This window comes from Mesorhizobium sp. B2-4-12, from assembly GCF_006441575.1.
Classification (GTDB): domain Bacteria; phylum Pseudomonadota; class Alphaproteobacteria; order Rhizobiales; family Rhizobiaceae; genus Mesorhizobium.
The window spans coordinates 1-43,045 of sequence record NZ_VFVC01000049.1 but is presented as its reverse complement, the minus strand read 5'-3'; the positions used below and the strand labels follow the sequence as shown (position 1 = coordinate 43,045).

Annotated in this window: 47 protein-coding genes; 14 read left to right on the top strand and 33 right to left on the bottom strand. The window is 62.3% G+C overall.

All coding sequences use genetic code 11. From position 1 onward, the window contains the following. Positions 1-57 precede the first annotated feature (57 nt). The 6 genes from pip to cysS form a co-directional block, all read right to left on the bottom strand. On the bottom strand, positions 58-1,023 hold the full coding sequence (gene pip / locus FJ934_RS23565) for a prolyl aminopeptidase (RefSeq protein ID WP_140612831.1): 966 nt from the start codon (positions 1,021-1,023) through the stop codon (positions 58-60). Continuing rightward, the gene (locus FJ934_RS23560; protein ID WP_140612830.1) at positions 1,020-1,496 is read right to left on the bottom strand and encodes a GFA family protein; all 477 of its coding nucleotides are present in this window, start codon (positions 1,494-1,496) and stop codon (positions 1,020-1,022) included. The genes pip and FJ934_RS23560 overlap by 4 nt, the downstream gene beginning before the upstream one ends. Then, positions 1,493-1,984 (bottom strand): GFA family protein, encoded by a 492-nt coding sequence (locus FJ934_RS23555; RefSeq protein WP_140612829.1) that lies wholly within the window; start codon positions 1,982-1,984, stop codon positions 1,493-1,495. The genes FJ934_RS23560 and FJ934_RS23555 overlap by 4 nt, the downstream gene beginning before the upstream one ends. 6 nt (positions 1,985-1,990) lie before the next feature. Further along, entirely contained in the window at positions 1,991-2,377 is a 387-nt protein-coding gene (locus FJ934_RS23550) for a VOC family protein (RefSeq protein WP_140612828.1), read from the bottom strand. Beyond that, complete coding sequence (locus FJ934_RS23545) at positions 2,374-2,778, bottom strand: DUF559 domain-containing protein (protein ID WP_140612827.1); 405 nt, start codon at positions 2,776-2,778, stop codon at positions 2,374-2,376. Before FJ934_RS23545 ends, FJ934_RS23550 begins: the two co-directional genes overlap by 4 nt. A 178-nt stretch (positions 2,779-2,956) precedes the next feature. Beyond that, positions 2,957-4,405: a cysteine--tRNA ligase gene (gene cysS, locus FJ934_RS23535; RefSeq protein ID WP_140612826.1), complete on the bottom strand. Its 1,449-nt coding sequence runs from the start codon at positions 4,403-4,405 to the stop codon at positions 2,957-2,959. A 166-nt stretch (positions 4,406-4,571) separates the two neighbouring features. Here cysS and FJ934_RS28115 point away from each other — a divergent pair, with 166 nt between their 5' ends. Further along, complete coding sequence (locus tag FJ934_RS28115) at positions 4,572-4,712, top strand: hypothetical protein (RefSeq protein WP_181165741.1); 141 nt, start codon at positions 4,572-4,574, stop codon at positions 4,710-4,712. A gap of 111 nt (positions 4,713-4,823) precedes the next feature. Then, on the top strand, positions 4,824-4,979 hold the full coding sequence (locus tag FJ934_RS23530) for a hypothetical protein (protein ID WP_140612825.1): 156 nt from the start codon (positions 4,824-4,826) through the stop codon (positions 4,977-4,979). Positions 4,980-5,059: 80 nt separating this feature from the next. Here FJ934_RS23530 and FJ934_RS23525 read toward each other — a convergent pair whose 3' ends face one another. Next, positions 5,060-5,821: an SOS response-associated peptidase gene (locus tag FJ934_RS23525; RefSeq protein WP_140612824.1), complete on the bottom strand. Its 762-nt coding sequence runs from the start codon at positions 5,819-5,821 to the stop codon at positions 5,060-5,062. A gap of 128 nt (positions 5,822-5,949) precedes the next feature. On the opposite strand from FJ934_RS23525, the gene FJ934_RS23520 reads away from it, so the two are divergent. The 4 genes from FJ934_RS23520 (at position 5,950) to FJ934_RS23505 (ending at position 8,387) form a co-directional block, all read left to right on the top strand. Continuing rightward, a complete protein-coding gene (locus tag FJ934_RS23520) occupies positions 5,950-6,384 on the top strand; it encodes an NUDIX hydrolase (RefSeq protein WP_140612823.1) in 435 nt (144 codons plus the stop codon). 62 nt (positions 6,385-6,446) lie between these two features. Next, the gene (locus tag FJ934_RS23515; protein ID WP_140612822.1) at positions 6,447-6,824 is read left to right on the top strand and encodes a TIGR02301 family protein; all 378 of its coding nucleotides are present in this window, start codon (positions 6,447-6,449) and stop codon (positions 6,822-6,824) included. Positions 6,825-7,274: 450 nt separating this feature from the next. Then, a complete protein-coding gene (locus tag FJ934_RS23510) occupies positions 7,275-7,532 on the top strand; it encodes a hypothetical protein (protein ID WP_140612821.1) in 258 nt (85 codons plus the stop codon). Between the two features lie 69 nt (positions 7,533-7,601). Then, positions 7,602-8,387 (top strand): hypothetical protein, encoded by a 786-nt coding sequence (locus tag FJ934_RS23505; RefSeq protein ID WP_181165739.1) that lies wholly within the window; start codon positions 7,602-7,604, stop codon positions 8,385-8,387. Positions 8,388-8,517: 130 nt separating this feature from the next. Here FJ934_RS23505 and FJ934_RS23500 read toward each other — a convergent pair whose 3' ends face one another. Together FJ934_RS23500 and FJ934_RS23495 are read right to left on the bottom strand one after the other, a co-directional pair. Further along, positions 8,518-8,715 carry a hypothetical protein gene (locus FJ934_RS23500; RefSeq protein ID WP_181165740.1) on the bottom strand — a complete coding sequence of 66 codons (198 nt, stop codon included), beginning with the start codon at positions 8,713-8,715 and terminating at the stop codon, positions 8,518-8,520. Positions 8,716-8,800: 85 nt separating this feature from the next. Beyond that, positions 8,801-10,132: a dihydroorotase gene (locus FJ934_RS23495; RefSeq protein ID WP_140612819.1), complete on the bottom strand. Its 1,332-nt coding sequence runs from the start codon at positions 10,130-10,132 to the stop codon at positions 8,801-8,803. Positions 10,133-10,214: 82 nt separating this feature from the next. On the opposite strand from FJ934_RS23495, the gene FJ934_RS23490 reads away from it, so the two are divergent. The 3 genes from FJ934_RS23490 to FJ934_RS23480 all read left to right on the top strand — a co-directional run bounded on the left by FJ934_RS23490 (position 10,215) and on the right by FJ934_RS23480 (position 13,917). Continuing rightward, positions 10,215-11,075, top strand: coding sequence for a folate-binding protein YgfZ (locus FJ934_RS23490; protein WP_140612834.1), 861 nt, complete (start codon positions 10,215-10,217; stop codon positions 11,073-11,075). Continuing rightward, the gene (locus FJ934_RS23485; RefSeq protein ID WP_140612818.1) at positions 11,075-11,710 is read left to right on the top strand and encodes an HD family hydrolase; all 636 of its coding nucleotides are present in this window, start codon (positions 11,075-11,077) and stop codon (positions 11,708-11,710) included. The genes FJ934_RS23490 and FJ934_RS23485 overlap by 1 nt, the downstream gene beginning before the upstream one ends. Before the next feature lie 65 nt (positions 11,711-11,775). Then, positions 11,776-13,917, top strand: a complete 2,142-nt coding sequence (locus FJ934_RS23480) for an EAL domain-containing protein (protein ID WP_140612817.1) — start codon at positions 11,776-11,778, stop codon at positions 13,915-13,917. A 16-nt stretch (positions 13,918-13,933) separates the two neighbouring features. On the opposite strand, the gene FJ934_RS23475 is transcribed toward FJ934_RS23480, so the two are convergent. After that, positions 13,934-14,824: a fatty acid desaturase family protein gene (locus tag FJ934_RS23475; protein WP_140612816.1), complete on the bottom strand. Its 891-nt coding sequence runs from the start codon at positions 14,822-14,824 to the stop codon at positions 13,934-13,936. A gap of 113 nt (positions 14,825-14,937) precedes the next feature. Here FJ934_RS23475 and FJ934_RS23470 point away from each other — a divergent pair, with 113 nt between their 5' ends. After that, complete coding sequence (locus FJ934_RS23470; RefSeq protein WP_140612815.1) at positions 14,938-15,855, top strand: LysR substrate-binding domain-containing protein; 918 nt, start codon at positions 14,938-14,940, stop codon at positions 15,853-15,855. A gap of 32 nt (positions 15,856-15,887) precedes the next feature. Here the strand turns inward: FJ934_RS23470 and FJ934_RS28785 are convergent, their stop codons facing one another. From FJ934_RS28785 to rpoZ, 18 genes are all read right to left on the bottom strand, one after another. After that, on the bottom strand, positions 15,888-16,007 hold the full coding sequence (locus tag FJ934_RS28785; protein ID WP_348642504.1) for a DUF3303 family protein: 120 nt from the start codon (positions 16,005-16,007) through the stop codon (positions 15,888-15,890). Positions 16,008-16,044: 37 nt separating this feature from the next. Continuing rightward, positions 16,045-17,508, bottom strand: a complete 1,464-nt coding sequence (locus FJ934_RS23465) for a RimK family protein (protein ID WP_140612814.1) — start codon at positions 17,506-17,508, stop codon at positions 16,045-16,047. Continuing rightward, the gene (locus FJ934_RS23460) at positions 17,505-18,611 is read right to left on the bottom strand and encodes a peptidase C39 family protein (RefSeq protein WP_140612813.1); all 1,107 of its coding nucleotides are present in this window, start codon (positions 18,609-18,611) and stop codon (positions 17,505-17,507) included. The genes FJ934_RS23465 and FJ934_RS23460 overlap by 4 nt, the downstream gene beginning before the upstream one ends. Before the next feature lie 207 nt (positions 18,612-18,818). Further along, the gene (locus FJ934_RS23455; protein ID WP_140612812.1) at positions 18,819-19,610 is read right to left on the bottom strand and encodes an anti-sigma factor; all 792 of its coding nucleotides are present in this window, start codon (positions 19,608-19,610) and stop codon (positions 18,819-18,821) included. After that, complete coding sequence (locus tag FJ934_RS23450) at positions 19,607-20,125, bottom strand: RNA polymerase sigma factor (protein WP_140612811.1); 519 nt, start codon at positions 20,123-20,125, stop codon at positions 19,607-19,609. The genes FJ934_RS23455 and FJ934_RS23450 overlap by 4 nt, the downstream gene beginning before the upstream one ends. A gap of 160 nt (positions 20,126-20,285) precedes the next feature. Beyond that, on the bottom strand, positions 20,286-23,042 hold the full coding sequence (locus FJ934_RS23445) for a DUF2339 domain-containing protein (protein WP_140612810.1): 2,757 nt from the start codon (positions 23,040-23,042) through the stop codon (positions 20,286-20,288). An 83-nt stretch (positions 23,043-23,125) separates the two neighbouring features. Beyond that, positions 23,126-23,644, bottom strand: a complete 519-nt coding sequence (locus FJ934_RS23440) for a PaaI family thioesterase (RefSeq protein WP_140612809.1) — start codon at positions 23,642-23,644, stop codon at positions 23,126-23,128. Then, positions 23,641-24,402 (bottom strand): DNA repair protein RecO, encoded by a 762-nt coding sequence (gene recO / locus FJ934_RS23435; protein WP_140612833.1) that lies wholly within the window; start codon positions 24,400-24,402, stop codon positions 23,641-23,643. Before recO ends, FJ934_RS23440 begins: the two co-directional genes overlap by 4 nt. 129 nt (positions 24,403-24,531) lie before the next feature. Beyond that, positions 24,532-25,686, bottom strand: a complete 1,155-nt coding sequence (locus tag FJ934_RS23430) for a porin (protein WP_140612808.1) — start codon at positions 25,684-25,686, stop codon at positions 24,532-24,534. Positions 25,687-26,369: 683 nt separating this feature from the next. Further along, positions 26,370-27,290 (bottom strand): GTPase Era, encoded by a 921-nt coding sequence (gene era / locus FJ934_RS23425; protein WP_140612807.1) that lies wholly within the window; start codon positions 27,288-27,290, stop codon positions 26,370-26,372. Continuing rightward, entirely contained in the window at positions 27,287-28,012 is a 726-nt protein-coding gene (gene rnc / locus FJ934_RS23420; RefSeq protein ID WP_140612806.1) for a ribonuclease III, read from the bottom strand. The genes era and rnc overlap by 4 nt, the downstream gene beginning before the upstream one ends. A gap of 4 nt (positions 28,013-28,016) precedes the next feature. After that, a complete protein-coding gene (lepB, locus tag FJ934_RS23415) occupies positions 28,017-28,766 on the bottom strand; it encodes a signal peptidase I (protein ID WP_140612805.1) in 750 nt (249 codons plus the stop codon). Between the two features lie 77 nt (positions 28,767-28,843). Then, complete coding sequence (acpS, locus tag FJ934_RS23410; RefSeq protein ID WP_140612804.1) at positions 28,844-29,257, bottom strand: holo-ACP synthase; 414 nt, start codon at positions 29,255-29,257, stop codon at positions 28,844-28,846. Then, entirely contained in the window at positions 29,254-29,853 is a 600-nt protein-coding gene (locus tag FJ934_RS23405) for a DUF2062 domain-containing protein (protein WP_140612803.1), read from the bottom strand. Before FJ934_RS23405 ends, acpS begins: the two co-directional genes overlap by 4 nt. A 262-nt stretch (positions 29,854-30,115) precedes the next feature. Beyond that, a complete protein-coding gene (locus FJ934_RS23400) occupies positions 30,116-30,496 on the bottom strand; it encodes a VOC family protein (protein WP_140612802.1) in 381 nt (126 codons plus the stop codon). A gap of 12 nt (positions 30,497-30,508) precedes the next feature. Continuing rightward, positions 30,509-31,087, bottom strand: a complete 579-nt coding sequence (gene pyrE, locus FJ934_RS23395; RefSeq protein WP_140612801.1) for an orotate phosphoribosyltransferase — start codon at positions 31,085-31,087, stop codon at positions 30,509-30,511. Between the two features lie 30 nt (positions 31,088-31,117). Next, a complete protein-coding gene (locus tag FJ934_RS23390) occupies positions 31,118-33,346 on the bottom strand; it encodes a bifunctional (p)ppGpp synthetase/guanosine-3',5'-bis(diphosphate) 3'-pyrophosphohydrolase (RefSeq protein ID WP_140612800.1) in 2,229 nt (742 codons plus the stop codon). Between the two features lie 128 nt (positions 33,347-33,474). Then, a complete protein-coding gene (gene rpoZ, locus FJ934_RS23385) occupies positions 33,475-33,876 on the bottom strand; it encodes a DNA-directed RNA polymerase subunit omega (RefSeq protein WP_140612799.1) in 402 nt (133 codons plus the stop codon). Positions 33,877-34,198: 322 nt separating this feature from the next. Between rpoZ and FJ934_RS23380 the strand changes: the two genes are divergently transcribed. After that, on the top strand, positions 34,199-34,780 hold the full coding sequence (locus FJ934_RS23380) for an NYN domain-containing protein (protein ID WP_140612798.1): 582 nt from the start codon (positions 34,199-34,201) through the stop codon (positions 34,778-34,780). Positions 34,781-34,791: 11 nt separating this feature from the next. Continuing rightward, entirely contained in the window at positions 34,792-35,448 is a 657-nt protein-coding gene (locus FJ934_RS23375) for a uracil-DNA glycosylase (protein WP_140612797.1), read from the top strand. A 133-nt stretch (positions 35,449-35,581) separates the two neighbouring features. Here FJ934_RS23375 and FJ934_RS23365 read toward each other — a convergent pair whose 3' ends face one another. The 3 genes from FJ934_RS23365 to dapA are packed head-to-tail and all read right to left on the bottom strand — an operon-like array spanning position 35,582 to position 37,694. Then, the gene (locus tag FJ934_RS23365; protein ID WP_140612796.1) at positions 35,582-36,292 is read right to left on the bottom strand and encodes a GH25 family lysozyme; all 711 of its coding nucleotides are present in this window, start codon (positions 36,290-36,292) and stop codon (positions 35,582-35,584) included. 15 nt (positions 36,293-36,307) lie between these two features. Further along, positions 36,308-36,787: an SsrA-binding protein SmpB gene (gene smpB / locus FJ934_RS23360; protein ID WP_027053368.1), complete on the bottom strand. Its 480-nt coding sequence runs from the start codon at positions 36,785-36,787 to the stop codon at positions 36,308-36,310. Positions 36,788-36,812: 25 nt separating this feature from the next. Further along, entirely contained in the window at positions 36,813-37,694 is an 882-nt protein-coding gene (gene dapA / locus FJ934_RS23355) for a 4-hydroxy-tetrahydrodipicolinate synthase (protein WP_140612795.1), read from the bottom strand. 290 nt (positions 37,695-37,984) lie between these two features. Here dapA and FJ934_RS23350 point away from each other — a divergent pair, with 290 nt between their 5' ends. Both FJ934_RS23350 and FJ934_RS23345 read left to right on the top strand, forming a co-directional pair. Continuing rightward, the gene (locus FJ934_RS23350) at positions 37,985-40,015 is read left to right on the top strand and encodes a lytic transglycosylase domain-containing protein (protein WP_140612794.1); all 2,031 of its coding nucleotides are present in this window, start codon (positions 37,985-37,987) and stop codon (positions 40,013-40,015) included. 130 nt (positions 40,016-40,145) lie between these two features. Further along, positions 40,146-41,036, top strand: a complete 891-nt coding sequence (locus FJ934_RS23345; RefSeq protein WP_140612793.1) for an alpha/beta hydrolase — start codon at positions 40,146-40,148, stop codon at positions 41,034-41,036. 55 nt (positions 41,037-41,091) lie between these two features. Here FJ934_RS23345 and FJ934_RS23340 read toward each other — a convergent pair whose 3' ends face one another. Both FJ934_RS23340 and FJ934_RS23335 read right to left on the bottom strand, forming a co-directional pair. Beyond that, positions 41,092-42,162 (bottom strand): site-specific integrase, encoded by a 1,071-nt coding sequence (locus FJ934_RS23340; protein WP_181165738.1) that lies wholly within the window; start codon positions 42,160-42,162, stop codon positions 41,092-41,094. 241 nt (positions 42,163-42,403) lie between these two features. Further along, positions 42,404-43,045: porin (locus FJ934_RS23335; RefSeq protein ID WP_140612792.1), on the bottom strand; the 642-nt coding region annotated here is incomplete at its 5' end.

Sequence of the window (43,045 nt, the reverse complement as noted above, 5' to 3'; positions counted from 1 at the left end):
GTGGGGGAGATGTCCGGCAGGACAGAGGGGGGCGCCATAGGACATGAACCTGCACGGTTATTTCCCCGCAAACCGATCCGTAGCCCGGATCAACTGGTCGAGTATCCCCGGCTCCGAATAGGCGTGGCCGGCGCCCTCGACGAGGTGGAAATCCGCCTTGGGCCAGGCCTTGTGCAGCGCCCAGGCGTAGCGCGCCGGGCACGGCATGTCGTAGCGGCCATGGACGATGGTGCCTGGGATGTCCTTGAGCTTGTACGCGTCGCGCAGGAGCTGCCCCTCTTCCAGCCAGCCGGCATGGACGAAATAGTGATTCTCGATGCGGGCGAAGGCGACGGCATAGTCGTCCTGCCCAAACGGACCGCTGGTTTCGGGCTCCGGCAGCAGCGTGATCGTCTCGCCTTCCCACAGGCTCCAGGCGCGAGCCGCTTCTATCCGCGCCTTGCGGTCCGTACCGACCAGCCTTTCGCGGTAGGCCGCCATCATGTCGCCGCGCTCGGCCTCGGGGATCGGCGCCAGGAAACGCTCCCATTTGTCGGGAAACATCTCGGAGACGCCGAACTGATAGTACCATTCGAGTTCTGCCCGGGTCAGCGTGTAGATGCCGCGCACCACCAGCTCGCTGACGCGATCGGGGTGGGTCTCGGCATAGGCGAGCGCCAGCGTCGAGCCCCACGAGCCACCGAACACCAACCATCTGTCGAAGCCGGCCATTTCGCGCAGACGTTCTATGTCGGCGACGAGATGCCAGGTGGTGTTGGCTTCAAGCGAGGCGTTCGGCGTCGATTTTCCGCAGCCGCGCTGGTCGAACAGGATGACGTCGTAGAGCTTTGGATCGAACAGCCGTCGATGTTTTGGCGAAATGGTACCGCCCGGGCCGCCATGCAGGAACACAGCCGGCTTTGCGCCCCTGGTGCCGCAGCGCTCCCAATAAATGGTGTGGCCGTCACCGACATCGAGCATGCCTGACTCGAATGGCTCGATCTCGGGATAGAGGGTGCGCAGAGAACCGGTGGCAATTGTCATAGTTTCAGGCCCTGTTGCGGCCAGTTGGCCGTTTCGTGATCGGGGTGCTGGAAGGAGATGATCTGCTCCTGCCGTGCGTAATAGTCGGGATCGTCGTGGACCGGCGCCTCGAAGATTTTTTCCACCCAGGGAAGCCGGGCCGCATAGTTGACCTGAATCTGCGGCGCCAAATCCGATCGGTCGTCGAAAGCGCCGATGGCAATCTCGAGCCCGCCGGGCTGGCGGTAGGTCAGCGGCGTGCCGCAGCGGGCGCAGAATCCTCGGTCGACATTGACCGAGGACTGGAAATAATGCGGCTCCTCATGGGTCCATTCGACGCCGTCCTTCGGCACGGTCACCAGCGTGCCGAAGAAATTGCCGAACTGTTTCTGGCACATGCGGCAATGGCAGATGGACGGGCGTCCGAGCTTGCCGTGGATGCGGAAGCGCACGGCGCCGCATTGGCAACCACCAGTTCGAACGGTCTCGGTCATGGTCTTTCCTCCGGCGGCCATTGGTCGGTGTCGTGGTCGGGATGCTGGTAGGAGACGAGCTCGGCGAGATAGGGGGCCGACCCCACGTCAGCCATCGTGTCCTCGCCCGGCAATTGCGGAATGGAATCCACATAAGGCAACTTTGCCTCCGTGCCCCATTGGATGATCGGCGCTATATCAGCCGGATCGTCGAAGGCGGCGATGGCGAGCGCCATGCCGTCGGGCGCCTCGAAGGTCAGCGGCGTGCCGCATTCGCCGCAGAAGCCGCGCCAGACGGCGTTGGAGGAGCGGAAGCGCTTGGGCTCACCGCGTGTCCAGTCGACCTTGGCGCCGCGCACCGAGACCAGCGGCAGGTAGAAATTGCCGCTCGCCTTCTGGCACATGCGGCAGTGGCAGATCGAGGCGTCGCCAAGCGCGCCCTCGACGCAGAAGCGCACCGCACCGCACTGGCAGCCGCCCGTATAGACCGGCCGGTTGTCGAGGCTCATCGCATCTCACTCCGGATCATGGCAGACCGCCTCGACATTGTTGCCGTCAGGATCGAAGACGAAGGCGCCATAGTAATTGGGATGACAGTGCGAACGCAGGCCCGGCGCGCCATTGTCCTTGCCGCCGGCGGCAACCGCCGCGGCATGAAAGGCGTTGACTTCGGCACGGCTGCGCGCGGTGAAGGCGACGTGCTGCGTGGACTTTGGCTTTTCCGTTCCGGCACTCAGCCAGAACACCGGCCGGTCGCGGCCATAGCCGCCGACCTTGGCGCCACCCGTGTATTCCAACGGCACCATATAGAGCAGAGAGGCGCCAAGCGGCGCCATTGCCTTGTCGTAGAAAGCCTTCGAAGCGTCGAAATCGGCAACGGTGATGCTGAGATGATCGATCATGGAAATGCCTCCTCCCTTGCTGGTGCCGGCGCTTCGGCGTTGCCCAGGCCTGCGGCGATGACGATGTGCTGGCAGACATTGTCGATATTGCGGATGACGTCGTCGTTCCAGAAACGCAGGATGGTCCAGCCTAGTGCTCCAAGCTTGGCTGTTCTTGTGGCATCCGATGTCGAGGCTGCCGCTCGTGCATGCTGAGAACCATCCAGTTCTATGATCAGCTTTTTATTTGGACAGGCAAAATCGACGATGTAGCCAGCAATCGGCATCTGACGTTTGAAGGCCAATCCCATTAGCCTATGGGCTCTAATCTCATTCCAAAGTTTCAGCTCGGCATCGGTCATGGCTTTGCGCATCTTGCGCGCGTTTCCACGATTTTTGGCGGGCACTGGATAATGCGTCATCGCAGTTCGCCCCCCTCTGTCCTGCCGGACATCTCCCCCTCAAGGGGGGAGATCGGCAGTCTCGCCGACGGCGCCCAATCTTTGATGTTAGCGACTGGCGAAAGCGAAAGTGTCGGCCAATCTCCCCCCTTGAGGGGGAGATGCCCGGTAGGGCAGAGGGGGGTGCTTGGTGGCACCCTCACCGCTTCACCTCCCAAGTGGTAATGCGTTCGCCCGTGGCCGGATCCTTGCCGTCCTTCAACTGTACACCTTGCGCCAAAAGGTCGTCGCGGATGCGGTCGGCTTCGGCCCAGTTCTTGGCGGCAATCAATTCCAGGCGCCTGGCGATCGCCTTGTTGACTGCAGCCTCGTCGACCTTGGCTGCGCCGACGTCGAAGCCGAGGAAGAGAAGGGCTGCCTTCAGCGAAGCAGCGGCGGGGTTCTCACCCTTGCCGTCGAATTCGGCGGCCTCGTTCGCAAGCAGGGTCAAATGCTGGAAGGCGGCATAGGTGGCCAGATCATCCGAGAGTGCTTCCACGACCTTTGTCGGCAAATCGCCGGCCGCCGGGGCCAGGTCTGCCGCACGTTTCCATTTACGCAAAGTATTCTCCGCCTCTTCCAGCTTGCGCACGGAGAAATCGATCGGCTCGCGGTAATGCGTCATCAGCATCGCCAGCCGCAGAACCTCGCCCGGCCATGAGCGACCGCCAAAGGTCTCGGTCTCAAGCAATTCATGAATCGAGTAGAAATTGCCGAGGCTCTTCGACATCTTCTGCCCTTCCACCTGCAGGAAGCCATTGTGCATCCAGATGTTGGCCATGACATCGGTGCCATGGGCGCAGCGCGACTGGGCGATCTCGTTCTCATGATGGGGAAAGATCAGATCGAGGCCGCCGCCATGGATGTCGAAGACCTCGCCGAGATAGGCGGCCGACATTGCCGAGCATTCGATGTGCCAGCCCGGCCGCCCCCTGCCCCACGGGCTTTCCCAGCCCGGCTCTTCCTGGGTCGACAGTTTCCACAGCACGAAATCGCCGGGGTTCTTCTTGTGCGCGTCGACGGCGATGCGGGCGCCGGCCTGCTGCTCGTCGAGATTGCGCTTCGACAATTGCCCATAGTCCGGCATCGACGCCGTGTCGAACAGCACTTCGCCTGCCGCGACATAGGCATGGCCGCGTTTGATCAGGCTTTGAATCAAGGTGATCATGTCTGCCTTGCCGTCAGCGCGGGGCTCGACGAATTCGGTGGCGCGCGGTTCGACTGTCGGCTCCAGGCAGCCGAGCGTGGCGACATCCCTGTGGAACTGGTCGGCGGTCTTTTCGGTCACCCGGCGGATGGCTTCGTTGAGCGACAATTTTCCGGCTGCAATCTCGCCGCCGAAATCGCGCAGCGCACGCGCGTTGATCTTGTCGTCGACGTCGGTGATGTTGCGCACATAGGTGACATGCGCCTGCCCGTAAACATGGCGCAGCAGACGGAACAGCACGTCGAAGACGATGACCGGCCTGGCATTGCCGATATGAGCGAAATCGTAGACGGTCGGGCCGCAGACATACATGCGCACATTCAGCGCATCGATCGGAACGAAGTCCGTCTTCGTGCGCGTCAGCGTGTTGTAGAGGCGCAGGCCCTTAAATGCGTCCGACATTCCATGCTTTCCCGGTTCAGAACTTCTTGTCTGGCTGGAGCCAGCCCCGCGCCAAGGCGCAAATCAGGCTCCAGCCTGCTGGCCGGGGCGTTTGTCCAATCTAGGGAAAGATGAGGCGAAAACGTCCGGACCAGCACGAGGCTAGCCAATAATGCAAATGCCACAAATGGCGAAAGACGTTTTCATGGGCGGCTTTATCGCCTTGACCAGTGTTGCCGTCAAGCCGCTGATGCCAGGAAAAACGTCGCCAAGACTGACTATCGCGTCGCTCGATCACGCGGAATCAGGCAGTGAAACATTTTATTAAACCTGTCGGCACAGTCATGAAACATTCCCCGGCTAGATCACCAAGCGTCACGATTTGGTCGGATTTCAACGGTCAAACGCAAACACGAAAACGTTACCTGGGAAGAGAAACATGCCTCGAAGCAAGCAAGACGCCAACCGCGCCAAGCAACCAGCACTTGCCAATCACTATCGCGCAATCGGTCCGGCCGCGATCGTCGCCGCCCTTCTTCACACCGCGAAGAAGAAGAAGCCCGCGCAGAAGATCGTATCGCCTCGCGCTGCCTGAAGCGGTGCGGCCGGCGCAAAAGGCGCCTGGGAATTGGCGCCGGAATACGGGCGCCACGGCTGAGCTTCAAGCAGCTTGGGCTAAAATAGCGTCATCTGACTGTCATCAGCGCCGGGCTTCTGGCGCCTAGCCTTCTCGGGCACCGGCCCGATCTCGCCCCTCACCTGTATCTCCGGTCCGGTGTTGGCGACCTTGTTGACGAGGTCGGAGACGGGAATTGCCTCGAAGAAATCTGGCTGAACCGGCCGCAAGAGATCGGTAACGTCGCGCGGCTCCTGCGTGCGACAATCCAGCCAGCGGGCAAAGTCAGAGATATCGATCACCACCGGCATCCGGTCATGGATATGGGCGATGTCGGCATTGGCGTTGACGGTCAGGATCGCGCCGGTGTCCATCTCCGAACCACCGGGCTCGGCATAGGTTTCGATCAAACCGGCAAAGGCGACCAACCCGCCATGCCGGGGCCGTATCCAGTAAGGCTGCCCCTTCTTGCCGCCTGTTTGCCGCCATTCATAAAAGCCGGACGCCGGCACCAAGGCGCGGCGGTGGCGCATGGCGGCCTTGAACGAGGCCTTCTCGATTGCCCCTTCCGAGCGCGCGTTGAACAGCAGCGGAAACTCCCTGGTGTCCTTGACCCAGGCGGGAATGAGCCCCCAGCGCACCAGCATCGGGCGGCGGTCCGGCAAGTTGGAGCCCGGCGCCCTCGGCGCGCCGGCGGTCGCCATCAGGACCGGCTGAGTCGGCGCGATGTTGTAGCGCACCGGAAAATCCTCGAGCTCCGTCATGCCCAGAAAGGCAGCGGTCTGGTCCGGCGTCGCAGTCAAGGCAAAACGTCCGCACATGATCGATAGCTCCTGCCTTGGAACGGTTCAGCCAGAAAGTGGCGATGGAATAGCCGCACTGCAACCGCTAAAGCTGTCTCATGGCGGCCGTCCACAGCGGGCTGCGGGCAATCGAACGGTCAGGGGCCATGAACGATACACGAAAGACGCTGCCGGCAGTCTCGGTCGCCGTGGTGCGCAACGACACCGTGCTGCTGGTGAAGCGGGCAAGGCAGCCTTCCCAGGGGCTGTATGCCTTTCCGGGCGGCAAGGTCGAGGCTGGCGAGACACTGGAGGATGCGGCTCGGCGCGAACTCATGGAGGAGACTGGTTTGCATGCCGCTGGTTTTCGCCCGCTTCGGGAAATCCATATCGACGGCAGAGACGACAGGCACCCGGTCGACTATCGCCTCACCGTCTTCGGCGCCGCCTATGCCGGCGGCGAGGCAGTGGCTAGTGACGATGCCGAGACAGCCGCCTTCTACACCCTCCGCGAGATGGCGGCGCTGCCGCTCGCCGGTTCGGTGCTTATGGTCGCGCAGGAGTTGCTCGGCCGTTCCGACAGCTCCTCTGAAAGTCGCTGAAAACCTCAAGAGTTGTTCTGGAAACGCCTTGCAGGCGACAAATTGTTTAGTCACATAGATTTATGAGCCGCTCTCCATTTCTCGTCGCTTTGTGCCTCGCCGTCGGCATGACACTGGCGGCGCGGCCTGCGTCGAGTGCCGAGGCGCCGTTCGAGCCCGGATTGATGCGGCTGGCCGAAATCCTGGGATCACTGCATTTCCTGCGCAATTTGTGCGGCGAGAAGGGCGACCAATGGCGTGTCGAGATGCAGAAGCTGATCGATTCGGAGAACCCGGATGCCGAGCGGCGCGCCCGCTTCATCGCCAGCTTCAACCGCGGCTATCGCTCCTTCGGGGGCACTTATACACGGTGTACAACGTCAGCCACGGAAGCCATCAGCCGCTACATGAAAGAAGGCGAGACGCTGTCGCGCGACATCGCCTCGCGCTATGGCAACTAGTGACACCGGCAGGAAGACCTGGAACGCATTCAATCTGGAATTGCGTGAAGCAAAGGTATCGGTTCTGCGGCTGCTGCTTGAGTCGATAAGGCAGTCTGGACGTCCATCAACAGATATTCTCGCCGCTGCGGGCGACGACAGCCATATCCGTCTTGTGCCATCAATGTCTTGGTGCAATCCTGATGTTGCACTTGTGCAACAGCGTTAATTAAACGTTACCGCACGGATGCGGAATTAACTCAAACTGAAGGTTTTCGCCCCGCAGGCCGGCCTAATCGGCTAAGTTTGATACGGGTTGAAACGCAGCTTCGCCAGACACAGTTGGCCCCTGTCAAAGACGATCAAAAAAATGTCGTATTTACAGAGACTTATTCGAGGCCGCGTGTGAACAGAACAGATCAAGCCTGATCCACACTGATGGGTTGCCGCTTGAAAGGGTGGACATCGCTTATGGAACATGCTGCCAATGACATTGACGCGCTGGTCAGGGAAGAAAAGCGCCTGACGGCGGTTGAGAGCCACAGCGAAGCCTGGGCGGAAGGCCTTTCGGCCGGCATCGAGCCCGAGATCATTGCCGAGGCGGCGCTTGAGACCGCATTCGGTGAGATGCTGCGCGCCAACGGCGAGACATCGGCGCTTGCCCTGCTCGACCGCGTGCGTGAAAAGGTCATTGCTGGCGCCTTCGAACCCGAGCGGCTGCGGCACTGAACCGACGTCCGGTTCTTTGACGATGGAGTTCCGTTCGGGCACCATGCCCGTGAGCAGGAGATGCGGGCAGTGAATTTTCCGGTGTCAGGCAGGCCGAAGGGCTTGGTCCTCCACATCCGCTTTGCTGCTTGCTGCGCCGCCATCCCCCTGTTGATGTGCCTCGCAAGCAGCCCTGCCCATGCATTGAGCGAAATCCAGCACGAGGAGCTCCCCTCGCCGGTCATACCATCGGCGGACGACGATGTCTCACCGCCCGGCAGTGCCATTCCAATGCCCGACCCGGTGGGAACGCCTTCGACCAGGCAGCCGGCCGAACCGGACGCGGCAGAGCCCGACAGCCCTGCCGACAGCGGCTCCAACAGGCCGCGTGTCGATCCCGAGGCGCCCCCGCCGGAGGTGGTCTACGACCTCGGCAAGCTGCCCGAGCCGGTACGGCGCATGCATGACTTGATCATCGAAGCCTGCAAGAGCGGCGACATCGAGACGCTGAGGCCCATGATCGGCAAGGGCGACAGCATGACCCAGCTCTCGCTGACCGACATCGATGGCGATGCCGTCGCCTTCCTGAAAGGGCTCTCGGGCGACCCGGATGGCCAGGAGATCCTGGCCATTCTGGAGGAAGTGCTCAGTGCCGGTTATGTCCATGTCGACGCCGGGACGCCGCAGGAACTCTATGTCTGGCCCTACTTCTTCGCGCTGCCGCTGGACAAGCTCGACGCCAAGCAACGGGTCGAGCTGTTCAAGATCGTCACCGCCGGTGATTTCGACGACATGAAGCAGTTCGGCGCCTATATCTTCTATCGGGTCGGCATCACGCCCGCCGGACAATGGTCCTTCTTCGTCGCTGGGGACTGAGTTTGACCCCGTCTGTTTGTGGGAAGATTGGTGCGAAGTTCAGGAGCCAGTTCGCTCATACAGGCCGTGGGCGCTATTGTTTGAGTGGGCCGGCAGGTTCTTTCGGTGATGGCGGAATCTTGGCCGGCAGTTAAAAAAGGATGCCGTGACCGAATTCGTTGGCGAGATTCTGGATAAGCAGCTTTTCGCGCGCCGTAAGCCGGGTTTGATCGACAAAGCGCCAATTGCGCTCGTACAACGCAAATGCTTCCTCGGCAGGGATCGGGCGTGCAGGATCCCGGCTCCACAAGAGCGCTTGCAGCTCTGGGAACCCGGCCGGATCGATCATAGGCGTGATATGTGCGATCACAATGTCCCTGATATAGTGCAGAACGCTTAAAAATCAGAGACGTGACGCAGCGCCGACGGTTGACCTAAACCGGCAGCGCCTCGGAAAACTCCACCGCCCTGCCTTGGCCGGGCGTAGCGATTTCGCCTTCCCACATGACGCGTCGGCCGCGAATGACGGTGCCGACGGGCCAACCGGTGACTTGCTTGCCGTCATAAGGCGTCCAGCCGGCCTTCGAACCGGCCTGCGCATTGGTGATGGTCTCGCGCCGCTTCATGTCCACGATGGTGAAGTCGGCATCGTAGCCGGCGGCGATGCGCCCCTTTCCGGCCATGCCGAAGATTCGCTGCGGACCATGGCTCGAGAGGTCGACGAAGCGCTGCAGGGTCAGGCGCCCAGCATTGACGTGGTCGAGCATGATCGGCACCAGGGTCTGCACGCCGGTCATCCCCGAGGGCGAGGCCGGATAGGGTTTTGCCTTCTCGGCAAGCGTATGCGGGGCGTGGTCGGAGCCGAGCACGTCGACAATGCCTTGTGCGATTCCGTGCCAGACACCGTCGCGGTGGCGCGCGGCACGTACCGGCGGGTTCATCTGGATCAGCGTGCCGAGCCGGGTATAGTCGTCGGCACTCAGCGTCAAATGGTGCGGCGTCGCCTCGCAGGTCGCGACGTCCTTGTGCTGCTCAAGGAACAATATTTCCTCCGCGGTCGAGATATGCAGGACGTGGATGCGGGCTCGAACGTTGCGCGCGATGCGCACCAGCCGTTCGGTGCAGCGCAAGGCGGCGATCTCGTCGCGCCAGACCGGATGCGAAGACGGGTCGCCCTCGATGCGTAAGCCCAGCCGCTCACGCAGCCGGAACTCGTCCTCCGAATGAAAGGCGGCCCGGCGGCGGGTATTCCTCAGGATCGAGGCGACACCTTCGTCGTCCTCGACCAGCAGATCGCCGGTGGACGACCCCATGAAGACCTTTATTCCGGCCGCGCCCGGCAACCGCTCGAGCTCGCCGACATCCCTGGCGTTGTCGCGGGTGCCGCCGACCCAAAACGCAAAATCGCAATGCATGCGGCCACTGCCGCGCCGGACCTTGTCGGCAAGCGTTGTATCGCTGGTGGTCAACGGGTTGGTGTTGGGCATTTCGAACACGGCGGTGACACCGCCAAGCACCGCCGCGCGTGAGCCCGTTTCCAGGTCCTCCTTGTGCTCCAGTCCGGGTTCACGAAAATGCACCTGGCTGTCGATGACGCCCGGCAGGATGTGCAGGCCCCGGCAGTCGATGGTCTCGCCCGCCGAAGCCTGGCGGAGATCGCCGATGGCGGCGATGCGCCCATTCTTCACGCCGATGTCACGTGCCCCCTCGCCGTCATGGTTGACCACGATGCCGCCTGTCAGGATGAGGTCGTAGGTATTGGCCATGCTGATCGATCTCTTGCGGGGGGAGTGCCAGCGGCTTACGTAATGGCCAACCGTTTTGCAAGATCAGGCTTATATCCGCACCATGCCCTTTGCCCTGCGGAAAGACCGCGCGCTCATCACCGTCTCCGGCCCGGATGCCGAACACTTTCTGCAAAATATCCTGACCACCGATCTCGACACGCTTGGCAACGGCGAAGCTAAGCCCGGCGCGCTTCTGGCGCCGCAAGGCAAGATCCTGTTCGACTTCCTGATCTCGCGCGCCGGCGAAAACGCCTTCCGGCTCGAATGCCGTGCCGCCATTTCAGATGATTTCGTTCGCCGGCTGATACTCTACAAGCTCCGCGCCAAGGTCGAAATTGCCAAGCTGGAACAGGCGCTTGTCACTCTTGTCTGGGGAATGGAGTCAATCGCTTCACAAAATGATTCAACAGCAGTTGCCGACAGGCGCTTTCGCGATGAACCCGTCACGCGCTCCTATGCCGACGCTGCGGAAACCGGCGACATCGCCGCATGGCAAGCCTTTCGCACCGCCCACGGCATTGCCGAAAGCGGCGCCGATTATGTGTTGGGCGAGGCCTTCCCGCATGACGTGCTGCTCGACGAACTGGGCGGCGTCGGCTTCAAGAAGGGCTGCTATATAGGCCAGGAAGTCGTCTCGCGCATGCAACATCGCGGCACGGCCAGGCGGCGTGTGCTGATTGTCGAGGGCAGGCTTCTGCTGCCAGTTGCGGGCACCGAACTGACCGTCGAAGGACGGCCCGTCGGCACGCTCGGCTCGAGTGCCGGCACAACGGGGCTTGCCATCGCCCGCATCGACAGGGTCAAGGCAGCGATGGATGTTGGCCAGCCGATCCTGGCGGATGATGTCCCAGTGACGCTGACCATCCCCGGCTGGGCCAACTTCACCTTCCCGCAGGAAGCCGTCAGCGCGGAGGAAGCCTGATGGCGGCAGACCGCACCGGCGCGCCGCCACGCGCCTGGCAGCGCATGCTGTCCGGCCGCCGGCTCGACCTGCTCGACCCCTCGCCGCTCGACATAGAGATTTCGGATATTGCCCACGGGCTCGCCCGTGTCGCCCGCTGGAATGGCCAGACCAGGGGGGAGCATGCCTTTTCGGTCGCCCAGCATTCGCTGTTGGTCGAGGCCCTGTTCAACGAGCTGGTACCCCAGGCTTCGGCCGCCGACCGGCTGGCGGCGCTGCTGCACGATGCGCCTGAATATGTCATCGGTGACATGATCTCACCGTTCAAATCGGTGATGGGCGGCAGCTACAAGGACTGCGAATTGCGTCTGCAGCGCGCCATCCATCTGCGCTTCTCGCTGCCTCCTGAACCGGCGGCGGCGCTGCGCAAGGAGATCAAGCGCGCGGACCAGATCGCCGCCTATTTCGAGGCGACACTGCTCGCTGGTTTCTCCTCCGCCGAGGCGGCCGAATTCTTCGGTCGCCCGCGCGGTTTTTCCGCCGAGCGCTTCGATTTCACGCCGCGCTCGGTGACCTCGGCGCAGAATGCCTTCCTGAAGCGGTTTTCGGCGCTCGATAGATCGCGGCACCAGGTTCCGACGTCAGCGGTAGGGTAGAAAACGCTAAATTAACCGGAACGGACAACAGTGCGGAGTTCGATCACGCACCGCAGGCGCGCCACATGCCCGTCGTGGATGTCAAGGAAGGTTCGGCCGTCCCGGAGCGGGCAACCGAAGGCGTGGAGCGCTCGCGCCGCATGGAAGACGAACTGCGCGAACAGAACGAACGTTTTTCAGCCGCGGTCGAGAACATGTCGCATGGCCTGTGCATGTTCGATGCCGATGAGCGCATGATCATCTGCAACGGCAACTACATCAACATCGTCCGTCTCGACGCCAAGCTGATGCGGCCGGGAATCCGTTTCATCGACATCTTGCGGCACAGCGTCGAGATCGGCGTCGCCTCGCAAAGTGCCGATGAACTCTACGCCATCCGCAAGCCCTATATCGACCAGGCAAAACCCTCGATTTACGAAGAGACGCTGTCGGATGGCCGCATCATCAGCATCTCGCACCGCCCGCTGACCCCGGGCGGCTGGGTCTCGATCTATGAGGACATCACCGAACAGCGGCGCGCCGAGCAGGACCTCAAGGAGCAGCATCGCCGTTTCGACGCCGCACTCGCCAACATGTCGCAGGGCTTGATGATGTACGATGCCGCCGGCAAGCTGATCGTGCGTAACGGGCGTTTCCTGGAACTCTACAACGTCACCGCGGCGGACTTCCCACTTGGAACGACGCATCGCGACGCGCTGGAACGATTGCTGGAACTCGGCATCTACACGAAGATCGACGTCGACAGCGAGGTCGCTAAGACCGAAGCCTGCCGGCGGGCAGGGAAAAAGCATTCGGCCTATCGGCATCTTACCGACGGCAGGACGATTCTGGTCACACGCCAGCCGATGAGCGGCGGCGGCTGGGTGGCGACCTTCGACGACGTTACCGAACGCCGCCGTACCGAAGAGCGCATGACCCATCTTGCGCATCACGACACGCTGACCGGACTGCCCAACCGCTCGATGTTTCGCGAACGGCTCGACCTGGCGCTCGAGGACGTGACGGCCACGCCGCTGGCGATCTTCTCGCTCGATCTCGACCGCTTCAAGGCGGTCAACGATACATGGGGACATCCCGCCGGCGACTGGCTGCTGAAAAGCGTCGCCGAGAGGCTGCAGGGTTGCCTGCGCAATGAAACAGACATAGTCGCCCGCTTCGGGGGCGACGAGTTCGTCGTCATGCAGTTCAATTTCAAGGACATCGCCGATGCTGAAAAACTGGCGAAGCGCATCGTCGAGACAATCGCAAAACCGTTTCGCGACAGGGGCCGGGACATGCATGTCGGGATCAGCCTGGGCATCGCCGTTTTCCCCGACGACGGCAGGGACGCCGATACGCTGCTGAAAAACGCCGATACGGCGCTCTATCGGGCGAAGAGCGAGGGGCGCAACCTTTATCGCTTCTTCGAACCCGGAATGGACGCCATGGTGCAAGCCCGCCGGGCGCTTGAAGTCGACCTCGAGACCGCGCTGCCACGCCAGGAATTCGATCTCGACTTTCAGCCTATCATGAACATCGCCTCCGGCGACATCATCGGCGCGGAGGCGTTGATGCGCTGGCGTTCGCCGGCGCGCGGCACTGTCGCTCCGGATCAATTCATCCCGGTCGCGGAGGAAACCGGACTGATCGTGCCGCTTGGCGAGTGGGCATTGAGGACGGCCTGTGCGGCGGCGGCAAGCTGGCCTCCCGGCTTGCGCATTGCCGTGAATGTCTCGGCCGTGCAGCTCAAAAGCGGCGGGTTTGCCCGCGGCGTCATCTCGGCCCTGGCCTTTTCCGAGGTGCCGGCCAGCCAGTTGGAACTGGAAATCACCGAAACCGTGCTGATGGATGAGAGCAAAGCCGTGCTGAAGACGCTACGGCAGTTGCGCGAACTCGGCATCCGCATCGCGCTCGATGATTTCGGCACCGGCTATTCCTCGCTCGGCTACCTCAGGCGTTTCCCGGTCGACAAGATCAAGATCGACCGCTCTTTCATTCGCGACATGGGCAATCGCGATACGGCGGCGATCGTTCGCACCATCATCGCGCTCGGCACCGAGCTTGGCATTGTTGTCACGGCAGAGGGCGTCGAGACCGAGGTGCAACTCGACATGCTGCGCGAGAACGGCTGTGTCGAGGCGCAGGGGTATTTGATTGGCGTGCCCGCAAAGGCGGCGGCCATCCGTCGTCTGCTGAAATCGCGTGCGCTGCACAGCCAAACCGGCTGATCGCATCCGTACAAGGTCAACTCAGTGTTTCTAGGTATTTCTCATGGAAGCTGACATAGCCGGGCTCGACGACCTTGAGGTGCCGCTCGATCAGAGCATGGAACCGCGGCAGTTGATGAAACGGCACACCGGGATAGGCATGATGCTCGGCGTGAAAGGGCATGTTCCAGGCCAGCTTGCGCACTGCCCAGTTGGTCAGCGTCGTCCTGGTGTTTTCCAGCATGTTGGCAACGAACGGACAGCGGCCGTGCTCGGCCAAGAGATAGAGCCGAAGGAATGGCTGACCGAGCAAAGCGGGGATGATCCAGACATGGAGAAGCGCGGTGAGCCGGAAATACACGGCGAGCAGAATGACCACGGCGTAGAAGGCAATCATGGCGCGCGCCTCGGCCCGCACCTTGGGCCGGCCTTTCGGCGGCACGTAATTATCCCGGCATTTACCCATCGCATTGGCATGAAGGGTCTTGAGATGGCCCCACCACACCGGGATGCCGGAAACATGGACGAGGTACTGCCGCAGCGTTTCCGGTTTGGGAAAGGCCAGTTCCGGATCATTTTCCGGATCCTGGGTGAAGCGGTGATGGGCGAAATGGAAGTAGCGGAACCAGTCGGCCGGCAGCGCGAGCGCCAGGCTGCACAGCCGGGCCACGGCATCGTTCAGCCACTGAGACTCGAAGGCCGTGCGATGAACCGTCTCGTGTAGCAGCGTAAACAGGAACACGATGAGGAGGCCTTGCGGCAGCATCAGCAGCGGCCAGAATGGTACCTTGGCCGCAATCAGCAACCCAATGACCACAATCGCGCCCCAGTGAGCGCCGAGCTGGACGAGACCCGCGACGTCCGACTTGGCCGTCAGGCGATTGCGCTCTTCCGGGGTCAAGGATGCAATTATGTCACGGTGGTCCATTGGCCTCGATCCAGGCTGGAGATTTGATGAGGCCCACTCTAGTCGCTAAAAAACCTTCCCAAAAACAACGATTTCTGCAATTTTGATAAGCTTAACTTATCTATCTGCCGGTCATGGTCGCACTTCCATCCCTAAAAGGACTTCAGGCTTTCGAGGCCGCGGCGCGTACCGGCAGCTTCGCCGCGGCGGCGGAAGAGCTTTCCGTCTCGGCCGCCGCCATCAGCCAGCTTATCCGCACCGTCGAGGAGCAGATGGGCCGCAAGCTGTTTCATCGGGTCAACCGTAGAGTTGTCCTCAGCGAGGCAGGCGTCGAAATGCTGCCACGGCTGACCATGGCCTTCCAGGAAATCGGCAGTGTCTCGCGCGAACTGAGCGGCGATGCTTTCCGCCCGCGCTTGGTGGTCTCGGTGCCGCCGTCCATGGCGATGGGCTGGCTTTCGCAGCGTCTCGCGGGCTTCGTCGCAAGCTATGGCGCCGCCGATATATCGCTTCGCGGCGATGACGACCCGGTGCCGTTCGACCGTGAGCTGATCGACATCCGGCTCTCCTACGGTCCGCATTATCGCGAGCACTCGACCGAAGAGATCGTCCGGGACGCCGTCTATCCCGTCTGCGCGCCACAGCTTTCCGGCATGATCAAGGCGGATGGCGATGCGCTCGCCGGGCTGCCGCTGATCCACACCGACTGGGGACCGACGGGCGCGTCATTTCCGTCCTGGCGCAACTGGTTCGAGGCGGCCGGTGTCGAACCAGGCCGGGCGGCGCAGCGCGGCTTGTCGGCCAACTCGTCGCGCGCAGCTCTCGACCTCGCCATTTCGGGGCTGGGCGTGGCACTGGCGCAAGGAGTCTACTGCGCCGAGGCGGTGGAGGACGGCAGGTTGATGCGGCCCGCCGAAAGGGCGATTGCATTGCGCCAATCCTATTGCCTGACGATCCCGGAGCGGAGCGCAAGGCGCGATGTCGTGGTGGCGTTTCGCGATTGGCTGATCAATGAATGCCGGCGTGCAGTGGGCTCGCCGACGCTCTGTTGACCCGACATACAGCGATGGTCAAAGGTGCCCGCTCAGCGCCGCCACATGTCCTTGCTGGTGGCCACCGGGACGATCTCGAACTCGACGAGGTCAGCCCATTCCCCGGTCGCGGAAGCGACGGTAGATGTCCCTGCGGTCGCGGCCGGTGAAATCCTCGATCACGATGAACTGCATGTTCCCCCCGGCGAATTATCGTCCCGGCCGATCGAGCCGCTCCAGGAACCATTGCGTCAGCCGGACCCAGACCTCGTCCTTCTCGCCCGAATCCTCCCAGCCATGGTCGAGGTTGGGATTGTCGTTGACCTCGATGACGAAGACGCCGTCCTTGGTCTCCTTGAGGTCGACGCCGTAGAGGCCGTCGCCGATGCAGCGCGCTGCCTTCACCGCCGTCTCGACGACATGGGCCGGCGTCTCCTTCAGCGTGAAGGTCTTGATGCCGCCCTGGTCCGGCTTGCCATTGGCCTTGTGGTTGACGATCTGCCAGTGCTTCTTGGCCATCAGATAGTGCACGGCAAACAATGGCTGACCGCCGAGCACGCCAACGCGCCAGTCATATTCGGTCGGGATGAATTTCTGCGCGATGAGGAGGTCGGAATCCTCCAGCCATTCGGTTGCAAGCGTCTTCAGCTCCTCGAAGCTGGCGCATTTCTTGACGCCACGCGAGAAGGACGAATCCGGGATCTTCAGCACCAGCGGGAACCCCAACGTCTGCGCCGCAAGCTCGAGATCCGAAGCGCCGGCGATCATCACCGTCGGCGGCACCGGCACCTTGTTGTAGGACATCAACTCGTTGAGATAGACCTTGTTGGTACAGCGGATCATCGACAGCGGATCATCAATGACCGGCATGCCTTCCTGCTGGGCGCGGCGGGCGAAACGATAGGTGTGGTTTGAGATCGAGGTGGTCTCGCGGATGAACAGCGCGTCGTAATTCGCGAGCTTGGCGAGATCCTTCCTGGTGATGGGCTCGATTTCGACCCCCATCTTCTCGGCGATCTTGGCCCAGTAGCGCAGCGACGAGATTTCCGACGGGGGCAATTCCTCATGCGGATCGACCAGCGTGGCGAAGGTGTAGCGCGCCGGCGTGCGGCCCTTGGTGTCGCGCCACTCGCGGTTGGTGTAGGTCTCCAGGCACTGGATGAAGTGCGCCTCTTCCTCCTCGGTCATCCGCGCCAGCGGATGGAAGCCGATCTTGCGGATCGAGGCCCATTCGGCGCTGTCCTTGATATGGACTTCGAGCGCCGGCGCCCTGAACCAGTCGAACAACAGCTTGGCGAAACGGTCCCACACCTTGGAGGGCCCGATGCCGAAGAAGATGCACACCTTCGCCGGAAAGGCGCCGCCGAGATCCTTGCGGCATTTGTTGAGCGCCAGCTCCAGTTCCGGCAGCGCATGCTCATAGAGCTTGCGCTCCGACAGGTCGATCATCGTCTCGACGGTCGGGATGACCTTGTGACCGCGCGAGCTCGCCAGCAGCGAGGCATAATAGCCGCGGCTCTGGTAGCCGTAGTTGTTCGACAGGTTGATGACCTTCGGCCGCTGGCCCCGGAACAGCGCCGGATGTGCAAGATAGTCGCGGTTGGTGATGATCTTGTGCGGTGTCGCCACCTGGTCGAGGTCGCTCTGCCTGCCGGTAAGGATGACCCAGGTCATTGTGTGTCGCGCTTCCCCAGAGTGATGGCGGCGCGCAGTCCGTCGCGGCCGAACTGCGCCATGTTCATGAAGATGCCGTAGGGCACGGGAATATTGGCGGCATCAAGGATGGTTTCCTGCCTTTCGTCCTCGACCCAGGGATCGTGGATCAGAATATGATCGCCGTCATCGCCGATGGCCAGCACCCAGTGCGGCACCTTCTTGCCGAACATCAGGAAGCCGCTGATCAGCACCAGCACCAGCTTTCCCGCGGCGATCGCGGTTCTGATGTCATCGATGGTGAACGAGCGGTAATTCACCGGGATGCCGTAAAGTTCCGCGCGGCGGCGAAAGTCGACCTGCGCCAGTTCCATTACCCGGCGCTTTTCCTCGCTGCGCACCGACTGCAGGAACAGCGCGCCGTAGAAGGAAACGAAGATTTCCGCGGCGAGCCCGCTTTCGTACCCCGAGACAGCCAGGCCGAACGGTTCGCAGCCGCCCGGCCCAGACATCATGAAGACAGTCGTCGCCTCGCGCCAGAGGCGGATTTCCATCACCGGATCGGGCACGAAACCGCGGTCGAAATTGGCCATGGCCATCATCAGGCAACAGGGGCCGCAGGTGAATTCGCAGGTCTGTTGGTAGAATGGCACCCGGGTGGCGACCGCAAGGTCGCCGCGCAAGGTCTTTTCATAGCGAAGCGCGGTGGCGCCGTCCTCGTAGTAGCCAGGCTCCCGGCCAATCTTGCGGTAGCCGGCAAGCTCGTAGATGCGGATGGCACGGCCGTTATCCTCGCGCACTTCGAGACGCAGCATCATACGATCGTGCTCGAAGGCCGCCTCCTCCGCCGACGACAACAGCTGGCGCCCGATGCCGAGCGCGCCGAAAAACGGGCCGACAGCTATGGAATAGAGCCGCGCCACGCCACTGCCCTTGCGAAACAGCACGATCGCATAGCCGGCGACGCGGCCGTCGACTTCGGCGACCAGAGTCTCGGCGGTCTCACGCTCGATGAACAGACGAAAAGAGCGTCGCGAAATGCGATCGCTCGAGAAAACGGCTTTCTCGATGGCGGCGAGATCATCGACGTCAGACGCGCGGGCCGTGCGGATATCGGCAGGCATGCGACTTGAGAAAACCTCGATTGGGTTGCGGAACCGGCCCCGGTCAAAGGCGTCGCAAACACCGGCCGAAGCGCCGGTATTCATGAAGCGCTATCGCTCCCTGATTAGGGCCGAATTGTGACAGTTTCCTCGACGGCATGGAAGCGGCCTGGCTTTGAACAGGATCGCTGTCTCGAGGCTCCGCCGGCTGCGAAAATAGCCGCCAACTCAGCTTGCGAGACCTGCCAGAAGCTGGCCATAAGCGCTCTTTGCCACCACTGCCAATTGGTCACGCGGCAGCGAGCCAACGACGGCGCAGCCATAGCCCTTGTCCAGCCAGTAGATGGCCTGCGGACCCGCCTGCGCCGAAGCATAGGTGCCCGTGGCATTTTCCGCCGATTCCGCCGTCACGAACAGGGATATGCGCTCTCCCTTGTCGTCCTCGTAAAGCAGCATCGCGGCCTTGCTTTCGCCGGCCGGCAGCAGCCGACCGCCGATCAGTTGAAAACCGTTCGCGGTCAGGTCCGGTGCCACCAGTTTCAGGCCGACCCGGTTGGACAGCCAGGTCTGCAAATGATCCTTGTCGCTGGCCGGCACTTCCACCGCGTGCCGCTTCTCGGCCGCGTAGATGACGTGGGCGGCAATCGCCTGTTCGGCGAGCCGGTCTTCCGCCGGATCCTCCTGCCCGATGCCGCCAATGCCGGCGACGTAGCCGCCAATTCCACCCGCAGCCAGAAGCACGGCCGCGGCCGCGCCAAGCCACCAGCGTGAACGTGGCGCCTCTGCCTTGACCGGCGTTTCGCCGAGCACGACCTTGCGCAATCGCACTGGTACGGCCTCATCCAGCACGCCGGCAAGGGCGGCGCGCAATGCCTCCCGGTCGGCGGTGAAGCGGGCGCTCCTGGCCTTCATCTCAGGATTGGCCTCGAGCCAGGCTTCATAGGTGACACGCTCATCGGCTGGCAGTTCGCCGTCGAGCGCCATGTGGATGTCACGTTCGGAAAAATCGCGGCGGATCATTTCTCGACGATCCTTATCGCGCGGCGGCGTGCCGTGTCGTCCAGCAACCCACGCAGTTCCTCACGCCCGCGCGCAATGCGTGACATCAGCGTACCAGCGGGCACGCCCAGAATGTTGGCGGCTTCGGCGTAGGAGAAGCCTTCAATGGCAACCATGACAAGGGCCGCGCGGCGATCGGGGCTGATCGCCTGCAATGCGTCGATGATCTCGCGTGAGGCGATGCCGTCCAATTGCTCGGCCGGTTGGGCTACCGTCTCGCCCGCCTCCAGCGGCAGCATCGCCGCTTCGCCGCGGCGATTCACCTTGCGCATCTGGTCGATGAACAAATGATGCATGATCGTAAACAGCCACCTCCTGGGGCTTTCTCCTGTCTGCCAGTTGTCGAGCCGCAGCAGTGCGCGCTCGAGGCAGTCCTGAACGAGGTCGTCGGCAGCATCGCGGTCGCGCAAAAGCGAGCGTGCATAACGGCGCAGGCGCGGTATTTCGCCAAGGATTGCTGCCTTCTTTTCGTCCATGACCGCTGGTTCTGAGCTCGCCCTTATTGATCTCGATTGAACGCGCCTTCCCGGCGTGGCGCAAGCGGCCAGCGCGAAGCGGTCCGCCGCCCCGGTCACCCAAGCAATGAGATAACGCTGGCGGGTGCCGGTTTATTCCGGCTGGATTGAATTTCCCCCATCATTGCTCGCCTACAGATACCGTCTCCCTCGCCGCCCGCGTCAGAAGCCGCTGGTAGAACAGGCCGATGCCGATCAGCACGGCGCCCAGGCCGATGAAGGACAGCGCCCTGAGCACGCCTTCCAGTTCCGACATGTCGAACAGGAAGACCTTCAGCACGGCGACCGCGATCAGCACGGCGGAGGCAACGCGCAGCACCTGCGACCTCAGCCAGACGCCGGCGGTGAGCAACGCTACGCCGATGACCAGCCACAACGCCGAATAAGTGTAGGTCTCCAGCTGACCGAGTCCGCTCCACAGGCCGATGAACTCGCCCTTGAACAGGCGTCTTACCGACAGCGTGGCATAGGCGAAGGCAAGAAGAGCCGCGACCAGCGCCAGCATCGCCGAATACCATTTCGGCCGCTTGCCTCGGGCATAGAGCGCCAACCCGCCGGCGGCGACGGCCGGCAAGAGATAGGCCAGGAACACCAGGTTGAAGACCGGAATCCGGCCGGTGGATTCGTCCGTAAACAGCGGATCGAGCACCAGGAAGTGCTGGACGATGACGAAAGCGGCTGAAACCACGCCGGCGGCCATCGAGCCGTAACGCAGCACCGAGCTTGGCGAGCGCCGGTCTATGGCGACCAGGATGGCGCCGGCGCCGATGGCGATCAGCGTGTAGATCGCCTGCTCGGCAAGCGTTGGCGCATCGCTGTTGATGATGCCGCCATGCATCGCATGACGCACCAACATGGCAATGGTGAGCAGCGCAAACAGCGCCGCTGCCGCTTCCATGGCGAGGCGCGGGCGGCCATTGGTGGTGCGGGCGAGCTGCCAGGCGGTGAAGCCGAAAGCGAGCGCGGGTATGCCGTAGCCAAGCAGCAGCCAGTTGAACACCGGCGTCCTGGAAAGGAATTCCGCGCCGACGATGGTCGGATCGAAGGCGACGCGGCCAAGCACAGCAATCACCGCGCCGACAGCAATCCAGCCGAGCACGGGATAAGAGCGCCAGCGGGTCGCCAATGCGGGCACAATTGTCGCCGCACCCAGCAGGACAGTGGTCCAGCCGGAAACGAAAGCCATGTGCAGCATCAGCAGGCCAGCGACGGCCGCGCCACCCAAGGCAAACGACACCGCCATGCCGCCCTTGAGCGGCTTCTCGACCCGCGCGATCCACTCGCCGCCAGCGGCGAAAACCACAACCAGAAGAGCTGCGACGGCGGCATAGGCGAAGTCTCGGTCGAGATCGCCAAAGGTGAGCCACAGCGCCAGCAGGATGACCAGCGGCACGACAACGCCCCATGCCGCCCATGAGGCGGCGCGTATCTGTGTTGCGGCGGCAAATCTTCGCGCCGCCCAGAGCCCGGCGCCAATGAAGACGAGGCCCAGTGCCGGGCCAATGCGCAATGTCAGCGTATTGGCGATGGCCAAAGGCGAGCCATCAACGCCCAAGACGCCATTCGAAAAGTCGGAAGTGATTGAGGTCGGCGGGATGATGCCGAGATAGATCAGCGCCGTCGCCAGCCCCGCGGCGTAGAGCAGCGGCAGGGCCAGCGGACGGTAGAGCGCAACGGCCACCATCGCGGCAAGCAAGACCGCGCCCGGCACGGCATAGCCGGCAGCGGCAAAGACCGGGTCGACCGACAGGCCCAGCGCAGAGAGTGCGATGAACAAGCCAGGCACGACCGATGGCCAGTCGAATGCCTTGGCCGGTTCGGTTTCGCCGCCACGGCGGCCGAGCCAGGCAAAGGCGAGTACGGCGAGCGTGATGGCGTCGATGAACAGGATGGCGGAGAGGTTCGCGCCTGGCGCATCCATCATGTAAAGGACGGTCCAGATGCCCGTGCCGGCAAAAGCGGCCGCCATCTGCAATTTCCAGTCGCGCATGCGAGCGATAACGCCTGTGGCGGCCAGCACGATGGCGAGATAGCCGAATAGCGCCCAGGGATTGGGCGCCTGCGAGGCAACCAGCATTGGGGTTACAATGGCGCCGACGAGGCCGATGCCGGCCAGCGCTTGGCCGTGAACGAGAGCGGCGGCGATGGTGGCGATTCCGATGGCACCGAGCAACGTGAAGGCAAGTGCCGGCCCGATGAAGCCGTAGATGCCGTGAGCGGCATAGACAGCGCCGAACAGGATGAAGGCGCCTGCCGCCGTCAGGATCGCCGGAATGTAGGCGCCGGCCGCACCTTGCACCGGCACCCTGAAGCCGGTGCGGCGAATGAACTCGCCAGCGGCAACCAGCACCACCCCAAGCACGGCCGCCATGGTGAGCCGCACGCCAGGGCCGAAAATGCCGGCCTCGATGGTGTAGCGAATCAGGAACAGCCCGCCCAGCGCCAGCGCGATCCCACCGACCCAGACGGCCCAGCGGGTGCCGAGCGCCGTTTCGACGTCGGACCGGCGAGTGGCTTTCGCAGCGGCTGCCGGCGCGGCAGGTCCCGTTGCCGTCTGCGCCGCCTCGCCTGCGTTCCACGGGCCAGCCAGGACCTCGCCGGTCAGAGCTTCCACTTCCGTGGCCTGCCCCTGCGCGGTGATCGGCTCGCCCGCCGCCGGCGAGATATCGGCGGCCGCCACTGCCACCGGCGCCTCGTCCAACTTGCCATCGGCCGCAGCCTGTTCGGTCGGCTTGGCCACGGGCGGCGAAGCGCCTGAGAGCACAAGGCTACGCAGGGCGCCAAGTTCGCGCTCGATCAGACCGATGCGGTTCTGCTGGCGCGATATGATGACAAACAGGGCGATGATGGCGACAAGGCCGATCAGGTTCTCAAACATGGCGGTTCCCCCAAACCAGGCCAGTTTTCACTGACGTTTCGTCTCACTGACATTCAAATGCGGCGGCCAGGCGGCTGGAAAACTCAACGCGCCGCCAGATTGGCGGCCGGAAATATCGAACATGTCTCGGTGCCGAAAGGCAGAAGCTTACCGCGGGCATCCTTCAGCGTCGCTTCCGAAACGGCAAGCGTGCGGCCCTTGTGGACCACTTTGCCCTCGCAGACCACCTCGCCGGTCCTGGGCGTGATCGGCCGCGTCAGGTTCACCTTGAATTCCGCAGTCGTGTAGGCCTCGCCCTTTTCGAGCAGCGTCTGCACGGCGCAGGCCAGCGCCGAATCAAGCAGCGTTGCCGCCCAGCCGCCGTGTACGCCACCCAACGGGTTGAGGTGGCGCTCATTCGGCACGCCGCGGAACACGGCGCGGCCTTTCTCTACTTCAGTTAATGCGAAGCTGAGTTGGTAGGAGATCGGCGGTGCCGGATATTTGCCGTCGATAATGCGCTGCAGCAGTTCGAGGCCGGTATATTTCGTTATGTCGGCGTGCGGGATTGTGCCGAGGCCGAGCGGCGAGACCCGGCCCGGATAGAGTTCGACTTCGCTCATGCCGCGTTCTCTCCGGCGATGGCCTTGCCACGCGCGTGGTGCTTGCGAAGTGCGGCAAGAAAACCGGTGCGGGCGTCGGGCTCGTTGATACCGCGCGGCTCATAGATATGGCGGGTAAAGAAGAAGCCGGTCAGCCGGAAGGCATCCTCGATCGCCGCCGGATCCGCGCGCAGACCGGAGCCGCGCTGCAGGAAAGCCGGCAGCACCAGCATCTTGCCGTGCCATGGCGCGCCTGCTTCACGCGACACCGCGCGGCCGGACTTCGGCGAGACATAGGCAAGATCCTGCCGCGTGCCGGTGGCGGCGCATTGGCTGAGATCAAGGCCGAAGCCGAGTTCATCGAGGATCAGAAGTTCGAAGCGCGCCACCAGTTCGCCAGCCGCATCGGCATCGTCAAGATGGACGATCATCACGGCGAGCGCTTCGTAAAGGCCGCCATGGGCGTCGCGCTCCGGCAGCAGGCGCAGATGCGCGGCCATGGTCTGCAGCCCGTAGACAGCGACGGCGCTGTCCATCAGCCGGGCGGCGTTCATCTCGATCGCCTCGGCCTGGAACGTGCCGAGATGCTCGTCAAGGCGCGCCCGCCATAAGAGATCGACGCGGTTGCCGGGCTGGAGAACGGGCTGCTGCTTGCGCGAGCGGCCGCCGCGCACGAGACCGAGATGGCGGCCATGCGCGCGGGTCATCACCTCGAGAATGGCGCTGGTTTCGCCATGCTTGCGGGTGCCGAGAATGATTCCCTCGTCGCGCCATTCCATCACAAAAGCTTTTCACCGGTTGAATGGCGAAATCAAGATGCGGCTCAGGTGTGGCCTACGGCTTTAGCCCTCGTCAAAACAAAGCCGCCCGCAGCGAATGCTGCGGGCGGCTTCTGGCAGATTAATCGATCAGAACGAGCGCTGGAAGCGGAGAATGCCGCCGACGTTGCTCTTTTTGGTTGCGCCGGCCCATACGGAATTGGCCGGGGTGTCATCGCCGACGTTCTGGTAGTCGACTTCAGCCGTGACCGTAAAGCCCGGCACAACGGTATAGGCAATGTTGGCGGCGATGCCGAGGTTCTTCCAGTCGTCATAGGAGACCTGGGCGTTGAACGAAGTCTTGGCGTTGAACTTGTAGGTGCCGCCGCCCCAGACTGCCCAGTTGCCGCCCCACTGCTTGTAGAAGCCACGGCCATGTGCGTCGATGACGTTGTTGGCGTCGTCCGTGAGGTTGTCGTCGGTGCCGTAGCCGCCCATGACGAACAGCGACAGTTCCTTGGTGACGTTGACGTCCAAACGGACCTTGCCGGCCACTTCCTCGTAGTTGCTGTCATAGGCGACAACGCCGGTGATCGCACCCCAGTCGGCCTTGTACTTCAAGCCGCCGACGACATGCGGAACATAGCTGTCGATGGTCCCGACGGTGCCGGCGCCTTCTTCGAGCGAGACCATCGCCGAGATGCCGTTGCCTGCGTCGAAGTAGTATTGAACGACGTTGCTCTCCTGGCCGCCATAGGGAACGATCGTGTCCTGGATGACGTTGCCCGCATAGCCGATGAAGGTATCGAAAGCCGTATCGTCCTTACCGACGCGCAGACCGCCGAGCTGGATGTAGGCGAAACGCAGCGACAGCGACTTGTTACGGCCCTGCCAGTCGGTGCTTCCGTTGACATAGTCGCCGCTGCTGTTGCCATAGTTGAAGCGGGTCTCGGTGTAGGTCTTCAAGGTGCCGAGCTCGGTCTCCTGACCGGTCCAGGTCTTCAGCGTGAAGCGGGTGTTCTTGTAGTAGGTCGAATGAGTGCCGTCGCCCTGATGGTCCGGGACATGGTTGACCCCGTCGAACGTGCCGGCATCGCCGACGCCGATGTCATAGCGGACATAGCCGCCGATGCGCAGGCAGGTCTCGGTGCCCGGGATGTAGAAGTAGCCGGCGCCGTAGACGTCGCAGATCTTGACGTATTCGGCCGGTTCCGGTTCGGCGACGACGACGGCGTCCGCGGCACGTGCGCCGGAGACCGCGATCAGTGCCGCGGCTGAGCCGAGAAGGAGGCTCTTGATGTTCATTTTCTGACCTCTCCAGTCAAGTTAAAAAATTAGCTTCGGATTTGTGGAAGACGGATCAATTTCGCCTCACCCCCACAGCGAAAACGGCCCGCACCGCGACCCCTTTTCGATCGCGAACATACCCATCGATCTTCAGCCTTCAATGACAATTCCATAAATAGGCCGGATTCCTGCCACAGATTAAATCCGTGTTGCACAAATAACACTAATTCATGCGCCTTCATTTTCAATGCAGCACAAATGGCACACCGTCGCATTTGTGTAATAATCCCGCCTTATTTCGCGTCTAACTTTATTTTATTGACGTTTACCTTATATGTTTCAATTGGTGATTATACGCCACCTAAGTACATTAGGAAGTATTTGCTTCCCACTCTTGAATTGGTGAGAACGGGAGTCAACTCCATCTGCCGCGACGGAAGAAATCGCGCCGCCCCGGACGCCAGATCACTGACCGCATCGACGCGCTCCAAGGCAATCAGGACCGCGGCCAAGTGCCCCGCGAATCGGGGGAGGCTAGCGATATGCTCGTGCCGTGACGTTTCGCCTTCGATTCAACGATGGACGGACCAATGCGAGGCATGCCCCTTCCCCCCGGCACACCTATCGGCGGTGACACAGAAATGGGCAGCTGCAAAGGCGGCGCGCCAGTCTCGGCCGTCAGCGACGCGCCTTTTCATGCCCTAATGCGGAAACTCCAGCCCCATCTCGCGGTAGCGCTCGGGATCGTCGCCCCAGTTCTCGCGTACTTTCACGAACAGGAACAGGTGCACCTTCTGCTCGAGGATGCCCGAAATCTCCATGCGCGCCGCCTGGCCGATGGCGCGGATGGTCTCGCCCTTGTGGCCGAGCACGATCTTTTTCTGGCTGTCCCGCTCGACATAGATGACCTGCTCGATGCGCACCGAGCCATCCTTTTTCTCTTCCCATTTCTCGGTCTCGATGTGCGAGGAATAGGGCAACTCTTGATGCAGCCTGAGATAGAGTTTTTCACGGGTGATCTCGGCCGCCAGCTGGCGCATCGGCAGGTCCGAAATCTGGTCTTCCGGATAGTACCAGGGGCCGGCCGGCAGCGCCTGTGCCAGATAATCGAGCAGATCCTTGCAGCCGGAGCCGGTCAACGCCGAGACCATGAAGGTGCGCTGGAACGGCACCTTCTCGTTGGCTGCCGCGGACAGGGCGAGAAGCGCCTCTGGCTTCACCCGATCGACCTTGTTGAGGATCAGCGCCATCGGCTGGCGCACGTCCTTCAGCCGTTCGAGGATGGCTTCGGCATCGCCCCGGATGCCACGCTCGGCATCGATCAGCAACAGTACGATATCGGCATCCTTGGCACCGCCCCAGGCAGTCGTCACCATCGCCGTATCGAGGCGCCGCCTGGGCTTGAAGATGCCAGGCGTATCGACGAAGACGATCTGTGCATTGTCATGCGTGGCGATGCCGCGCACGATGGCGCGTGTCGTCTGCACCTTATGGGTGACGATCGACACCTTGGCGCCGACCAGTTGGTTGACCAGCGTCGACTTGCCAGCATTCGGTGCGCCGATCAGCGCGACGAAGCCGGAGTGCGTGGCGGGAGCAGCTGCGTTGTCTTCGGCGGTCATGCCGCGCTCCCTTCGTTGACCCAGACACCCTCACGAATCAGAAGAGCCGCGGCAGCGGCCTGCTCGGCCTCGCGCTTGGATCGGCCGGTGCCGGTTGCAGGCAGAAATGCGCCAACCCTTACGCTGATGGTGAACAGCGGATCGTGGTCCGGCCCTTCGCGGCTGTCGATCTGATAGGCAGGAACCGCGCTCGCCGCCTGGTGCGCCCATTCCTGCAATTCGGTCTTGGCGTCGCGGCGTGCCGCACCCGAGGCCTGCGAACGGGGCTGCCAGTATTTGTGGATGAAAGCACGCGCCGCCTCCAGCCCACCGTCCAGGTAGAGCACGGCGATCAGCGATTCCAGGGCGTCGGCCCGCAGATTGACGCGCTTGCGCCCTTCGAGCCCGCGCACATCCGATCCGGCACGGATCAGGTCCGGCAGCCCTATATCCTCCGCGATCTCGGAAAGCGCCTCGGCATTGACCAGCGCATTGAGGCGCAGCGACAGTTCGCCTTCCGCCGCGTCGGGAAACGCGGCCAGCAACATGTCGGCAACGACAAGGCCGAGAACCCGGTCACCGAGAAATTCGAAACGCTCATAATCGGAGCCGGCATTGGCGCCGCGTGCACTGGCATGGGTGAGCGCGCGCTGCAGACGCTGGCGGTCTGCAAAGGCATGGCCCGTATGTTCCACAAGCGCTTCGGCGAGCGCATCGGCGGTCAACCGCTTCGTTACCGCCATGACCCTAGTTGACAAAATGGAACAGGCGCGAAACGCGCATCAGCGACGGCCATTTCCAGATTTCGAGCGGGCTTGCCTTGCCGGCGATCGAGAAGAAGACAAGGTTGGCGCGGCCAACCAGGTTCTCGGCGGGAACATAGCCGACGGTGAACCGGCTGTCGGCGGAATTATCCCTGTTGTCGCCCATCATGAAATAGTGGCCGGGCGGCACGTCGAATTCGCGGGTGTTGTCGCCGATCGAGTTCGGCGACAGATCGAGCGTGTCGTATCTGACGCCGTTGGGCAATGTCTCGCGGTAGACGTCGATCGGATAATCCTTTTCCGTGATGTCGGGATTGTCGATCTGGCCGGTCTTCACGCGTGGCACGCCGACGCCGTTGATGAACAGCTGGCCATCCTTCATCTGGATCTTGTCGCCAGGCAAGCCGACCACGCGCTTGATGTAGTCAACGGACGGGTCCGGCGGGAACTTGAACACCACCACGTCGCCACGCTTGGGCTCGGAGCCCCAGATACGGCCCGAAAAGATGTCGGGCCCGAAAGGCAGCGAATAGCGCGAATAGCCGTAGGACCATTTGGTGACGAACAGATAGTCGCCTTCCAGAAGCGTCGGCCGCATCGATCCCGACGGGATCGAAAAGGGCTGAAACAAGAGCGTGCGGATAACGAGCGCGAGCAAGAGCGCCTGGACGATGACGCTGACGGTTTCGCCAAGCCCGCCGGATTTCTTCTGGGATTTTTCAGCCACGCTCATGTCGTCCTCGATTGTGCGTTGGATGTATAGAGTCTCGGCGTGCGCTGGGCAACGTCAATGCCGGTCGTCAAATGCAATCAATGTGGCGCTTGTTCGACGGGCAACGCCTCGATGATCACAAAGGCTTGAGCAAGCGGGAAATCGTCCGTGATCGTGAGGTGGATCGCTGCCCGATGCCCTCGGGGAAGGATTTTTTCCAGTCGCGCCAAGGCTCCGCCGGTCAGTGCCATCGTCGGCGCGCCGCTGGGCAGATTGACGACGCCCATGTCACGCCAGAAGACACCTTGCGCCAGACCAGTACCCAGCGCCTTGGCGCAAGCCTCCTTGGCGGCGAAGCGCTTGGCGTATGAGGCGGCGCGAGCACGCCGATTCTCCGAACGCGCCTGCTCGAGTTCGGTATAGATTCTCTGGATGAAACGCTGGCCGTGACGCTCCAGCGACTTCTCAATGCGCGTGATGTCGATCAGGTCACTGCCGATGCCAATGATCATCGCGCGGCGGAGCCGATGCTTTCCGTAGGATGGGACGACTGCTCACGACGGCTTGCGCGCTCGGCCAGCCGCTTGCGCCTTTGCGCACGGAAGACCTTCATGCCCCAGCGGGTGATACCGTAGAACACGAGACCGAACACCAGCCCGAGCGGCACCGCGCCGATCAGCATCGGCTCGAGCACCGGATGCCATAGTTTCGCGAAGGAAAGCGTGTGCAGCATCTCGCCCAGATGCGCCGGTGGACCATGTGTCGGCAGGCGATCATGCAGGATGAGTTTGCCGGTTTCCCAGGACGCACCCCAGAGCAGCGGAAAGGTCAGCGGATTGCCGAAGAAAACGGCACCGAGCGCCGCCGCCACCAGATTGCCGGCGATCACCCAACACAGAACGGCGGCAATGATGAAATGGAAGCCCACGGGAAAGAACGAAGCGAAGACACCAGCCGCGACCCCGGCCGCCACCGCGTGCGGCGTGGCCTTCAGCCTCAGGATGCGCTTGGAGAAATACTGCAGTGAACGCGAAAACGAACGGCGCGGCCATAGATATGTGCGCACCCGCTCGAGAAGGCCATCAGGCTTGCGGCGACGAAAAAGCACTCTTTCCTGTTCCCGATAACAACAACTCGTGTGCCGGCTGCTGCCAGCCGGGCTTCGATCGCCATATCTTGCGCCTTGCGGTCGCCGAAAGGCAATCGCGACTTTGATATAGCTATCCGCAACCCCGACAACAACCGAGGGCCACCTGCACAGCGGCCGCACCGCCATAATTTTTGGTAAGGTTCATCTCTCCAACACCGGACAATCACGGCGAATTTGAGAAGAAGCGTCGGCTTATTGTCGCAGCCGAGTGCTTGCGAAACTACCGAAGGTACTGGCTGACTTCCACAAGGTTGCCATCCGGATCACGGAAATAGACCGACATCATCGGGCCCCGCGCTCCGATCCGTTCGACCGGCCCAAGCTCCACCACCACACCTCTAGCCTCGAGGCTGGCGAGAAATTCGCTGAGCGGCCGATCGGTGACCAGGCAGAAATCGCCGGATCCAGGCGTCGGCAGCTTCGCCTTAGGCTCGAAGGTGCGACCGGCCTCGTGGACATTGATTTTCTGACGGCCAAAAGCCAGCGCCGTCGGCCGGCCCGGCGTATCAACGCGCTCAAAGCCCAGCACGCGCTGGTAGAAGGCACACGTCGCTTCGAGCGACGCCACCGTCAGCACGAAATGATCGATGCCGACGATCATTCGACCTCCCAGTCAGATGTTGCGGCTGCCGGGCTTGATTGCCGGTATGGCGGCAAGCTCCGGCGGCAGTCGGTCCGGCGGATAGGCCGGAACTTCATACTCGGCAAGCGCGATCAGCGGCACCCCGACATGGGTCTTGCCGGCCGAACGGTCGATGATGCAGGCGGCGGCCACCACCTCGGTGCCAAGTTCGCGCAGGCAATCGATGGTTTCGCGGATCGACAGGCCGGTGGTGACGATATCCTCGACTATGACGACACGGGCACCGCTCGCGATCTCGAAGCGCCGCAGGCGGAACTCGCCCCCTTCCCGCTCGACCCAGATCGCCGGCACGCCGAGATGGCGTGAGGTCTCGTAGGCCGGGATCAGGCCGCCGATCGCCGGACCCACGACATAGTCGATCTTGCCTGGCACCGCGGCGCGGATCTTCTCGGCCAGCGCCTTGCACAAGCGCTCGGTCTTGTCGGCGTGCATGAACACGCGCGCTTTCTGCAGGAAGACCGGACTGCGCAGGCCAGACGTCAGGATGAAATGCCCCTCCAGAACAGCGCCCGCCTCGCGGAAAATGCCCAGCACTTCTTCGGTATTCATCTGCGCCTATCCCCTCATAGATCAGCCGCGTCAGCCATTCACGCGCCGTGCATCGCTGACGCTCGAATTGTCCTTGAGCTGCGACAGCAGCCGGTTGAGATGCTTCAGATCCCAGACTTCGAGATCGATCAGCATTTCGGTAAAATCGGGCGCCGTGCGCACCATCGACAGCGTGTGGATGTTGGCGTCATTGGAGGCGACGACCTGGGCGATGTCGGCAAGAGACCCTGGCGCATTGATGGCTGTGACCGAGACACGCGCGGGAAAGCGCTCCTTGGTGCGTTCGTCGATATCCCAGCGCACGTCGATCCAGCGCTCCGGCTGGTCGTCGAAGGCCTGCAGGGCCGGCGACTGGATCGGATAAATGGTGATGCCGGTGCCCGGCTGGACGATACCGACGATACGATCCCCAGGCACCGCCCCTTCCGGCGCGAACCGAACCGGCAGGTCGCCGCGCACGCCGCGGATCGGCACGGCGCCATCGCGCGGCTGGTCCTTGTCCTTGCGCGCGGCGCGGCCGGGAATCTGGAACAGCATGCCGGCGGCATTGCGGATCTTCGACCAGCCTTCCTCGCGCTGCTTGGGTGCCGCCGGCGTGACGCGCTCGTCCTTGTAGTCGGGGAAGACCGCCTTCATCACATCCGTCGAGGCCAACTCGCCACGTCCCACCGAGGCCAGCACGTCCTCGATGTCCTTGCGCGCCAGCCGGTGCAGCACCGGCTTCAGGCTTTCCTTGGTGAAACTCTTGCCGGCCCGTTCGAAGGCGCGCTCCAGAATGCGCGCGCCGAGCCCGGAATACTGCTTGCGGATAGCGTTCTTGGTGGCGCGGCGGATGGCGGCCCGCGCTTTGCCGGTGACGACGACGGATTCCCACGCGGCCGGCGGCACCTGCGCCTTGGAGCGGATGATCTCGACCTCGTCGCCATTCTTCAGTTCCGTCATCAGCGGCATGATGCGGCCATTGACCTTGGCGCCGACGCAGGTGTCGCCGACGTCCGTATGCACCGCATAGGCGAAGTCGATGGGTGTGGCGCCACGCGGCAGCGCGATCAGCATGCCTTTCGGCGTGAAACAGAACACCTGGTCCTGGAACAGCTCGAGCTTGGTGTTTTCGAGAAAATCCTCGGGGTTGTCGCCTTCGGCGAGCTGCTCGATGGTGCGGCGCAACCAGGCGTAGGCGTTCGTCTCCTTCGAGATCGCATGGCCGGCCCCGTTCGTCTTGCCGCCGGTGTCCTTGTAGATCGAATGGGCGGCGACGCCGTATTCGGCGATCTTGTTCATCTCGCGCGTGCGGATCTGCAGCTCGACGCGCTGGCGCGAGGGGCCGACGATGGTGGTGTGGATCGAACGGTAGTCGTTCTGCTTCGGTGTCGAGATGTAGTCCTTGAAGCGGCCAGGCACCATCGACCATGTGGTGTGGATGGCGCCGAGAGCGCGATAGCAGTCCTCGACTGTATCGACGACGACACGGAAGCCGAAAATGTCGGACAACTGCTCGAAGGACAGGGCCTTGGCCTCCATCTTGCGGAACACCGACCAAGGCTTCTTCTGGCGGCTTTTGACGCCGGCCTTGATCGCGTGTTTTTCGAACAGACCCGAAAGCGCCTTCTCGATTTCGGACAGCACATCCTTGTTGCGCTCGAAGATTTCGGCCAGCCGGGCGGTGACGGCGCGATAGGCTTCCGGATTGATATAACGGAAGGCTATCTCCTCCAGCTCTTCACGCATGCCTTGCATGCCCATGCGGCCGGCAAGCGGCGCATAGATCTCCATCGTCTCCTCGGCAATGCGCAGGCGCTTGGCCTCCGGCATATGGTCGAGAGTGCGCATGTTGTGCAGACGGTCGGCGAGCTTGACCAGAAGCACGCGGACATCTTCCGAAATCGCCAGCAGAAGCTTGCGCAGGTTTTCCGCTTGCTCCGCCTTCTTCGACACGAGGTCGAGCTTCTTCAGCTTGGTCAGGCCCTCGACCAGCTTGCCCATTTCGGGGCCGAACAGCTCGTCGATCTCGGCCCGCGTCGCCGTGGTGTCCTCGATGGTATCGTGCAGCAGGGCGACCGCGATCGTCGCCTCGTCCATGTGCATTTCGGTGAGGATGGCGGCGACTTCGAGCGGATGCGAAAAATAGGGGTCGCCCGAAGCACGCTTCTGGTGGCCATGCTTTTGCATGGCATAGACATAGGCCTTGTTCAGCAATGCCTCGTTGACGTCAGGCTTGTAGCGCTGCACGCGCTCGACAAGCTCATACTGACGCATCATGGGCACAATCTCTCGGCGATGAAATGAATCATGCGCCGCACTGATGTACGGCGCATGTCATAGATAGCCACGAAACTGACGAGACGGAAGTGCCGGACGATTGTTCCAGCCGCTTCTGGAGAACTCTCTTAGTAGTCGTCGCTCTTTTCCGGCGGTACCAGACCTTCGATGCCGGCCAGCAGGTCTTCCTCGGTCATGCGATCGAAGGTGACGTTATCCTCGGCGTCGTCGGTCTCGGCAGCCGCAACAGCGCCGCCGGTCTGATCGGCGATTGCCTCGCCATCGGCTTCGGGTTCGTCGACCTCGACATGCTTCTGCAGCGAATGGATCAAGTCTTCCTTGAGATCGTCGGGCGACAGCGTCTCGTCGGCGATCTCGCGCAGCGCGATGACCGGGTTCTTGTCGTTGTCACGAGGAACGGTGATCTGCGCGCCCTGGCTGATCTGACGAGCGCGGTGGCCGGCAAGGAGCACCAGCTCGAAGCGGTTGTCGACCTTGTCGATGCAGTCTTCAACGGTTACGCGGGCCATGGATTGCCCCTTTCATGCCTGGATTTGATGGAAAACAGACGCGGTCCATAACCTGAACGCCGCCAAAATACAAGCATCATGGCATTGGCGGGACCATTGGGCGCTCAATCCTGTGTCCAGACACCGAATTTGGCGAAACCGGGCCGCTTCCATGTCCGGCTTCGCGATCACAATTGCTTGCAGTACGGCGACACGCCCTTGGATTGCCACCAAACTGGCGTTATTTCGGATGGTCAAGGTCAGCCGGTTTATTATGAGCCTGACCGACCGTCGCTACCGCATTTCGTTTAGACGGCCGCATTTTCGAAAAGGAATATTTTCCATGTTCGACCCCCGTGAAAAGATCGCCCTGTTCATCGACGGCGCCAATCTCTACGCCACATCGCGGGCGCTCGGCTTCGACATCGACTATCGCAAGCTGCTGTCGAGTTTCCAGAAGCGCGGCTACCTGCTGCGCGCCTATTATTACACCGCGCTGGTCGAGGATCAGGAATACTCATCGATCCGCCCCCTGATCGACTGGCTCGACTACAACGGCTTCAAGGTGGTGACCAAGCCGGCCAAGGAATTCACCGACTCCACCGGCCGCCGCAAGATCAAGGGCAATATGGACATCGAGCTCACCGTCGATGCGCTGGAACTTGCCGACGTCGTCGACCACTATGTCATCTTCTCCGGCGACGGCGACTTCCGCACGCTGGTCGAGGCGCTGCAGCGGCGTGGCCGCAAGGTGTCGATCGTCTCGACCATGGCCTCGCAACCGCCGATGATCTCTGATGATCTGCGCCGCCAGGCCGACCACTTCATCGACCTGACGACGCTGAAGAACGAAGTTGGCCGCGATCCGTCCGAACGGCCTGTAAGGCGGCCCGAACCGGCCGAAGTCGAAGAGGAAGACTATTGAGGCCGGTCGACTTGACCGCCCCTTCCATTTCCGAACCGAACCGCGACTGCCCGCTCTGCCCGCGGCTGCATGACTTCATTGCCGAATGGCGGCAGCTCGAACCGTCCTGGTTCAACGCGCCGGTGCCGACCTTCCTGCCGCCGGAAGGCGAGGATACCGTTCAACTTCTGATCGTCGGGCTGGCGCCCGGCCTGCGCGGTGCCAACAGAACCGGACGCCCCTTCACCGGCGACTATGCCGGCGACCTGCTCTATTCGACGCTGATCGCGCACGGTTTCGCTCGCGGCGAATTCAAGGCGAGGCCCGATGACGGGCTGGCGCTCGTCGGCACGGCGATCACCAATGCGGTACGCTGCGTGCCACCGGAGAACAAGCCGGTCGCCGCCGAGATCGCCACCTGCAGGACGTTCCTGGTGCCGACGATCGCTCGCTTTCCCAACCTGCGGGCCGTGCTGGCACTGGGTTCGATCGCGCACCAGTCGACGGTGCGGGCGCTGGGCGGGCGCGTCGCCGCCTATCCGTTCAAACATGGCGGGCAGCTGACGGCCGGCGGCGTTGCGCTGTTTTCGAGCTATCACTGCTCGCGTTACAACACCAATACCGGTGTCTTGACCGAAGACATGTTTGTCAGGGTCTTCGGCGAGATCGAGGCATTCCTGAAGAATTGAGACCACCGCATCCCCGACATCGGCTCACACCGGCAGCAAGGCGTCCGGTTTCACGTCGCCGATCGAGCCATAGGTATGTGTCTCCTTCACTGCTTCGACCGATCCGGATCGGATCCGTCTCGCCCGGCACGGCTCAATGCGCCGCCGCAAGCAGCGCCGCCAACTTCTCCTGCCCGCCTTGAAGAACGTTCAGGTCAACGTCACCCTCAATACCATCCACCCGCCCCCTGTTGTGATACTGCCAATAGACCCAGTCGTCACGATCCGGCTTCACAAGCAGCGAGCGAAGCCAGAGCGGGCGAGCGGCGATCTGCCCGGCATAGGCGGCCTCCGCCTCATCCGTCAGATAGACGATCGCCGGTTTGCCGAATGCCGCCTCGACAGGTTCGAGGAAGGCCTGGAGTTCGGCATTCAACTGTCCGGCCGACGGACGCTGCGGACAGTTGCCGCCGAACTCGATGTCGACGACCGGCGGCAGCATGGGCTGATCGTGCGGCACGACCGAGATGAAATTCTTCGCCTGGTCGGCGCCGGGCCGGCAGAAGGTGAAGAAGTGATAGGCACCCACGGCAAGCCCGGCGGCGCGGGCCTCCCGCAGATTGGCGGCAAAGGCTTTGTCGACATGATCGCCGCCCTCGGTCGCCTTGATAATGGCGAAGGCGACATCATCGGCGGCAACGCGCCGCCAGTCGATCTGGCCCTGATGATGGGAAACGTCGATGCCTCTGACCGGATATTTGCCGCGATCCGGGGAGAACGCCCTGAAATAGAAATAGCCGCTCGCGGCGACCAAGCACACCAAAACCAGGGTGGCCAAACTCAGCAGGACAATCCGGCTCTTCAAGCGAATAGCCCCAGCCTAACCTCGTTCCTTCAAGAGCCTGCCCTTCTCACGCGACCAGTCGCGCTGCTTTTCGGTCTCGCGCTTGTCGTGCAGTTTCTTGCCGCGGCCGACGGCGAGCAGGAGCTTGGCGCGGCCCTGATCGTTGAAATAGATTTTTAGCGGCACCAGGGTCATGCCTTCGCGGTCGACGCTCTGCGAGAGTTTCGCCATCTCACGCTTGTTGAGCAGGAGCTTGCGGCGGCGGCGCGGCTCGTGGTTGAAGCGATTGGCCTGCAGGTACTCCGGCAGATAGGAATTGATCAGCCAGATCTCGCCGCCCTCGACCGAAGCGTAGCTTTCCTGGATGTTGGCCTGGCCCTGGCGCAGAGACTTGACCTCGGTGCCGGTCAACACCAAGCCTGCCTCGATCGTGTCGAGAACCTCATAGGAAAAACGCGCCTTGCGGTTTTCGGCAACGGTCTTGTTGTTGGGATCGGCTTTTCTGACTTGATTCATAATGCGGAGAGGTGGCGCCTCATCCCTAATTTATCAAGCCGGCATGCTTCATGGCCGCATCGATCTTTTCGGCCGTCGACGGCTCGACCGTCACCAGCGGCGAGCGCAGCACATTCTCGACTTTGCCCAGCTTCGATAGCGCGTATTTGGCGCCGGAAACGCCAGGTTCGATGAAGATCGCCTTGTGCAGCGGCAAGAGACGATCCTGCAGTTCGAGCGCCTTCACACTGTCGCCTGACAGCGTTGCCTCCTGAAATTCGGCGCAGAGCCGCGGCGCGACATTCGAGGTCACCGAGATGCAGCCGACACCGCCATGCGCGTTGAAGCCGAGGGCCGAAGCATCCTCGCCGGAAAGCTGGATGAAATCCTTGCCGCAGGTCAAACGCTGCTCGGACACGCGCTCGACCTTGCCGGTCGCATCCTTGACGCCGACGATGTTCTTGAAGTCGTGCGCCAGCCGGCCCATCGTCTCCGGCGTCATGTCGATCACCGAGCGCGGCGGGATGTTGTAGATGATGATTGGCAGCTTGGTTGCCCTGGCGACGGCGGCGAAATGCTCGTAGAGGCCGCGCTGCGTCGGCTTGTTGTAGTAGGGCGTGACGACCAGGGCGGCATCGGCGCCGGCCTTTTCGGCATATTGGGCGAGCCCAACGGCTTCCTCGGTGTTGTTGGAGCCAGCGCCGGCAACCACCGGCGCGCGGCCCTTGGCCGCCTCGATGCAGACCTTCACGACATGGCGATGCTCGTCATGCGACAGCGTCGGCGACTCGCCGGTAGTCCCAACGGGAACCAGGCCCCTGGTGCCCTCATCGAGCTGCCAGGCAACGAACGCGCGAAAGGCTTTCTCGTCGAAACGCCCGCTCTTTTCGAACGGTGTCACGAGCGCGGTAAGCGAGCCTCTCAGCATGTCGTCCAACTCCTTGGGACTGTTGTCTATGCATGTCGTTGTCCCAAAACCGGTATTCCACTTTCGGGCGACATGCGTCGGTGCTTTGTCGTGCGCGCCTTCTAACCGAAAGCGAAGCCGCGCACCATAGTCTCGACATGGTTGCGCGGCAAGCATTGCCGTGGTGCCAGCAAGCGCAATTCGAACGGCCTTGATAACCTTTTGTTTACGGGCTCTTCACGACCTAAGTTTAGGCTTCGAGACATCTCGGCCTGCTGTTACAATGCCAGGATTAGGAAAGACGTAAGACCATGCCGGCCAATCGGCCTCACCTCTTCGCGCTGCTTGGCGCCATCGCCGTGCTGGTGCCCGGCGTGGCGATCAGCGGCAGCGTCGATGTGCGGGTCACTTCGGCGATCCCCATGCCAAGCCCGCAAGGCAAGACGCAACAGGATTCCTCCCCCAGCGTCGCCATGTTGAAGAACGGGCTGGACGCACTGGCGGCAGGCGATATTTCCGGCGCTCGCGGTGTGCGCGACGCGCTTCCCACGCAATCGCTCGACCAGCACATCCTGGCCTGGGCGATCGCGCTTTACGGCGGCGACAAGGTTCCGAGCGGCGATATCGCCGCGGCCGCGAAAATGCTGCCCAACTGGCCAGGTACCGTCGCCTTGCGCAAGAATAGCGAGCGCGCGCTCTACCGCGAGAACCCCGCTCCCAACATCGTCATTGCGGCGTTCGATGGCAGCCAGCCGCAGACATTCGAAGGCGTGATGGTTCTCGCCCGCGCCTATGTGGCAACGGGCAACGCCAAGGCTGCGCGCTCGGTGCTGTCGCCGTTCTGGCGCACCGCGATCCTGGAGGCCAAGGACGAGACGGCGCTGATCAAGGAATTCGGCGGTCTGATCCCTGCCGCCGATCATCGTTTTCGCATGGAGCGCATGTTCTATGCCGACCGGGTGAATTCCGCCCTGGGTATCGCCGGCCCCGCTGGCGCCCGGCAGCTTGCCGACGCCTGGGCGGCGGCCGACAGAGGCGACAAGAATGCGCTGAAACTGCTGAACGCAGTGCCGGCGGCGCAGCGTTCGGCCGGCTATTTCTTCGCGCAGGCTGAATATTTGCGCAAGCAGGAGGATTTTGCCGGCGCAGCCGCCGTTGTGATGAAGGCGCCGACGGACCGCGAGGCTCTTGTTGACCCGGACGCCTGGTGGGTCGAGCGCCGGGTGCTGTCGCGCGAACTGGTCGACCAAGGCGACATGAAGACGGCTTACCGGATCGTCACCACGCATGCCGCCGAAAGTGCCGCCAATGCCGCGGAAGCCGAATTCCATGCCGGCTGGTACGCGCTACGCGGCCTGAACGATCCCAAGCTTGCCGCAACGCATTTCGCGCGCATCGCCGATCTTGCGCAAGGGCCGATGACACTGTCGCGCGCCTATTACTGGCTCGGCCGCGCGGCGGAAGTGGGCGGGCCCGGCAATGCCAAGGATTATTTCGGGCGTGCGGCTGCGTATGGCACCACTTTTTACGGCCAGCTGGCCGCTGAACGGGTCGGCCGGCAGGCGCTCGACATAGTCTATCCCCAACCAAGCGCTGCCGACCGGCAGAACTTTGCCGGCCGCGAGGCCGTCAGCGCCATCAAACGGCTGCAGGAGGCGGGCTATGACCGCTATGCCGAAACGCTCTATCGCGACCTCGCCGGGCAGCTGACGAGCCCCGGCGAACTGGCGCTGCTCGCCGTCCTCGCGGAGAAGCAGGGCAACCATTTCATGGCCCTGAAGGTCGGCAAGATCGCCGGCGCGCGCGGCATCGATGTCGGCGCCCTGTCGCATCCCCTCGGCGTCATCCCTGATTCGGCCAACATTTCCGGCTCCGGCAAGGCGCTGGCCTATGCGATCGCCCGGCAAGAGAGCGAATTCAACGTCGGCGCCGTATCGAGTGCCGGCGCGCGCGGGCTGCTGCAGCTGATGCCGGGAACCGCCAAACAATTGGCGAAGAAGGCCGGATTGCAGTTCTCGCAGGCACGGCTGACCACCGATGCCGGCTACAATGCGACGCTTGGCTCGGCCTTTCTGGGCGAGCAGCTCGATCGTTTCAACGGTTCCTATGTGCTGACTTTCGCCGGCTACAATGCCGGCCCCAACAGGGCCAGCCAATGGATGGCGAAGTACGGTGATCCGCGCGGCAGGGACATCGATGCGGTAGTGGACTGGATCGAGCGAATTCCCTACACGGAAACAAGAAGTTACGTGCAGCGCGTGATGGAGAACTACGAAGTCTACAAGATGCGTATTTCCGGCAAATACGATATCGTCGGCGACCTCGTGAACGGACGAAGCTGACCGACACCAAGAATAAGAGTTTTGCTGACGATCTTCCCTGATGACCGGTAGCCAGGTCTCCCGTTTGACCGCATCCACCCTCCCCTGTAGCAATCGGAACTAATGTTGCTGCAGGAAAGTGCGTGCCCAGATGCCGAATCTCAAAGGCTTCTCCGACTTCTTCTACGCCGCGTCTGATGGGCTGAGACTTCATGCCCGCGTCTATGGCGAAGCGAATTCCGGACACTGGCCGGTCATCTGCCTGCCTGGCCTGACCCGCAACGCCCGGGATTTTCACGAGCTGGCGCTGCGCCTTTCGGCGGGATCCAATCCGCGCAGGGTGGTCGCCTTCGACTATCGCGGACGCGGGCAGTCAGCCTACGATCCCGACGTCAGTCACTATCATGTCGGCGTCGAGACCGGCGACATTCTTGGCGGGCTGGCGGCACTCGGCATCGAGGCGGCGGCCTTTATCGGCACTTCGCGCGGCGGGCTGATCATTCATGTGCTCGGCGCAGCGCGGCCGGGCGTGCTGAAAGCCATTGTTCTCAACGACATCGGGCCGGTGATCGAGCCCGCCGGTCTCGCCCACATCCAGTCCTACCTAGAACGCGCGCCGAAGCCGAAAACTTTCACGGAGGCCATGGAGGCCCAGCGCAGCGTTCACGGCAAGGATTTCCCCATTCTCACCGACGCCGACTGGACGCGGATGGTGAGGGCGCTCTACCGGGCGACGGATCAAGGCCTGTTGCCGGATTTCGACCCGAAGCTCGTCGACACGGTTGCCGGTCTCGACCTGTCGCAGCCGCTGCCGGCCCTGTGGCCGCAATTCGACGCGTTGGCGGCCATTCCCTTGCTCGCCATACGCGGTGCCAATTCGAGATTGCTCTCCGCGGATGCGCTGCAACAGATGCAAGAGCGCCATCCGGCGATGGAAACGATTACGGTCGAGGGCCAGGGGCACGCCCCTTTCCTTGAAACCGGCAGCCTGCCCGACACTATAGCTGCGTTTCTCGGTCGCGCGGAAAGACGGGGGGCCTGATGCAAAAAGCCCGGGATCAATCCTGGTCCCAGGCTTTCTGTCCATTCGGCCGGTTTTACCGGGATTTCGAACTTCTTTGTGCCGCCTTGGGTGTAGATTTCTCTTCCCCCGGCTCGTTCTTCTTGTTCTGCTTAGGTGCCTTGTCAGGTGTCTTGGCGGGAGCTGCCGGGACGACCAAATCGCTATCGGCACCGCTGCTCCGAGGCGTTTCGAGCACGGTGACGCAACCATCGAGATCATTGGTGGCCAGGTGCGCGTAGCGCATGGTCATCGACAGCGTCTGGTGGCCGAGCCACATCTGGACGCGCCTGATGTCTATGCCGCCCTGGACAAGACGCGAGGCGCAAGTGTGGCGCAAGATATGCGGCACGACCTGGTCGTCAGCACCAAGGCCCACTTCGGCTTTCGCCTCGTTCCAGATTGCACGGTACTGGGCCTGGCTCAATTTGGTGAACGGGCCTTTGGGCCGGCGCCCCTCGGTCGGGGGCAGCTTGATGACTTCCTTGACCCGCTCGGTCATCGGAATGGTGCGGCTACGGCCGGACTTGGTGATCCAGAAACTGACCCGATGTTCCTGGATGTCGTTCCAGATCAGCCCGAGCGCCTCGCCAAGACGGCATCCGCTGTCGACCAGGAAAACGGAAAGCCGGTAAGCGTCTTCGCTGCGGCTCCTGGTGGCAGCAAACAGCCTCGCCTCTTCGTCTCTTTCAAGGAAGCGAATCCGTCCCGCCCGCTCCTTCTGGCGGCGGAACTCGGGCAGGCTGTGGATGTCTCCCATCTTGTAGGCCTTGCGCAGCAGTTTGCTAAGGGCAGCCATCTTTCGATTGATGGTTGCGTTGCTGTTGCCGCGCTGGCGCAAGGTGCCGATAAGGTTATCTAGGGTACTCTGGTCAAAGGCGCTGAAACGCTCCCCAAGGAGGAGCTCATCTATTTCGCCGATGAAAGAGCTGACATTATATTTATGCCGCCCATCATCCCACAATATGTCTCGATACGCCGAAAAAAGCTCTCCGACCCGATACGACTTTACTTCTCTGATCTCGTTGTAGGTGTATTTGATCTTCGAAGAAGAGAACGCCGTAAAATAGTCAGAGGGCACACCCTCTTGAATCGCTTCGTTGGTCATTATTGTCCACACCCCCGAGTGGATAGATCAGCCCTATCCGCTTGGAAGCGTCCTTTCAAGAGATTAAATCACGCGGTCGTGATCTCATCCGCCCATCTGCGGATCCCACGAAATCGTCCCGCGGATTAGTTCAGCTATCGATTCCCCCTGTTCCTTGCGTTTGCGTTGACCCAGTCACGAAACAAAAACAGCCCGGGCGTTTGTGCGCCCGGGCTGGATTTCACCTGTAAGGAACCAGCCCTTAGAAGGAGCGCTGGAAGCGGAGGATGCCGCCGACGCTGTTCTTCTTGGTGGCGCCGGTCCAGTTGGAGTTGTCCGGCTGACCGAACCTGCCGTCATGGAGGTAGTCAACTTCGCCAGTGACCTTCAGGCCGGGAACAACCTCATAGGCAACGTTAGCCGCAACGCCGTAGTTCTTAAACTGATCACCCGACACCTGGAGGTTGAGCGCAGTCTTCTCGTTGACCTTGTAGGTGCCGCCAGCCCAGAACGCCCAGTGGCCGCCCCACTGCTTGTAGAAGCCGCGATCATAACCCGAGTCGGTCAGGTGGCTGTCGGTACCGTAGCCGCCGATGACAAACAGCGACAGTGCGCTGGACACGTTTACGTCCAAGCGAACCTTGCCGGCGAACTCGTCGTAGTTGCTGTCGTAAGAAGCGACGCCGCTGATGCCACCCCAGCCCTGCGTCCACTTCACGCCGCCGACGACATGCGGAACGTAACTGTCGATCGTGCCGACAGCTTCCAAGCCTGAGCCGTCACCAGCACCTTCTTCGAGAGAGACCACGGCCGAGAAGCCGTTGCCTGCGTCGAAGTAATACTGGACGACATTGGTGTCGAAGTCGCCATAGGGAACGAGCGTGTCGTTGATGACGTCGCCGGC

What these genes read in the sequence shown, in the direction of transcription:
- pip (WP_140612831.1), bottom strand. Translation starts at nt 1,023, where the DNA reads ATGACAATTGCCACCGGTTCTCTGCGCACCCTCTATCCCGAGATCGAG.
- FJ934_RS23560 (WP_140612830.1), bottom strand. Translation starts at nt 1,496, where the DNA reads ATGACCGAGACCGTTCGAACTGGTGGTTGCCAATGCGGCGCCGTGCGC.
- FJ934_RS23555 (WP_140612829.1), bottom strand. Translation starts at nt 1,984, where the DNA reads ATGAGCCTCGACAACCGGCCGGTCTATACGGGCGGCTGCCAGTGCGGT.
- FJ934_RS23550 (WP_140612828.1), bottom strand. Translation starts at nt 2,377, where the DNA reads ATGATCGATCATCTCAGCATCACCGTTGCCGATTTCGACGCTTCGAAG.
- FJ934_RS23545 (WP_140612827.1), bottom strand. Translation starts at nt 2,778, where the DNA reads ATGACGCATTATCCAGTGCCCGCCAAAAATCGTGGAAACGCGCGCAAG.
- cysS (WP_140612826.1), bottom strand. Translation starts at nt 4,405, where the DNA reads ATGTCGGACGCATTTAAGGGCCTGCGCCTCTACAACACGCTGACGCGC.
- FJ934_RS28115 (WP_181165741.1), top strand. Translation starts at nt 4,572, where the DNA reads ATGGCGAAAGACGTTTTCATGGGCGGCTTTATCGCCTTGACCAGTGTT.
- FJ934_RS23530 (WP_140612825.1), top strand. Translation starts at nt 4,824, where the DNA reads ATGCCTCGAAGCAAGCAAGACGCCAACCGCGCCAAGCAACCAGCACTT.
- FJ934_RS23525 (WP_140612824.1), bottom strand. Translation starts at nt 5,821, where the DNA reads ATGTGCGGACGTTTTGCCTTGACTGCGACGCCGGACCAGACCGCTGCC.
- FJ934_RS23520 (WP_140612823.1), top strand. Translation starts at nt 5,950, where the DNA reads ATGAACGATACACGAAAGACGCTGCCGGCAGTCTCGGTCGCCGTGGTG.
- FJ934_RS23515 (WP_140612822.1), top strand. Translation starts at nt 6,447, where the DNA reads ATGAGCCGCTCTCCATTTCTCGTCGCTTTGTGCCTCGCCGTCGGCATG.
- FJ934_RS23510 (WP_140612821.1), top strand. Translation starts at nt 7,275, where the DNA reads ATGGAACATGCTGCCAATGACATTGACGCGCTGGTCAGGGAAGAAAAG.
- FJ934_RS23500 (WP_181165740.1), bottom strand. Translation starts at nt 8,715, where the DNA reads ATGATCGATCCGGCCGGGTTCCCAGAGCTGCAAGCGCTCTTGTGGAGC.
- FJ934_RS23495 (WP_140612819.1), bottom strand. Translation starts at nt 10,132, where the DNA reads ATGGCCAATACCTACGACCTCATCCTGACAGGCGGCATCGTGGTCAAC.
- FJ934_RS23490 (WP_140612834.1), top strand. Translation starts at nt 10,215, where the DNA reads ATGCCCTTTGCCCTGCGGAAAGACCGCGCGCTCATCACCGTCTCCGGC.
- FJ934_RS23485 (WP_140612818.1), top strand. Translation starts at nt 11,075, where the DNA reads ATGGCGGCAGACCGCACCGGCGCGCCGCCACGCGCCTGGCAGCGCATG.
- FJ934_RS23480 (WP_140612817.1), top strand. Translation starts at nt 11,776, where the DNA reads ATGCCCGTCGTGGATGTCAAGGAAGGTTCGGCCGTCCCGGAGCGGGCA.
- FJ934_RS23475 (WP_140612816.1), bottom strand. Translation starts at nt 14,824, where the DNA reads ATGGACCACCGTGACATAATTGCATCCTTGACCCCGGAAGAGCGCAAT.
- FJ934_RS23470 (WP_140612815.1), top strand. Translation starts at nt 14,938, where the DNA reads ATGGTCGCACTTCCATCCCTAAAAGGACTTCAGGCTTTCGAGGCCGCG.
- FJ934_RS23465 (WP_140612814.1), bottom strand. Translation starts at nt 17,508, where the DNA reads ATGACCTGGGTCATCCTTACCGGCAGGCAGAGCGACCTCGACCAGGTG.
- FJ934_RS23460 (WP_140612813.1), bottom strand. Translation starts at nt 18,611, where the DNA reads ATGCCTGCCGATATCCGCACGGCCCGCGCGTCTGACGTCGATGATCTC.
- FJ934_RS23455 (WP_140612812.1), bottom strand. Translation starts at nt 19,610, where the DNA reads ATGATCCGCCGCGATTTTTCCGAACGTGACATCCACATGGCGCTCGAC.
- FJ934_RS23450 (WP_140612811.1), bottom strand. Translation starts at nt 20,125, where the DNA reads ATGGACGAAAAGAAGGCAGCAATCCTTGGCGAAATACCGCGCCTGCGC.
- FJ934_RS23445 (WP_140612810.1), bottom strand. Translation starts at nt 23,042, where the DNA reads ATGTTTGAGAACCTGATCGGCCTTGTCGCCATCATCGCCCTGTTTGTC.
- FJ934_RS23440 (WP_140612809.1), bottom strand. Translation starts at nt 23,644, where the DNA reads ATGAGCGAAGTCGAACTCTATCCGGGCCGGGTCTCGCCGCTCGGCCTC.
- recO (WP_140612833.1), bottom strand. Translation starts at nt 24,402, where the DNA reads ATGGAATGGCGCGACGAGGGAATCATTCTCGGCACCCGCAAGCATGGC.
- FJ934_RS23430 (WP_140612808.1), bottom strand. Translation starts at nt 25,686, where the DNA reads ATGAACATCAAGAGCCTCCTTCTCGGCTCAGCCGCGGCACTGATCGCG.
- era (WP_140612807.1), bottom strand. Translation starts at nt 27,290, where the DNA reads ATGACCGCCGAAGACAACGCAGCTGCTCCCGCCACGCACTCCGGCTTC.
- rnc (WP_140612806.1), bottom strand. Translation starts at nt 28,012, where the DNA reads ATGGCGGTAACGAAGCGGTTGACCGCCGATGCGCTCGCCGAAGCGCTT.
- lepB (WP_140612805.1), bottom strand. Translation starts at nt 28,766, where the DNA reads ATGAGCGTGGCTGAAAAATCCCAGAAGAAATCCGGCGGGCTTGGCGAA.
- acpS (WP_140612804.1), bottom strand. Translation starts at nt 29,257, where the DNA reads ATGATCATTGGCATCGGCAGTGACCTGATCGACATCACGCGCATTGAG.
- FJ934_RS23400 (WP_140612802.1), bottom strand. Translation starts at nt 30,496, where the DNA reads ATGATCGTCGGCATCGATCATTTCGTGCTGACGGTGGCGTCGCTCGAA.
- pyrE (WP_140612801.1), bottom strand. Translation starts at nt 31,087, where the DNA reads ATGAATACCGAAGAAGTGCTGGGCATTTTCCGCGAGGCGGGCGCTGTT.
- FJ934_RS23390 (WP_140612800.1), bottom strand. Translation starts at nt 33,346, where the DNA reads ATGATGCGTCAGTATGAGCTTGTCGAGCGCGTGCAGCGCTACAAGCCT.
- rpoZ (WP_140612799.1), bottom strand. Translation starts at nt 33,876, where the DNA reads ATGGCCCGCGTAACCGTTGAAGACTGCATCGACAAGGTCGACAACCGC.
- FJ934_RS23380 (WP_140612798.1), top strand. Translation starts at nt 34,199, where the DNA reads ATGTTCGACCCCCGTGAAAAGATCGCCCTGTTCATCGACGGCGCCAAT.
- smpB (WP_027053368.1), bottom strand. Translation starts at nt 36,787, where the DNA reads ATGAATCAAGTCAGAAAAGCCGATCCCAACAACAAGACCGTTGCCGAA.
- dapA (WP_140612795.1), bottom strand. Translation starts at nt 37,694, where the DNA reads ATGCTGAGAGGCTCGCTTACCGCGCTCGTGACACCGTTCGAAAAGAGC.
- FJ934_RS23350 (WP_140612794.1), top strand. Translation starts at nt 37,985, where the DNA reads ATGCCGGCCAATCGGCCTCACCTCTTCGCGCTGCTTGGCGCCATCGCC.
- FJ934_RS23345 (WP_140612793.1), top strand. Translation starts at nt 40,146, where the DNA reads ATGCCGAATCTCAAAGGCTTCTCCGACTTCTTCTACGCCGCGTCTGAT.
- FJ934_RS23340 (WP_181165738.1), bottom strand. Translation starts at nt 42,162, where the DNA reads ATGACCAACGAAGCGATTCAAGAGGGTGTGCCCTCTGACTATTTTACG.